General features: G+C 66.7%; 59 protein-coding genes (2 of these 59 only partly in view). 29 read left to right on the top strand and 30 right to left on the bottom strand.

Annotated elements, in window-relative coordinates:
* Both EOHIBHHM_RS13815 and EOHIBHHM_RS13810 read right to left on the bottom strand, forming a co-directional pair.
* Positions 1–89 carry the start of a hypothetical protein gene (locus tag EOHIBHHM_RS13815; protein ID WP_497251537.1) on the bottom strand. Its footprint begins 499 nt before the window's first position, so the window shows 89 of its 588 coding nt (coding positions 1–89); its start codon is at positions 87–89; its stop codon lies beyond the left edge, outside the window.
* A gap of 134 nt (positions 90–223) precedes the next feature.
* Complete coding sequence (locus EOHIBHHM_RS13810; RefSeq protein WP_497251535.1) at positions 224–811, bottom strand: NAD(P)/FAD-dependent oxidoreductase; 588 nt, start codon at positions 809–811, stop codon at positions 224–226.
* A 200-nt stretch (positions 812–1,011) separates the two neighbouring features.
* Here EOHIBHHM_RS13810 and EOHIBHHM_RS13805 point away from each other — a divergent pair, with 200 nt between their 5' ends.
* Positions 1,012–1,629, top strand: a complete 618-nt coding sequence (locus EOHIBHHM_RS13805) for a VOC family protein (protein ID WP_497251533.1) — start codon at positions 1,012–1,014, stop codon at positions 1,627–1,629.
* Positions 1,630–1,665: 36 nt separating this feature from the next.
* On the opposite strand, the gene EOHIBHHM_RS13800 is transcribed toward EOHIBHHM_RS13805, so the two are convergent.
* The 5 genes from EOHIBHHM_RS13800 to EOHIBHHM_RS13780 all read right to left on the bottom strand — a co-directional run bounded on the left by EOHIBHHM_RS13800 (position 1,666) and on the right by EOHIBHHM_RS13780 (position 6,274).
* Positions 1,666–2,310, bottom strand: coding sequence for a hypothetical protein (locus EOHIBHHM_RS13800; RefSeq protein ID WP_497251531.1), 645 nt, complete (start codon positions 2,308–2,310; stop codon positions 1,666–1,668).
* Positions 2,311–2,493: 183 nt separating this feature from the next.
* Positions 2,494–3,213 carry a class I SAM-dependent methyltransferase gene (locus EOHIBHHM_RS13795; protein WP_497257001.1) on the bottom strand — a complete coding sequence of 240 codons (720 nt, stop codon included), beginning with the start codon at positions 3,211–3,213 and terminating at the stop codon, positions 2,494–2,496.
* A gap of 24 nt (positions 3,214–3,237) precedes the next feature.
* Positions 3,238–4,122 (bottom strand): aldo/keto reductase, encoded by an 885-nt coding sequence (locus EOHIBHHM_RS13790; RefSeq protein ID WP_497251529.1) that lies wholly within the window; start codon positions 4,120–4,122, stop codon positions 3,238–3,240.
* 104 nt (positions 4,123–4,226) lie between these two features.
* Entirely contained in the window at positions 4,227–4,877 is a 651-nt protein-coding gene (locus EOHIBHHM_RS13785) for a hypothetical protein (protein ID WP_497251527.1), read from the bottom strand.
* Positions 4,874–6,274 (bottom strand): MFS transporter, encoded by a 1,401-nt coding sequence (locus EOHIBHHM_RS13780; RefSeq protein ID WP_497251525.1) that lies wholly within the window; start codon positions 6,272–6,274, stop codon positions 4,874–4,876. Before EOHIBHHM_RS13780 ends, EOHIBHHM_RS13785 begins: the two co-directional genes overlap by 4 nt.
* A gap of 135 nt (positions 6,275–6,409) precedes the next feature.
* On the opposite strand from EOHIBHHM_RS13780, the gene EOHIBHHM_RS13775 reads away from it, so the two are divergent.
* Both EOHIBHHM_RS13775 and EOHIBHHM_RS13770 read left to right on the top strand, forming a co-directional pair.
* Complete coding sequence (locus EOHIBHHM_RS13775) at positions 6,410–7,240, top strand: hypothetical protein (protein ID WP_497251523.1); 831 nt, start codon at positions 6,410–6,412, stop codon at positions 7,238–7,240.
* 91 nt (positions 7,241–7,331) lie between these two features.
* Entirely contained in the window at positions 7,332–8,444 is a 1,113-nt protein-coding gene (locus tag EOHIBHHM_RS13770; protein WP_497251521.1) for a pyridoxal-phosphate-dependent aminotransferase family protein, read from the top strand.
* Between the two features lie 157 nt (positions 8,445–8,601).
* Here the strand turns inward: EOHIBHHM_RS13770 and EOHIBHHM_RS13765 are convergent, their stop codons facing one another.
* Positions 8,602–9,099, bottom strand: coding sequence for a VOC family protein (locus EOHIBHHM_RS13765; RefSeq protein WP_497251519.1), 498 nt, complete (start codon positions 9,097–9,099; stop codon positions 8,602–8,604).
* Positions 9,100–9,691: 592 nt separating this feature from the next.
* On the opposite strand from EOHIBHHM_RS13765, the gene asd reads away from it, so the two are divergent.
* Positions 9,692–10,726 carry an aspartate-semialdehyde dehydrogenase gene (gene asd / locus EOHIBHHM_RS13760; protein ID WP_497251517.1) on the top strand — a complete coding sequence of 345 codons (1,035 nt, stop codon included), beginning with the start codon at positions 9,692–9,694 and terminating at the stop codon, positions 10,724–10,726.
* A gap of 149 nt (positions 10,727–10,875) precedes the next feature.
* On the opposite strand, the gene EOHIBHHM_RS13755 is transcribed toward asd, so the two are convergent.
* On the bottom strand, positions 10,876–11,268 hold the full coding sequence (locus EOHIBHHM_RS13755; RefSeq protein WP_497251515.1) for a DUF8147 domain-containing protein: 393 nt from the start codon (positions 11,266–11,268) through the stop codon (positions 10,876–10,878).
* Positions 11,269–11,775: 507 nt separating this feature from the next.
* Here EOHIBHHM_RS13755 and katG point away from each other — a divergent pair.
* Both katG and EOHIBHHM_RS13745 read left to right on the top strand, forming a co-directional pair.
* On the top strand, positions 11,776–13,959 hold the full coding sequence (katG, locus tag EOHIBHHM_RS13750) for a catalase/peroxidase HPI (protein ID WP_497251513.1): 2,184 nt from the start codon (positions 11,776–11,778) through the stop codon (positions 13,957–13,959).
* A 195-nt stretch (positions 13,960–14,154) separates the two neighbouring features.
* Positions 14,155–14,877, top strand: a complete 723-nt coding sequence (locus EOHIBHHM_RS13745; protein ID WP_497251511.1) for a fumarylacetoacetate hydrolase family protein — start codon at positions 14,155–14,157, stop codon at positions 14,875–14,877.
* A 131-nt stretch (positions 14,878–15,008) separates the two neighbouring features.
* Here EOHIBHHM_RS13745 and EOHIBHHM_RS13740 read toward each other — a convergent pair whose 3' ends face one another.
* The gene (locus tag EOHIBHHM_RS13740; protein ID WP_497251509.1) at positions 15,009–15,965 is read right to left on the bottom strand and encodes a D-2-hydroxyacid dehydrogenase; all 957 of its coding nucleotides are present in this window, start codon (positions 15,963–15,965) and stop codon (positions 15,009–15,011) included.
* Positions 15,966–16,085: 120 nt separating this feature from the next.
* On the opposite strand from EOHIBHHM_RS13740, the gene EOHIBHHM_RS13735 reads away from it, so the two are divergent.
* Entirely contained in the window at positions 16,086–17,330 is a 1,245-nt protein-coding gene (locus tag EOHIBHHM_RS13735) for an MFS transporter (protein ID WP_497251507.1), read from the top strand.
* A gap of 117 nt (positions 17,331–17,447) precedes the next feature.
* Complete coding sequence (locus EOHIBHHM_RS13730) at positions 17,448–18,839, top strand: NAD(P)/FAD-dependent oxidoreductase (protein ID WP_497251505.1); 1,392 nt, start codon at positions 17,448–17,450, stop codon at positions 18,837–18,839.
* Between the two features lie 105 nt (positions 18,840–18,944).
* Here the strand turns inward: EOHIBHHM_RS13730 and EOHIBHHM_RS13725 are convergent, their stop codons facing one another.
* The 6 genes from EOHIBHHM_RS13725 to EOHIBHHM_RS13700 form a co-directional block, all read right to left on the bottom strand.
* Positions 18,945–19,139, bottom strand: a complete 195-nt coding sequence (locus tag EOHIBHHM_RS13725; protein WP_497251503.1) for a 30S ribosomal protein S17e — start codon at positions 19,137–19,139, stop codon at positions 18,945–18,947.
* An 89-nt stretch (positions 19,140–19,228) separates the two neighbouring features.
* Positions 19,229–19,855: a DUF447 domain-containing protein gene (locus tag EOHIBHHM_RS13720; RefSeq protein WP_497251501.1), complete on the bottom strand. Its 627-nt coding sequence runs from the start codon at positions 19,853–19,855 to the stop codon at positions 19,229–19,231.
* Entirely contained in the window at positions 19,852–20,721 is an 870-nt protein-coding gene (locus EOHIBHHM_RS13715) for a triphosphoribosyl-dephospho-CoA synthase (RefSeq protein ID WP_497251499.1), read from the bottom strand. The genes EOHIBHHM_RS13720 and EOHIBHHM_RS13715 overlap by 4 nt, the downstream gene beginning before the upstream one ends.
* Positions 20,718–21,473: a tRNA-dihydrouridine synthase gene (locus EOHIBHHM_RS13710; RefSeq protein WP_497251497.1), complete on the bottom strand. Its 756-nt coding sequence runs from the start codon at positions 21,471–21,473 to the stop codon at positions 20,718–20,720. Before EOHIBHHM_RS13710 ends, EOHIBHHM_RS13715 begins: the two co-directional genes overlap by 4 nt.
* Positions 21,473–22,504 carry a 2-phospho-L-lactate transferase gene (gene cofD / locus EOHIBHHM_RS13705; RefSeq protein ID WP_497251495.1) on the bottom strand — a complete coding sequence of 344 codons (1,032 nt, stop codon included), beginning with the start codon at positions 22,502–22,504 and terminating at the stop codon, positions 21,473–21,475. Before cofD ends, EOHIBHHM_RS13710 begins: the two co-directional genes overlap by 1 nt.
* A gap of 918 nt (positions 22,505–23,422) precedes the next feature.
* Positions 23,423–23,608: a DUF7333 family protein gene (locus tag EOHIBHHM_RS13700; protein WP_497251493.1), complete on the bottom strand. Its 186-nt coding sequence runs from the start codon at positions 23,606–23,608 to the stop codon at positions 23,423–23,425.
* A gap of 300 nt (positions 23,609–23,908) precedes the next feature.
* On the opposite strand from EOHIBHHM_RS13700, the gene EOHIBHHM_RS13695 reads away from it, so the two are divergent.
* The 4 genes from EOHIBHHM_RS13695 to EOHIBHHM_RS13680 all read left to right on the top strand — a co-directional run bounded on the left by EOHIBHHM_RS13695 (position 23,909) and on the right by EOHIBHHM_RS13680 (position 28,337).
* The gene (locus tag EOHIBHHM_RS13695) at positions 23,909–24,907 is read left to right on the top strand and encodes an IS110 family RNA-guided transposase (protein ID WP_497251491.1); all 999 of its coding nucleotides are present in this window, start codon (positions 23,909–23,911) and stop codon (positions 24,905–24,907) included.
* 558 nt (positions 24,908–25,465) lie between these two features.
* The gene (locus tag EOHIBHHM_RS13690) at positions 25,466–26,689 is read left to right on the top strand and encodes an HD domain-containing protein (protein WP_497251489.1); all 1,224 of its coding nucleotides are present in this window, start codon (positions 25,466–25,468) and stop codon (positions 26,687–26,689) included.
* A gap of 78 nt (positions 26,690–26,767) precedes the next feature.
* The gene (locus EOHIBHHM_RS13685; protein ID WP_497251487.1) at positions 26,768–27,781 is read left to right on the top strand and encodes an amidohydrolase family protein; all 1,014 of its coding nucleotides are present in this window, start codon (positions 26,768–26,770) and stop codon (positions 27,779–27,781) included.
* Positions 27,782–27,881: 100 nt separating this feature from the next.
* A complete protein-coding gene (locus EOHIBHHM_RS13680) occupies positions 27,882–28,337 on the top strand; it encodes a universal stress protein (RefSeq protein WP_497251485.1) in 456 nt (151 codons plus the stop codon).
* A gap of 6 nt (positions 28,338–28,343) precedes the next feature.
* Here EOHIBHHM_RS13680 and EOHIBHHM_RS13675 read toward each other — a convergent pair whose 3' ends face one another.
* The gene (locus tag EOHIBHHM_RS13675) at positions 28,344–29,291 is read right to left on the bottom strand and encodes a biotin--[acetyl-CoA-carboxylase] ligase (RefSeq protein ID WP_497251483.1); all 948 of its coding nucleotides are present in this window, start codon (positions 29,289–29,291) and stop codon (positions 28,344–28,346) included.
* A gap of 113 nt (positions 29,292–29,404) precedes the next feature.
* Between EOHIBHHM_RS13675 and EOHIBHHM_RS13670 the strand changes: the two genes are divergently transcribed.
* From EOHIBHHM_RS13670 to EOHIBHHM_RS13660, 3 genes are all read left to right on the top strand, one after another.
* The gene (locus tag EOHIBHHM_RS13670) at positions 29,405–30,187 is read left to right on the top strand and encodes an acetoacetate decarboxylase family protein (protein WP_497251481.1); all 783 of its coding nucleotides are present in this window, start codon (positions 29,405–29,407) and stop codon (positions 30,185–30,187) included.
* 108 nt (positions 30,188–30,295) lie between these two features.
* A complete protein-coding gene (mvk, locus tag EOHIBHHM_RS13665) occupies positions 30,296–31,348 on the top strand; it encodes a mevalonate kinase (protein ID WP_497251479.1) in 1,053 nt (350 codons plus the stop codon).
* Entirely contained in the window at positions 31,345–32,097 is a 753-nt protein-coding gene (locus tag EOHIBHHM_RS13660; RefSeq protein ID WP_497251477.1) for an isopentenyl phosphate kinase, read from the top strand. Before mvk ends, EOHIBHHM_RS13660 begins: the two co-directional genes overlap by 4 nt.
* Before the next feature lie 166 nt (positions 32,098–32,263).
* On the opposite strand, the gene EOHIBHHM_RS13655 is transcribed toward EOHIBHHM_RS13660, so the two are convergent.
* Entirely contained in the window at positions 32,264–32,995 is a 732-nt protein-coding gene (locus tag EOHIBHHM_RS13655) for an MBL fold metallo-hydrolase (protein ID WP_497251475.1), read from the bottom strand.
* A gap of 57 nt (positions 32,996–33,052) precedes the next feature.
* Positions 33,053–33,472 (bottom strand): DUF6176 family protein, encoded by a 420-nt coding sequence (locus EOHIBHHM_RS13650; RefSeq protein WP_497251473.1) that lies wholly within the window; start codon positions 33,470–33,472, stop codon positions 33,053–33,055.
* Positions 33,473–33,610: 138 nt separating this feature from the next.
* Here EOHIBHHM_RS13650 and EOHIBHHM_RS13645 point away from each other — a divergent pair, with 138 nt between their 5' ends.
* Positions 33,611–36,382 (top strand): ATP-dependent helicase, encoded by a 2,772-nt coding sequence (locus EOHIBHHM_RS13645; protein WP_497251471.1) that lies wholly within the window; start codon positions 33,611–33,613, stop codon positions 36,380–36,382.
* A 357-nt stretch (positions 36,383–36,739) separates the two neighbouring features.
* A complete protein-coding gene (locus EOHIBHHM_RS13640; protein ID WP_497251469.1) occupies positions 36,740–37,099 on the top strand; it encodes an amphi-Trp domain-containing protein in 360 nt (119 codons plus the stop codon).
* A gap of 153 nt (positions 37,100–37,252) precedes the next feature.
* On the opposite strand, the gene EOHIBHHM_RS13635 is transcribed toward EOHIBHHM_RS13640, so the two are convergent.
* A complete protein-coding gene (locus EOHIBHHM_RS13635; protein ID WP_497251467.1) occupies positions 37,253–37,627 on the bottom strand; it encodes a tautomerase family protein in 375 nt (124 codons plus the stop codon).
* Between the two features lie 85 nt (positions 37,628–37,712).
* On the opposite strand from EOHIBHHM_RS13635, the gene EOHIBHHM_RS13630 reads away from it, so the two are divergent.
* Positions 37,713–38,414: a hypothetical protein gene (locus tag EOHIBHHM_RS13630; RefSeq protein ID WP_497251465.1), complete on the top strand. Its 702-nt coding sequence runs from the start codon at positions 37,713–37,715 to the stop codon at positions 38,412–38,414.
* A gap of 10 nt (positions 38,415–38,424) precedes the next feature.
* Here the strand turns inward: EOHIBHHM_RS13630 and EOHIBHHM_RS13625 are convergent, their stop codons facing one another.
* The gene (locus EOHIBHHM_RS13625) at positions 38,425–41,085 is read right to left on the bottom strand and encodes an AAA domain-containing protein (protein WP_497251463.1); all 2,661 of its coding nucleotides are present in this window, start codon (positions 41,083–41,085) and stop codon (positions 38,425–38,427) included.
* 102 nt (positions 41,086–41,187) lie between these two features.
* Between EOHIBHHM_RS13625 and EOHIBHHM_RS13620 the strand changes: the two genes are divergently transcribed.
* From EOHIBHHM_RS13620 to EOHIBHHM_RS13605, 4 genes are all read left to right on the top strand, one after another.
* Positions 41,188–41,529 (top strand): hypothetical protein, encoded by a 342-nt coding sequence (locus EOHIBHHM_RS13620; RefSeq protein ID WP_497251461.1) that lies wholly within the window; start codon positions 41,188–41,190, stop codon positions 41,527–41,529.
* A 72-nt stretch (positions 41,530–41,601) separates the two neighbouring features.
* Entirely contained in the window at positions 41,602–42,156 is a 555-nt protein-coding gene (locus EOHIBHHM_RS13615) for a hypothetical protein (RefSeq protein ID WP_497251459.1), read from the top strand.
* A gap of 67 nt (positions 42,157–42,223) precedes the next feature.
* The gene (locus tag EOHIBHHM_RS13610; protein WP_497251457.1) at positions 42,224–42,649 is read left to right on the top strand and encodes a nuclear transport factor 2 family protein; all 426 of its coding nucleotides are present in this window, start codon (positions 42,224–42,226) and stop codon (positions 42,647–42,649) included.
* The gene (locus tag EOHIBHHM_RS13605; protein WP_497251455.1) at positions 42,649–42,870 is read left to right on the top strand and encodes a DUF8527 family protein; all 222 of its coding nucleotides are present in this window, start codon (positions 42,649–42,651) and stop codon (positions 42,868–42,870) included. Before EOHIBHHM_RS13610 ends, EOHIBHHM_RS13605 begins: the two co-directional genes overlap by 1 nt.
* A 55-nt stretch (positions 42,871–42,925) precedes the next feature.
* On the opposite strand, the gene EOHIBHHM_RS13600 is transcribed toward EOHIBHHM_RS13605, so the two are convergent.
* Both EOHIBHHM_RS13600 and EOHIBHHM_RS13595 read right to left on the bottom strand, forming a co-directional pair.
* Positions 42,926–43,882, bottom strand: a complete 957-nt coding sequence (locus EOHIBHHM_RS13600) for a zinc-dependent metalloprotease (protein ID WP_497251453.1) — start codon at positions 43,880–43,882, stop codon at positions 42,926–42,928.
* A gap of 95 nt (positions 43,883–43,977) precedes the next feature.
* Complete coding sequence (locus EOHIBHHM_RS13595; protein WP_497251451.1) at positions 43,978–44,940, bottom strand: quinone oxidoreductase family protein; 963 nt, start codon at positions 44,938–44,940, stop codon at positions 43,978–43,980.
* A 125-nt stretch (positions 44,941–45,065) separates the two neighbouring features.
* On the opposite strand from EOHIBHHM_RS13595, the gene EOHIBHHM_RS13590 reads away from it, so the two are divergent.
* The 3 genes from EOHIBHHM_RS13590 to EOHIBHHM_RS13580 all read left to right on the top strand — a co-directional run bounded on the left by EOHIBHHM_RS13590 (position 45,066) and on the right by EOHIBHHM_RS13580 (position 46,693).
* The gene (locus EOHIBHHM_RS13590; protein ID WP_497251449.1) at positions 45,066–45,365 is read left to right on the top strand and encodes a DUF7526 family protein; all 300 of its coding nucleotides are present in this window, start codon (positions 45,066–45,068) and stop codon (positions 45,363–45,365) included.
* A 146-nt stretch (positions 45,366–45,511) separates the two neighbouring features.
* On the top strand, positions 45,512–46,399 hold the full coding sequence (locus EOHIBHHM_RS13585; RefSeq protein ID WP_497251447.1) for a carbohydrate kinase family protein: 888 nt from the start codon (positions 45,512–45,514) through the stop codon (positions 46,397–46,399).
* A gap of 111 nt (positions 46,400–46,510) precedes the next feature.
* Positions 46,511–46,693 (top strand): hypothetical protein, encoded by a 183-nt coding sequence (locus EOHIBHHM_RS13580; protein WP_497251445.1) that lies wholly within the window; start codon positions 46,511–46,513, stop codon positions 46,691–46,693.
* 4 nt (positions 46,694–46,697) lie between these two features.
* On the opposite strand, the gene EOHIBHHM_RS13575 is transcribed toward EOHIBHHM_RS13580, so the two are convergent.
* On the bottom strand, positions 46,698–47,477 hold the full coding sequence (locus tag EOHIBHHM_RS13575) for an SDR family NAD(P)-dependent oxidoreductase (RefSeq protein ID WP_497251443.1): 780 nt from the start codon (positions 47,475–47,477) through the stop codon (positions 46,698–46,700).
* Between the two features lie 85 nt (positions 47,478–47,562).
* Here EOHIBHHM_RS13575 and EOHIBHHM_RS13570 point away from each other — a divergent pair, with 85 nt between their 5' ends.
* The 3 genes from EOHIBHHM_RS13570 to sucD all read left to right on the top strand — a co-directional run bounded on the left by EOHIBHHM_RS13570 (position 47,563) and on the right by sucD (position 49,874).
* Positions 47,563–47,757, top strand: a complete 195-nt coding sequence (locus tag EOHIBHHM_RS13570; protein ID WP_497251441.1) for a hypothetical protein — start codon at positions 47,563–47,565, stop codon at positions 47,755–47,757.
* Positions 47,758–47,862: 105 nt separating this feature from the next.
* Positions 47,863–49,008 carry an ADP-forming succinate--CoA ligase subunit beta gene (gene sucC, locus EOHIBHHM_RS13565; RefSeq protein WP_497251439.1) on the top strand — a complete coding sequence of 382 codons (1,146 nt, stop codon included), beginning with the start codon at positions 47,863–47,865 and terminating at the stop codon, positions 49,006–49,008.
* Positions 49,005–49,874, top strand: a complete 870-nt coding sequence (gene sucD, locus EOHIBHHM_RS13560; RefSeq protein WP_497251437.1) for a succinate--CoA ligase subunit alpha — start codon at positions 49,005–49,007, stop codon at positions 49,872–49,874. Before sucC ends, sucD begins: the two co-directional genes overlap by 4 nt.
* A gap of 414 nt (positions 49,875–50,288) precedes the next feature.
* On the opposite strand, the gene EOHIBHHM_RS13555 is transcribed toward sucD, so the two are convergent.
* Both EOHIBHHM_RS13555 and EOHIBHHM_RS13550 read right to left on the bottom strand, forming a co-directional pair.
* Complete coding sequence (locus tag EOHIBHHM_RS13555) at positions 50,289–50,582, bottom strand: DUF7577 domain-containing protein (protein WP_497251435.1); 294 nt, start codon at positions 50,580–50,582, stop codon at positions 50,289–50,291.
* Between the two features lie 112 nt (positions 50,583–50,694).
* The gene (locus tag EOHIBHHM_RS13550; protein WP_497251433.1) at positions 50,695–50,886 is read right to left on the bottom strand and encodes a hypothetical protein; all 192 of its coding nucleotides are present in this window, start codon (positions 50,884–50,886) and stop codon (positions 50,695–50,697) included.
* Between the two features lie 115 nt (positions 50,887–51,001).
* Here EOHIBHHM_RS13550 and EOHIBHHM_RS13545 point away from each other — a divergent pair, with 115 nt between their 5' ends.
* Positions 51,002–51,406, top strand: coding sequence for a hypothetical protein (locus EOHIBHHM_RS13545; protein ID WP_497251431.1), 405 nt, complete (start codon positions 51,002–51,004; stop codon positions 51,404–51,406).
* Positions 51,407–51,489: 83 nt separating this feature from the next.
* Here EOHIBHHM_RS13545 and EOHIBHHM_RS13540 read toward each other — a convergent pair whose 3' ends face one another.
* The 4 genes in view from EOHIBHHM_RS13540 to EOHIBHHM_RS13525 are tightly spaced (at most 2 nt apart) and all read right to left on the bottom strand, a layout consistent with a single transcriptional unit that may run on beyond the window.
* Positions 51,490–52,497 (bottom strand): cytochrome b/b6 domain-containing protein, encoded by a 1,008-nt coding sequence (locus tag EOHIBHHM_RS13540; RefSeq protein ID WP_497251429.1) that lies wholly within the window; start codon positions 52,495–52,497, stop codon positions 51,490–51,492.
* Positions 52,497–52,934, bottom strand: a complete 438-nt coding sequence (locus EOHIBHHM_RS13535; protein WP_497251427.1) for a hypothetical protein — start codon at positions 52,932–52,934, stop codon at positions 52,497–52,499. The genes EOHIBHHM_RS13540 and EOHIBHHM_RS13535 overlap by 1 nt, the downstream gene beginning before the upstream one ends.
* Positions 52,931–53,599 carry a 4Fe-4S dicluster domain-containing protein gene (locus tag EOHIBHHM_RS13530; RefSeq protein WP_497251425.1) on the bottom strand — a complete coding sequence of 223 codons (669 nt, stop codon included), beginning with the start codon at positions 53,597–53,599 and terminating at the stop codon, positions 52,931–52,933. The genes EOHIBHHM_RS13535 and EOHIBHHM_RS13530 overlap by 4 nt, the downstream gene beginning before the upstream one ends.
* A gap of 2 nt (positions 53,600–53,601) precedes the next feature.
* Positions 53,602–53,937, bottom strand: the 3' end of a protein-coding gene (locus EOHIBHHM_RS13525) for a formate dehydrogenase subunit alpha (protein ID WP_497251423.1). Its footprint extends 2,922 nt past the window's final position; only the last 336 of its 3,258 coding nucleotides appear in the window; its start codon lies beyond the right edge, outside the window — the gene reads right to left on this strand; its stop codon occupies positions 53,602–53,604.

Here is a 53,937-nt window from a genome sequence, read left to right as displayed (position 1 = left end):
GGCGATGCGTCTCCCGGTCCTGCTCCGCCCGTGCAACCGGCCAGGAGGACGAGTCCGCCGACCAGCAACACGAGTACGCGTCGGTTCATCGGGTCGGGGTTCGGACGCGTCGACCCTTATTATGCAGTTCCTATATGTCTCCCGAACCGACACTAGCGACAGTGACTGGCGAGCGGCGACCCCCGAGGACTGACTGTCCGCTCCGACAGCCACACTCGCTCGGCTACGTCTCGTCGTCGGCCATCTCGCCGAACACTTCGTCGGCGTCGGCCGGGACGTCGAAGTCGTGGTAGTTGTCGCCCTTCTCGGCCGAGAGGATGTTGAGCGCGGCGGCGGCCCCGTCGCCCGCGGAGATGACGGCCTGCCACTCCTCGGCGCGGACCATCGCACCGGTCGCGTACGCCCCCTCGACGCTCGTCTCCATCGTCACGTCGACGTCGACGACGTCGTTGTCGAACGCACAGCCGAGGTCCTCCGCGAGATCACGGTTCGCGCCCGTCGCGAGGACGACGTAGTCGGCGTCGTACTCGCCGTCGCCGGTCGTGACGGTGAACCCGTCGTCCGTCGCGTCGACGGCCGTGACCTCCTCACCCTGCGTGCGGTCGACGCCGAAGTTGTCGACCTGGTTCCGCAGCGTCTCGAGGAAGACGGTGCCGTCTTCCGACCCGATACCGGGGTAGTTGAACAGATGTGCCTTGTGCATCCACGTCTTGTCGGTGTCGAACACCGTCGTCTCGAGGCCGTTCTTCTGCGTGAACAGCGCCGCGCTGAGGCCGGCGGGACCGCCGCCGACGACGATTACGTCTGCCATGTGCCGACGTACGCCACCATCGACCGAAGGTGTTAGTTTAGCCGACATCTTTGCCGATACCCCCGCTCGGACTCGACGGTCGTCGGTGACGGAGTGGCGCTTTCGCTCTGAGACGGACCGTACCCACTGACACGACCGTAACTGCATGACGGGAGTGTTACTGGATGGTTTATCCTTCAGTAGTGTGTACGAGAAGACAGATGAGCGACGACGTACCCGTCACCGCCGACCTGCCGGACAGCCCGTTTCACACCACCGGAACCGACCACGTGACCATCTGGGGGAGCAACGAGGCCGACACGGTCGCGTTCTACCGCGACCTGCTGGGGATGCCGCTGGTGCTACGCCAGCCGAACCTCGACGACCCCTCACAGACGCATCTGTTCTTCGACACCGGCGACGGCCGCATCCTCACCTTCTTCGTCAGCGACGACCGTCCGTCGAACCGCCACGGCCAGCGCGGACAGGTCGGCTCCGTCCACCACCTCTGTTTCAGCGTCGACCCCGAACGGTTCGAGGAGATGGTCGAGGCCATCGACGAGGACGGCCGCGGCTACAACATCTTCGACCGCGGCATCTTCTTCTCGCTGTACACGCAGGACAACAACGGGCTGGTCATCGAACTGTCGACCGACAAGTACGAGATCCCCGACGAGCGTCGCGGCGAGGTGCTCGCGAAGACTCAGGAGATCCGCGAGGCGGCCGGTGCCGACTACGCGAAGGACGAACACATGAAGGCGGCGCTGGAGGAACTCGGACTCGACGCGACGGCACACGACCTGCCGGACGCCGCGTCCGGTGTCGGCGGTCTGCAGTAGAATAACGAACGGACGCGGTCGGTTCTTTGCTCTACTCTACTCTTCGGACCCTTCCGGGTTGTAGACGGTGTCGTAGTCGGTCCAGACGCCGTAGACGTCGTCGAACTCGCTGTCACGGTCGACGAGTTGGACCTTCACCTTCAGGGGGCCGGCGTCGAACTGGTCCCACGCCTCTCGCGGGATGTCGAGCGTCCACTCGCCGTCCTCCTCGAACTGGACGTAGTCGCTGCGGTAGGTGAGCGTGTCGTTGACGTAGACGAGGAAGTACGGTTCGCCCTGCACGTCGCCGTGCTCCGGCGGGTCGACGTCCTTCATCGACGTGTTCGCGCGGACGCGGAGGTCGAAGCTGGAGACGCCCTCGCCGTTCGCGCCCTCCTCGACGTTGACGTACTCGACGCTCTTCAGCCGCCCCTCCTCGACTTTGTCTTCGCGGGGGGAGTTCGGCGGCTGCGGTTCGCTCCACGACTCGTCCGGCGTCGCTGTCTCGGTCGGCGTCGACGTCGCGGTCTCCGTCGACGTCGGTGACGTGGTCGCTTCGGTGGCCGCCGTCTCGCCTTCGGTCGTCTCGGTGTCTGCTGTCGTCTCGGCCGTCGAACCGGCGTTCTGTCCGGTGCCGCCGGCACAGCCGGCGAGCACGACGAGAACTGCGAGCAGTCCGACGAGTAATCGTCTGTTCGGCATCGGTTCGACCACGACGCCCAGGGGGTGTTATTATACGGTGCATATGTCCCCCTCGGTTGCCGGTTCGACGCCCGGTCAGTCCCACCGAAGCATGCAACCGACCAGTCTCGCTACCTCTCGGTGGCGCCCACCTACGAGGTGAGTTCTCTGGGACGTCGTCGGCATCACAGACCGACGGTCGCTTCACGCCGACGAGCGAAACGCGAGGCTGTACATCTCGCCGATCGACTCCGACCCGATCGCCTCGACGAGTCGGTCGGCCTCCGCCGTCATCGGCCCGCCCAGCCCGTCGGGAAGCGTCGCCGCCGACGCACGCGCCACTTCGGCGTGTGCCCTGACGTGACTCTCGGTCCACGGCACCGGGTCCAGCAGCGTCAGCGCTCTGTCGAACTCCCAGCCGGACCCGACGAACAGACGGCGGAGCACCGGCGAGGGGTAGAACGTCAGTGCGGGTCGGCCCGTCGTCAACTCGCTGGCGGCGTTCTCCAGCGCGAAGAGTTCCCGGACGGCGGCGTCGTCGGGGAGGGGTTCGTAGTCGTCGACGACGAGCCGACAGCCCGGAGCAGCCACTCGAGTCAGCTCCGAGACGACGGCGTCGAGCGACTCGGGGGCGAGGACGTTGAACAGCCCGTGGGCGGTGACGACGTCGACCGAGTCGGTCGAAAGCGGGAGACTCCGGAGATCCGCCTCCAGCACGGCCGCTCGCTCGGGGTCGTCGCGGGCGACTCGGTCGCGTGTGACCGCCGCGTGTTCGGCGTCGTTCGTCACCGCGTAGACGCGGCTGGCACCCGCCGCGAGCAGTCCGGCCGTCGTGTTGCCGACGCCCGCTCCGGCTTCGAGACAGACCGCTCCCGACACCGGTTGGTCGGCGAGCGCAGCCATCACCGTCCGTGGGACGTCGATAGTCACGCGTTGCTCCTTGCGGGGTCAGTGGTGCAACTGCTCGGGGACGGGGCTGTCGTCGTGACGCAGTCGCTCGACGAGCGAGCGCTGGGCCGCGTCGTCCATCCCGTCGTAGCGCTCGGCCGCGTCGAGCACCATCGCGACCAGTTTCGGGTCGCCCGGGGTGACGACGCTCGTGAGCCCCTGTGCCGCCGCGAAGTCGAACCGCTCGCGGATCTCGTCGGGCGTGTCGACCGGTCGATACCAGTTGGCGTACGGCCGGTCTCCCTCGGGCAGTTCGTCCGTCGACGGCCACGACCCCTTCGCGAACGCCTTGATGCCGAGCGTGCCGACGCCGAGGTCGTCCGCCCGTTCGAGCACCGACGCGTAGTCGTACTCGTCGCCGTCTTTGCCGACGACGACGGGGTTCATCGGGAGCATCAGCGTCTCGAGGTCGTCGATCCGGTCGAGCGCGTCGTGGATCAGCCGCGGGTCGCCGTGACTCGTCACCCCGACGTGGTCGACGAGTCCCTCCGCTCTCGCGTCGCGGATGGCCTCGAGTGCGCCACCCTCGCCGGTGATCGTGTCGAGCTCCTCCTCGTATTCGAGTCCGTGAATCTGATAGAGGTCGACGTGGTCGACGCCGAGCCGGTTGAGCGACTGCTCCAGTTTCCGTCTGGCTCCCTCGTACTCCCGCTCTTGGGTCTTGCAGCCCAGAAAGATCTCGTCGCGGTGTTGTCGGAGCTTCGGCCCCAGTTTCAGCTCCGCGTCGCCGTACGTCGGGGCGACGTCGAAGTGGTTGACGCCGTGGTCGAGCAGCAGTTCGACCAGCTGGTTCGCCCCCTCCTGTTCGAGCCAGTTGAGTGCGATGGCACCGAACGTCGCGACGGTGCTGTCGTGACCGGTCTCCCCCAGAGCGCGTGTCTGCATGACCGACGAGTCGCGGGCGACGGACAAAAGCGTGTGTCTCTCTCACAGACGACGTCCGCTGGGGGAGTCGCCCCGCCGTGCGTGGACCCCGACGGCAACGGCGGCTACGTCGAGCGGTCGTGTCGCGACACGGTCCACACGAGTCGACCGAGGGCCAGCCACCCGACGCCGAACGGGACGAGCACGAGAGGGGTCCGAACGACGAGCATACCGAGAGCCAGTGGCAGGAGCGAGAGGAGGCGGAGACCGACGAAGAGCGCGGGAACGACGGCTGCGCCGACGAGCAACAGGGACGCGGAGAACGTCGGACCGTCGAGACGCCGAAGCGCGACACCGAGCACTCCCGCTCCCGCGAGTGTCACCCCCAGTCCGAGAAACGCCGTGATCGTGACGACGAGGCCGGCGGGGTCTTCGCCGGTGGCAGGAACGGCGTGAAAGCCGGCGTCGACGAAGGCGACGACTGCTCTGGCGAGGACGACTGCGACGAGCGCCATCCCGACCCCCGTCGTCCACACACCGACACGGCCGAGTCGGCCGTACTGTGCTCGGAACGTCGAGCGAAACCCGACGAGACCCCACACCATCAGCAGCCACCCGGCGCACGCGACGACGTCGTACGCGGTGACGACGTATGGTCGGGTCCCCAGCGCGATTCGCTGTACCCACGGCATCGCCGTCCACAGTGCAGCGCCCACCATCGCTCCGAGCGCGCTCCATGGGACCCACTCGTGAGGGCGACTGCGTGTCGTACTCATCTCGTCTGTACCTCGATCTCCTCGCCGACTTCCTCCGTCGAGACGGCCGGGACGGCAACGGTGGACGCCGTCTCGGCCACGTTCTCGTTCGGCGGCTTCGCTGCTCTCTCACCGCCCGAGAGCGTCCGAAGGGAGAAGACGAGAACGGACGCGAGAACGACGAGACCACCCGCGACGCCGAACGCGGTGAGATAGCCGAAGCCGGCGACCCAACCACCCAGCACGCCGCCGACGCCGCCTGCGACCGCGCTCAGCGCCGTGTGGACACCGAGCACCTCGCCGCGGACGCTCGGTGGCGCAAGTCGGGTGACGATGGCCGTCCCCACGACGGCGATGAACGCCCAGGTCGCCCCGATTGCGGCGAGGACGACGCCGACAGTGACGAACCCGACCGAGACTGCTCCGACGGCAGTGACGAGGACGACCATCGGAAACAGCGCTCCGCGCACGGCGAGTGCGCCGGACTGCAACAGTCGGACGTCGTACTTCGTCGCGAACCGCCCGGCGAACTCGTAGAGGACGGCCGACGCGAGACTGGACACCAGATAGAGTGCGAACACCTGTCCAGAGACGAAGTTCGATTCGGTCAGAAAGAGCGGAAGCGGCGCCCAGAACGCCGCGAACCCGACGGAGAACAGCGCGGCGGCGACGAAGTACGTCGTCAGCGCCGAGTCGAGACGGTCGACGAGTCGTCGCGGACGAATCCCCCGTGTGGACCAGTACAGTCGGTTCGGCGAGAAGACGAACGTCGTCCCCTTGACGCCGCTTCGCGAACTGGCGAGGAGGCGAGCGATCCGTCGCGCCCGACGCTCGCCCGTCACGTGGTCGTCGGGCGCCGGACGCGGTAGCGACCCCGCGGCAGTGACGACGGCGACGGCGGCGCAGGCGGCCAAGAGCCAGAACAACGTCTCCGTGACTGCCGTCTCGTCGACGATTCGAGGGCCGACGAGCGGCCAGACCGTCCCGAGCACGAGCCCCCCGGCCCAGCCGTACCCCTGATACTTGTTCAGCAGGCCGATACGCGCGCTCCATCTCGACTCGGGCGCGTCGTCGACGACCAACATCGTCAACACTGGACTCACCGACGCGACGACGAGCCAGAGCGCTGCATTCGCGACGATGATCGTCGTGATGTTCGTCGACAGGGGAATCACTACGAGCATGGCAGCGACGCCCAGCAACGTCACCAGCACCAGCGGTCGCCGCCGTGTGACGCGGTTCGCGAGTCGCCCGAAGAGAATCGCTCCGGGCGCGCCGATGACCGCGGCCGTCGACGCGAGCACGCCCAACTGGACTGACGTCGCCCCCAACTGGACGATGTACAGCGGCACGAGGAGCGAGGCACCACCGAAGGCGACCGAACCCAACCCCCACGCGTAGAGCCATCGCTCCGTCATTGGTTTCGATTCTCCGAGCGTGAACTAAACGATGTCGGTCGGGCCGGTCGTTCGCCCGGGTGATCTTCCCTATGATTCGACTCGTGTTATCTCGGCTCTCAACAGTTACTTCGTAGATACTGTCGTCTAGAACACATGGTCTCCTCGAAGCGGCTCCTCGTCCTCGCAGTCGTCGGTCTCGTCGCTCTCGCGCCGCTCGCCGCGTTCGCGTTCCTGTTGTTCCCACCGGACTTCGCGTACAGTCACTACTCCTCGTACTCCTACACGACGTCGGTCAGCACGAACGCCACCGTCGAGAACGTGACGTTGTTACTGCCGTTTCCCCAGGGTGAGGACGTCGAGGCAGACCTCTCGTCGAACCTCTGGCTCTACGACGACGACGGAAACCGACTAACCGACTGGGACGCGGCGGTCGTCGAGACACCACGGGGGCCGATGCTCCGCCTGCACGCCGACCGGTTGGTCGGGGAGGACCGCTACGTCCTCTGGACGTACGCCGAGAACGGGTCGGTCGTCGACCGTCGGGAGATCTCACGCGACGAGATTCCGGAGGACATGACCGACAGGGAACTCGTCGCCGACCCGACGACGTACTCCGTCTCGTGGCAGGTGACGGTCGACCACGATATCGAGACGCGCGACCCCCTCGCGAACGGGACGTTCCTCGCGCCGATCGCCGATGCGACCGCCGTCGACTGTCGGGCCCCGTGGAGCGAGACGGACAACTGCGCTCGCTTCGTCAGCCCGGTCTCGGCCACCTACGAGACCGACGGTCCGACGACGGTCACCGTCGGCGAGATCCGCTTCGAGGGGTGGAACGAGTGGGGGTTCTGGCTCTCGAACAGCTTCAACACGTTCGAGGCGACGACCGCTCCCGCCGTCTACACCGACGGCCGGCAGGGGTGGACTGTCGTCGACGGGGAGCTCCACGCCGGCATGGGTCGCTACGACGGCCCGACGCGGTGAGCGCCGTCGCCCGCGTCGGCCGCCGTAATTGGGGGGAATCAAAAGTACCATGCCGTCCGACTGCACAGTGAGTCGTACTTAGGTGGCTCCTGTGACCGAGAAACGCGAATACAAAGACGACTATCCGAACAAGACGCTGTACATCCCAGGTCCGACCGAGGTCCGCGACGACGTCATCGAGGCCATGTGCGAGCCGATGTTCGGCCACCGCATGGACCGGATGACCGACCTCTACACGACCATCGTCGAGGACACGAAGGAGTTCCTCGGCACGGACAACGACGTGATGATCCTCACGGCGTCGGGGACGGAGTTCTGGGAGGCGTCGACGCTCAACCTCGTCGACGAGAACATCCTCGTCGCGACCTGCGGGAGTTTCAGCGAACGCCACGCCAACGTCGCCGAGCGACTGGGGAAGGACGTCGACACGCTCGAGTACGAGTGGGGGGAGGCTGTCAAACCCGAAGACGTCCGCGAGGCGCTCGAGACGAGCGAGAAACACTACGACGTCGTCGCCTGCGTGATGAACGAGAGCTCCACCGGCGTCCGCAACCCCATCGAGGAGATCGGCGACGTCGTCGCGGAGTATCCGGACACCTACTTCGTCGTCGACGCGGTGTCCTCGCTCGGCGGCGACTACGTCGACGTCGACGAACACGACGTCGACGTCATCTTCGCGTCGACGCAGAAGGCGTTCGCGATGCCGCCGGGGCTGGCGGTCTGCGCCGTCAGCGACGAGGCCTACGACCGCGAGGTCTCGAAGGACTCCGCGTCCTGGTACGGCGGCTTCCAGCGAGCCTTCGACTACTACGACCGGAAGGGCCAGACGCACTCCACGCCCGCCATCCCGGTCATGCTGGCCTACCGGAAACAGATGAAGTACATGCTCGAAGAGGGCCACGAGGCTCGTGACGCACGTCACCGAGAGATGGCCGAGTACACCCGCGACTGGGCTCACGAACACTTCGACATGTTCCCCGAGGAGGGCTACGAGTCGCAGACGGTCGCCTGCATCGAGAACACGCAGGGGATCGACGTCGCCGCGACCATCGAACAGGTGTCCGAGCAGTACGACATGGCGTTCTCGAACGGCTACGGCTCGACGCTCGGCGAGAAGACGTTCCGCATCGGCCACATGGGCGAGCACGACGTCGAGTCGATCAAGGCGCTGACCGACGCCATCGAGGACGTCGCGGGGCTGTAGCTCTCCCCCACTCTCTGTACGACGGCTGGCCGCTCAGAAGAACTGCGTTTCGTCGCTACGACCGACACCGGCGAGACGGGTCGGAAGGTCACGACGTGGTTCGTCGACGATCGGTTCCCGAAGCCCCCGAACTGCTCGTCGCCGACGAGTACGTCCGTCAGTAGTCTTCCTGGTTGCTGTAGACCCGTTCGTGGCTGTGGGTGTAGATCTCGACGAGGTTGCCGAAGGGATCTTTGCAGTACGTCATCCGGTACTCTTGGCCGGGGAACAGCTCCCAGACGTCAGTGTGGTGTTCGCCGCCGCTCGCGTCGATCTCTGCGGCCAACTCCTCGATCTCCGGGTCGACGACGCAGAGGTGGAAGTAGCCGGGCCGTTTCGGGTCCGGTTCCTCGAACGCTTCGGGGTCGGCGAACTCGAACAGTTCGACTGCGACGCCGTTGCCGGTCGAGAGATGTGCGATGCGGACGGACTCGAAGTCACCCAGGACGTCCCGACAGAGGTCGCCGATCTGGGTGTCCTCCTCGCCGTCGACCTGTTCTGGTCCCATGAAACACTCGAACCCGAGGACGCTCTCGTACCAGTCGATTGCCTCGTCGATGTCCGGGACAGTCGCGCCGACATGAGCGATACTGCGCGGGTGGGGTTTCGAACTCACACGGCTCTCTCGAACGGCGAGGACAATGACGGGCCGGAAGCCCGAGGAATCTGCCGGGAAACGCGTCTGGTGAGTCCCCGTGTCACGGGCAGTCGACCGTGAGAGACCGTCTGCGCCGTCGGCTCGGTGGGTGAGGGCCGACGGCCTTGCACTCAGACACACGGGGTTCTGTCGGTGACGGGCTCGCTCGTCGACAGCGTCGCAGAAACAGTGGAGACGTCTCTCCGAGAGATCTGAATGTTGCCCGGAACACTAACGGCCGGTCTCATCCCAGTGGCTGCATGCCGAGTCGACCGGGAAACCCTCGTGCCGGGCACTCGTCTCTTTAGGGCGGACGGAGTCCGGTCCGTCGTCGTCGCCGACGTCGGACGACCACTCAGTGCGTGGTCCAGGGATGTCGCACACCCGGGTTCGCCGCGCGGTCATCGCTTCCGAAGTGGAAGAACTCGGGCGGGGACTAAAGGTGTGCGTCCGGAAGTAGTCGTCCGCGCCTCAAACCCTTTCCGACTCCTCGACCGCGGACCTTCACGGTTCCGCAAAGATGGACGCGAATCCAAACCCCCTTATCCTCGTGTCACCCTACCGCATACCAATGTCAGTACGAGTCGGTATCCTCGGCGCGACCGGTGCAGTCGGACAGCGATTCATCCAACTCCTCGACGACCACCCCACGTTCGAACTGGCGACGGTCACCGCCAGCGACGACAGCGCGGGCAAGCGCTACGACGAGGCGGCCAAGTGGCGCGTCGACACCCCCATCCCGGACGACGTCGCCGACATGGAGGTCCAGCGGACCGCGGCCGACGCGGTGCCGGACGACCTCGACCTGATCTTCTCGTCGCTCCCGTCGGGCGTCGCCGCCGACGTCGAACCGGAGTTCGCCGAGGCGGGCTACGTCGTCTCCTCGAACTCCTCGAACGACCGGATGGCCGAGGACGTCCCCCTCACGATCCCCGAGATCAACGCCGACCACCTCGGTCTCATCGAGGTCCAGCGCGACGAACGCGGCTGGGACGGCGCGCTCATCAAGAACCCCAACTGCTCGACGATCACGATGGTGCCGACGCTCGCCGCGCTCGACGAGTTCGGCCTCGACCGCGTCCACGTGACGACGCTGCAGGCTGTCTCCGGCGCGGGCTACGACGGCGTCACCTCGATGGAGATCATCGACAACGCCATCCCGCACATCGGCGGCGAGGAGGAGAAGATGGAGTCCGAATCCCGCAAACTGCTCGGCTCCTTCGACGGCGCGGCGCTCTCGCTGCACGACGCCGAGGTCAACGCCTCCTGCAACCGGATCCCGACGCTCGACGGCCACCTCGAGTCGGTGTTCGCTGACCTCGCCGCCGACCCCGACGTCGAGGAGGTCGCCGAGACGATGCGCGAGTACCCGGGTATCGACCTCCCGAGCGCTCCCGAGCAACTGATCCACGTCTTCGACGACCCGATGCGCCCGCAGCCCCGACTCGACCGGAATCTCGAAGGCGGGATGGCCGTCGCCGCCGGCGGCATCCAGGAGACCGCAAACGGCATCAAGTACAACTGTCTCGCTCACAACACGATCCGCGGCGCGGCGGGTGCCTCGGTGCTGAACGGCGAACTGCTGGTCGAAGAGGGCTGGGTCTAGAGGCCGACGGTTCTCGCTGCGGGCGCTCGCTCCGTTCGCGCCCTCGGCAAAAACGCGCTTGTCGTCCCGTTCCATCGCGAAGGCTTCGGAGGGACGCAGTGCCTCCCTCCGAGGCAAAACACGTCGCGAGTACTTTTCGTTTCGACTACTTAGACGGGCGCTGCTCGCTTCCCGAGTCTCCCACGACCAGTCAGCAGCGCGGCGGCGAGAGCGACGACGACGCTCACGCCGACGTGGACGGGGAAGCTGAACACGTCGTCGGCACCGGGGACGTTGACGTAACTCGTCCCTGCGATCACGACGAACGTGACGCCGAACGTCGCGTACGCGACGAGGACCGGCACGGCGATTCCGGAGAGGCGGTCGGCGTACACGCTGACGAGTCCGCCCGCTAGAAGGCCGACGAGGATACCGACGAAGACGCCGACGATCCCGATTCCGGGCGCTTCGCCCGCTCCCAGCAGTTCGATGGTCGCGGCACCGGCCAGTAAGAAGGTGGTGACGGCAGTTCCCGCTCCGAGCGCTAACGTACGGGCGTTCATACCAGTATCATCGCGTCCGCCGAGGAAATAACCGACTGCCGGTTCTCGGGAGTCGAGAACCGACTGTCGTCCCACTGTGTGTCCCTTCGCGCAGTTCACCGAGACGGTGAGTGCCTGCCGAGCGGCGCGACGGCGTTCGACCGCCGGGGGTGCGAGCGACGGACTGAGAGGGGTTATCGTAGCCAGCTATAGTAGCTCGTGCACCTGGTCACTCACTCGACCGCATGCTGTCGTGCGGTCAGGTGAGTGATGACGTGCACTCGTTACTACAGTGAGCCACAGGGTTCGATTCTCAGGAAGAGTATCTATGAGATTCTCCGATAACCCCTATGAATCACCTCGTCCAGCAAGCCCTGCAGTAGCCGGGTGGAACCCGGACGCGCTGGAGAGCGTGAGATTCCGCTCGCTGTCAGAAGTTCATAAATCAAAAAGACTGCTTGGGCTGCAGCGAAATCTTCGTTTCCGAATTAGACAATCTTAACACGCAACAGCAACAACGCACAGGACATGAGTAGGTCCAACCAGGACTGGTGGCCGAACCGGCTGAACGTGGAGATTCTCGACCAGAACGCCCGCGACGTCGGTCCGATGGACGAGGAGTTCGACTACGCCGAGGCGTTCGAGTCGCTCGACTTCGACGCCGTGAAGGCGGACATCGAAGAGGTGATGACGACGTCTCAGGAGTGGTGGCCGGCCGACTACGGTCACTACGGACCGCTGTTCATCCGCATGGCGTGGCACAGTGCCGGGACGTACCGCACCACCGACGGTCGCGGCGGCGCGACCGGCGGTACTCAACGCTTCGCACCGCTCAACAGTTGGCCCGACAACGCGAACCTCGACAAGGCGCGTCGACTGCTCTGGCCGGTCAAGCAGAAGTACGGCCAGCAGCTCTCGTGGGCCGACCTGATCGTCCTAGCCGGGAACGTCGCCCTGGAGTCGATGGGGTTCGAGACGTTCGGCTTCGCCGGCGGGCGCGAGGACGCCTACGAACCCGACGAGGCCGTCGACTGGGGGCCCGAAGACGAGTGGGAAGCGTCCGAGCGCTTCGACGGAGAGGGTGAGCTCGAAGGGACGCTCGCCGCCACCGTCATGGGGCTCATCTACGTCAACCCGGAGGGACCGGACGGCGAACCGGACCCCGAGGCGTCGGCGAAGAACATCCGCGAGTCGTTCGGCAAGATGGCGATGAACGACGAGGAGACGGCCGCGCTCATCGCCGGCGGACACACGTTCGGGAAGGTTCACGGTGCCGACGACCCCGACGAGCACGTCGGTCCGGAGCCCGAAGCCGCCCCCATCGATCAGCAGGGCCTGGGCTGGGAGAGCAGCCACGGTTCGGGCAAGGGAGCCGACACGATCACGAGCGGGATCGAGGGACCGTGGAACGCCACGCCGACCCAGTGGGACATGGGCTACCTCGACAACCTGCTCGACTACGAGTGGGAGCCCGAGAAGGGTCCCGGCGGTGCGTGGCAGTGGACCACGACGAACGACGAACTCGACGAGGCCGCACCGGGCACCGAGGATCCGTCGGAGAAGGAAGACGTGATGATGCTGACGACGGACGTCGCGCTGAAGCGTGACCCGGACTACCGGGAGATCATCGAGCGCTTCCAGGAGAACCCGAAGGAGTTCCAGGACGCCTTCGCGAAGGCCTGGTACAAACTCATCCACCGCGACATGGGTCCGCCGGAGCGGTTCCTCGGCCCGGAGGTCCCGGACGAGGAGATGCTGTGGCAGGACCCCGTCCCCGACGCCGACTACGAACTGATCGGGGAGGAGGAGATCGACCACCTCAAGGAGGAGATCCTCGCTTCGGAGCTCTCCGTCTCCCAACTCGCCAAGACCGCCTGGGCGTCGGCGTCGACGTACCGCGACAGCGACAAGCGCGGCGGCGCGAACGGAGCCCGCATCCGTCTCGAACCGCAGCGGAGCTGGGACGTGAACGAGCCGGAAGAGCTGGGGACGGTGCTGGAGACGCTCGAAACGATCCAAGAGGAGTTCAACAGCTCGCGCTCGGACGACGTGCGGGTCTCGCTCGCCGACCTGATCGTGCTGGGCGGCAACGCGGCCGTCGAGCGGGCGGCGGCGGACGCCGGCTACGACGTGGAAGTGCCGTTCGAGCCGGGCCGTACCGACGCCTCACAGAAACAGACCGACGTCGAGTCCTTCGAGGCGCTCGAGCCGGCGGCCGACGGCTTCCGGAACTACCTTTCGGACGAGGACGACCGATCGGCGGAGGAGCTACTGGTCGACAAGGCCGACCTCCTGAGCCTGTCGGCGTCCGAGACGACGGTGCTGGTCGGCGGCATGCGCGCGCTGGGTGCGAACTACAACGAGTCCGACCTCGGCGTCTTCACGGACGAGCCGGAGACGCTGACCAACGACTTCTTCGTGAACGTCCTCGACATGGACTACGAGTGGGAACCGTTCGAGGAGTCGGAGTCCCAGGACATCATGGAGTGGGAATCGTCCTCGGATGCCCAGGAGATCTACGAACTGCGCGACCGTGAGACGGGCGACGTCGAGTGGGCAGGAACCCGCGTCGATCTCATCTTCGGGTCGAACTCCCGGCTGCGAGCGATCTCGGACGTCTACGCGTCCGACGACGCCGAGGAGAAGTTCGTGCACGACTTCGTGGACGCGTGGCACAAAGTGATGAGTCTCGACCGCTTCGACCTCGAGTAGCGCCGACTGCGACCTCGCGGTCGAAGCCATCTGCGACGTCTCGGTGACGGTCGCCACCGACCCCCGATCCAGTCCTTGCGATCGAGTCGTGAACGACTGTCGGACGGGGTGGGGGCGACGTTCTCTGTCGTCTCGGATCACGAACGCCGAGACAGAGCGCCACACCTTTTCGCCCCTCCCCTCTAACCCCCTCTCATGAGACGTGCACGCATCCAGACCGCAGACGGGCCGCGAGCGGGGGAGTATCGGGACGGCGTCGTCGTCGCCGAGAACGGCGAGTACGTCGTCGGTGAGGACGGCGACCTGCTCGCGCCCTGTGACCCCTCTGCGCTCTACTGCGTCGGTCGGAACTACGCCGCCACGCTGGACCAGATGGAGTACGAACGACCCGAGGAACCGGACTTCTTCATCAAACCGCCGGCGTCGGTGCTCGCTCACGAGGAACCGATCGTCTACCCCGAGTTCACCGAGGAACTCACCTACGCCGGCGAGTTGGTCGCCGTGATCGACGACCGCTGTCACGACTTCTCCGTCGAGGAGGCGCCGGACCACATCCGCGGTTACACCATCATGAACGACGTCGACGCGCTCGACCAGCAAGGCCGCACTGCGCGGAAGGCGTTCGACGGCTCCGGGCCGCTCGGACCGTGGCTGGAGACGGAGCTCAACCCACGGAGCCTAGAGATGCACACCGACGTCGGCGGCGAGCGACGGCAGGAGGCCAACACCGAACTGATGCTGTTCGGCCCCTACGAGATCGTCTCGTACCTCTCGAAGCGGTTCACCTTCCGTCCCGGCGACGCTATCGCCTTCGGCAGTCCGGCGAACCCCGGAACGGTCGAACCCGGCGACGTGGTCGAGATCACGTACGAGGGGATCGGGACGCTGCGGAACGAGGTCGTCGCGAGCGAACGCTGATAGGGGCTACGTAGCCAACCGGTGGATCAGAGACCCCCGGTGAACCACCGGCTTCGACTCGTCTGGAGAACATCGACGAGGCTCTACGATAACCCCTATGAAGCCGACGACGACCCCTCCGCCCGGTCGAGTCAGATGACCTGATTTTCGAGTTCTTCGTACGCGCCGAGTTCCGCTGCCTGCTTCACGTTGCGCGCGAGGATGTCGGCCAGCCGCTCCCAGTAGGCCGGCGTGTGGCCGGCGTTGTGCGGCGTGACGAGCACGTTGTCGAACGTCCAGAGCGGATGGTCCCGCGGGAGCGGTTCGGGGTCGGTCACGTCGAGCGACGCGCCGCGGATGCCGTTCGTCTCCAGCGTCGCGACGAGCGCGTCGGTGTCGACGATGGGGCCGCGACCGACGTTGATCAGCACGCTGTCGGGTTTCATCGTCTTGAACGCGTTGGCGTCGAACATCCCCTCCGTCTCGTCGGTGAGCGGGGCGGCGACGACGACGTAGTCGGCGACGCCGAGCGCGTCGTGCAGGTCGTCGAAGCCGAGCACCTCGTCGGTCGGACCCCCTTTCTCCGGCGAGTAGCGGACGCCGACGGTGTCGACGCCGAACGGTTCGAGGCGGTCGACGACGGCCTGCCCGATGGCTCCGAGCCCGACGATTGCGACGGTGCTCCCCTGCAGTTCGTGGGTCTGAAACGAGCGCCACTCGGTGCGCTCCTTCCGCCGCCACGCCGTGTGGAACCCGCGGGCGAAACTGAGGATGCTGCCGAGGACGTGTTCGGCGATGTTGGGGCCGTGGACGCCCGAGGCGTTCGTCACGGCGACGCCGTGGTCTCCCAGCTCCTCCATCGGGAGATGTCCCGTCCCGGCGAACGAGCAGGCGAACAGTTGGAGATTCTCCGCCTCGTCGAGCAGTTCGGTCGGGAGCGTGAACCCGGCGGCGACGGGGACCGTCCGGAGCAGCTCTCGTTCCTCCTCGGGCGTCCGGGCGTAGACGATCTCTCGGTCCGGCAGTCGCTCGCGCAGGGCGTCGACGTAGCCCTCGGCGGGCATCCCGTGGATCTTCTGTCGCAGCACCGCGATGTCGGCGTCGGTCATGTGGCGGTGGTACACGCGAGGGGACTAAGGTCCCTCCGTTTCGGCAGTCGCCGCCGCGTCCGCTCGTCAACGTGACCGATTCCAGCGGTGATTTGTGGGGTGCCGCTGTAGCCGAAGGCAGTGACGCTCCGCGATCGACTCGTCGTCGCCACGGCGGCGGCCACCCGGTTCGGCAGTGGCATCCTCATGGGGACCGCACTCGGGTTCTACATCGGCGAGTCCGGCGGGTCGGACCTCGCCGCGGCGCTCGTCTACACCGCCTACTTCGCGGGGATGATGCTGTTCGCGCCGGTCTGGGGTGCCGTCGCCGACGTCACCGGTCGTCGTCGAGCGGTGCTCGTCATCAGCGGGGCGGGAGCGACGCTCGCGGTGCTCCCGCTCGTCGTCGCCGAGGGGACGTGGGCGTCGGTCGGTCTCCGCGGCGTCTACGCCTCCTTCGCCGCAGCGTTCCCGCCCGTGATGCTCACCGTCGTCAGCGCCGCCGGCGGCGAGTCCGGACGCGGGCGTGCGGTCGGCTTCTTCAACAGCGCCCGGGCGGTGGGGTTCACCGGTGGGCAGTTGACGGCGGGGGCGCTGCTCGGACTGCTCGTCCCCGACTCGCTGTTTCTCGCCATCGCGGGGCTGAGTCTCGTCTCGACGCTCGCCGTCGCGTTCGTCGCCGACAGCGCACCGACCCCCGACGTCGACCCGACGCTCTCGGAGGTCGTCTCCGAGGTCCGTCGCCGGCTGCTGCCCGGCGTCGACGACCGTGCACACCTCCGAACCAACGGCCTCCAGTGGCTCTACGTCGCGCTCGCGCTCCGGAACACCTCCGTCCTCGGCGTGCTGTCGCTCATGCCGGTCTACCTCCCCCAGTCGCTCGGCCTCTCGGAGCTCCTGATGGGCGCGTTGCTGGCGCTGAACCCCGGCGGGCAGGCCGTGTTCATGCTCCTCTTCGGTCGCGTCGCCGACGTGACGGGTCGGAAACGGCTCGTCACGCTCGGGATGGCCGGTAGCGCACTGTTCGCCTTCGTCGCCGCCGCCGCGACGCTCCCGGCGACGTCGACTGGTCGGTTCGCCGTCGGCGTCGTCGCCTTCCTGCTCATCGCGGCGTCGTTCTCGGCGATGACGACCGGCGCGCTCGCGTTCATCGGCGACGTCGCGCCGCCGGACCGCGAGTCCGAACTGATGGGGTTGCGGACGACCGCCAAGGGCGTCGGCGGCGTCCTCGGACCGGTTCTCGTCGGCGGGCTGGCGCTCGTCGTCTCGAAAGAGGTCGCCTTCGTCGTCGGCGCGGTGCCCGGCGTGGTCGCGACGGTGCTCGTCGGCGTCATGCTCGTCGAGAGCCACGGAGCACGGGCCCGAGTGCCGCTGTTCGGGGGGTGACGTCCGAGGCGACGACCCGTCTCGGCTCTCACACATCTGACCACTCGGGAACGACAGAGTCTCTCCGCTCGATACTGTTCCGGACCTTTAATAGCGGAGTGCCGCCGGGTACAGTGTATGAAGCGCGTAGACGTGGCCATCGTCGGTGGCGGCCCGGCCGGGTCCGCAGCGGCCCACGCCGCCGCCAGCGCCGGCGCGGAGGCCGTCGTTCTGGAGAAAGGTGTTCCCCGGGCGGACCGCGAGCGACTCGGTCCGGACTCGACCGACGCCGCCGGTATCCTCGACTACTGGGTGGACATCATGGGTATCCACCCCGACGAGTTCCCCGACGACGTCGTCCTCCACGAACTGGACCGCGCGGAGTTCGTCGGTCCCAACGAGTCGCTGACGATGCGGACGACCGGCATCGAATCCTCGTACGACCACTTCGGCTACGCGATGCACCGCGCGAAGTTCGACGACTTCCTCCGCGACCGCGCGGAGGACGCGGGTGCCGAGTACCGCGTGAAGGCCTCCGTCAAGGACGTCGAGACGGACCAGGACGCTGGGTCCGGCGACCCGCGACACGTCCTCACGCTCGCCGACAAGTCGACCGTCGGTGCCGACTTCCTCGTCCTCGCCGACGGCCCCCAACGGACGGTGACGAACAAGGTGCTCGACCGGTTCCTCCCCGACGGTCGCAAGGCGTCGGACGTGATGGCCTCGGTGAAGGCCAACCACATCGCCTACCAGGAACACCGGAAGTTCCCGCCGGAGGTGTTCGAGGAGGTCGCCGGCGCGATCATGTTCTGGTGGGGGTACATGCCCGGTCACACCGCCTACCCGTGGGTGTTCCCGAACGACGACGGCGTCTGCCGCGTCGGGCTGACGATGCCCATCGGGATGGACATCGACGACGTCGAGGACCGCGAGAAGTACGCGCTGCTCCGCGAGGACGACGAACGCATCCCCTCCGGCAGCGTCTACATCGAGCGTCTGCTCGACCACCTCTGGGGTGACGAGTACGACGTCGAGGAGGAGTTCCCGATCGTCGAAGAGCGCGGAAAGTCGAAGGGGACCGAGACGTACCCCATCTCCTCGACGCGACCCATCGACTCGCCGACCGAGGCCGGTATCGCCGTCGTCGGCGGCGCGATGGGGGCGACGTCGGCGTTCCACGAGGGCGGCGACCACGTGGCGGTCCGCACCGGCGCTATCGCCGGCGAACTCGCCGCCGAGGGCGACCTGAGCGACTACAACGACCGCTGGAAGGACGCCATCGGCGACGAGGTGCTCAGAAACGTCGCGATGGCCGAGTGCGTCCGCGGCTACGGCCCCGACGACTGGGACTGGGCGTTCGAGACGGCGAACAAACTCAAAGCCGACGACGACGGCTACAGACTGTTCAACACGTCGAAACTCGGTGCCGGATTGAGCGCGGCACGGCTGGTCGGCAGCTACAAGAAGACGAAGCTCAAGTACCGCAGAGGCAAGTACGTCCAGCTCGAGGCGAACGAGTACGTCTACTGACCCTGCTCGGCTCGTCCGACGCTCTCCTTCGTGTTCTGCGGCAGTCGACGATGCGACCGCTCGCGGTTCCGAGCGCCAAGAGAACGACCAGACAGAACTCGCAGATTACGCTTCGGCCGTCGCGCCGCCCTTCTTGCGCGTGACGTAGCCGGCGATGCGGTTGCGGACCGACTTCGAGTCGACGTTCGTGAGCTTCGTGACGTTCTCCTTGTTCGTCTCGAAATCCGTGTTGAACGCCTGCGGGTAGCGCTCCAGCAGGAGGTTCCCCATCTGCTTGACGTATTTGGGCTTGATTGCCATGTCCGACGATTCCCCGGAGAGACACTAAAACGATTCGTTCCGCGGCGCGCGTGCGACGGAGTGGGCCACCGCCTCGCACGTCACCCGCGTCACGCGTCGCGGTACTCGCGCCACTCGCTGACCTCGGTCAACGTCTCGAACGCCTCGCGCTCGGCCGATCCGCCGCACTTCTCGACCGTCTCCGCGAAGTAGTCGAGTCGCCGCAGCAACTCGGCGGTGTCGAACGCCGGGACGTCGAGTCGCGAGACTGCCACCGTTGCGTCCACGACGGCGGCGAACCCCCGGTTGATGGTCGGCACGTACTCTCGCACCACCGCGTGCTCGACGGGCGTGAGCTCCCACCGTTCCCAGCGCGTCCCGCCGTCTTCGCCGGCGTCGACCTGTTCGGCCTCGACGTCGACCCACGCGTCGGCTCCCTCGAGCACCGGCTCCGTCCGCTCGTGGATCGTCGCCGCCGCGGCGACGAACTCCCGCGGGTCCTGCGTGAACTGGACGACGCCACCGCCCTGCCGGTGGAAGTTCCGACGAGTCCGGGTGTTTCCCCACGTCGTCGCCGTCACCGGTTCCCCCTCCTCCGCGGCTGCGTGCAGACCGAGCGCCGCGAAGTTCCACCGGTCGTTCGGACCGAGCGTGGCGACGACCGACTCGGTGACGCCGCGGAGAGCGACGGGCCAGTCCGCGTCGTCGCCGCCGTCGCCACCCAGTCGGTGCGTCACACCGCCACCCCCCGTTCGAGCGCGACGAACAGCGCCGCGGCGGTGACGTCGGCGGTCGTGCCGGGGTTCACCCCCTCGGCGACGAGTTCGTCGGCGAGTCTCGCCACCGCCGCCGGGTCGCCGCGCGCGTCGCCGGCGAGTCGACTCACCTCGGCGGCGGTCTCCGTTCCGTGCTGGGTCGCGACGAGCGTGTCCGGTTCCTCCGCGAGCAGGTCGAGGAACGCGCGGGCCGCCCGGTCGAGGATCGGTCCGTCGTCGTCGAGAATCGACTCGGCGGCGTCGAACGTCCGACGGAAGCCGTCAGTCCACTCGCGGGCGTTGCCGTCGCGCTCGGCACTCAGTTCCATCACGTCGAAGAGCGTCGTCCCACGCTCTTCGAGCGTCGGGATCGCGCCCGACCCCCGGCGCACGTCGAGCGCGGAGGCGTCCTCGGGTGGGTCGCCGACGGCGACGTCGACGTGTTCGAAGGCGCGGTAGAAGTTCGCGGCGTCGGCGACGGTGGTCGACTCGACGACGTCGGTCACGGCTCCGGGCGTCAGGTCGCCCTCGACGGCGCTCGCGGCCGTCACGAGCGGCACGAGCAGCAGGAGACAACCGAACTGCGTGTTGCCGCCGCGCTGCTGGCTCATCCCGGCGACGCCGCGCTCGAACGCCTCGCCGACGGGTGCGCCGTCCTCGGCCGCCTGCAACCCTCGGCGCGCCCCGACCGATCCGGCGAGGAAGTGCTCGAATCGGAGGTCCGGGAGGTCGTGCTCGCGGTCGACGTTGCCCGGTTTCGGCGTCCCGGCGACTTCGAGCAGGAGCGCGAGTTCGGCGTGTTCGCCCGGCGAGAAGTCGCGGTCGACGTGGTTCGAGGCGTCGCTCACGGCGCGACCTCCGGCCCGTTCGTCTCGAACCACTCGTCGACCGCCGCGCGGACTCGACGGAGAACGACCGGGTCGTCGCTCGGTCGTCCGACGCTCACCGCGTCCGCGCCGTAGCCGAGATACTCCCGGACGCTCGCCGCGTCGCGGACGCCGTTGTTCGCGACCACGAACAGGTCGGCCGCGTCGACGACGTCGGCGACCACGGATTCAGAGTCCATCGCGTCGACGTGGAGCAGGTCTGCACCGGCGGTCTCGACGCGCCGCGCCGTCTCGGCGAGGTCGACGCCGTCGACTTCGGCGCGCACCTTGACCGACACCGTCGCTCCCGTCTCCGCCGCGGCGGCGACGTACTCGCAGAGGCGATCGGTGTCGCACAGCAGCGACTCGCCGCAGCCGACGGCACAGAGCTCTGCCTGCCGGCAGTGGGCGTTGATCTCGAGCACCGCGTCGTGGGCGGCACAGACCGTGGCCGCCTCGGCGACCGGATCGACCGTGGCACTCCGGACGTTGAACCCGACGGCGAGCGACGTGTCGGCGAGCTTCGCCAACTCGCGGTCGATAAACGCGACCGGATCGTCGGGGAGGAACTCGATTCGGTCGCGGGCGACCAGCTCTCGGGCCGCCGCCCGCGAGTCGGCGTCGAGCGCGATGCCGCCGAGGAACGCCGCGCCGACGTGCGCCTCGCCCGCTCGTGCCCACGCGGCGTCCGACTCGCCGCTGAGGCTGGCGAGCGCCACACGGGGTGCGAACATCAGCGTCCCTCCGTCGCTCGCACGTCCGCGGTCACGTCGGTTCCCACCGCTTCGAACGCCTCGGCGACGGCGCGGGCGACGCGCTCGGCGTCCGCCTCGTCGTCCATCCGCGTGTCGGTTCGGACGACCGGCCGGTCCAGTTCGGTCCCGTCCTCGCTGTCGAGGACGAACGCGTCGGCGAACGGGTAGGCGTCGGCGACGCCCGCGGTGCTCGCCTCGTAGCCGACGGCTTCCATCAGTTTCGCCGCCGGCCCGGAGAACACCTCGTCCTCGACGAACGGGGAGACGGCGACGACCGGCGTCTCCCGAAGCGCGTCTTCGACGCCGTCGAGTGCCAGCATCGGGCCGATGCTCGTCACCGGGTTCGACGGGCCGACGACGACCGGGTCCGCCAGCGCATCGAGCGTCTCGGGTGTCGCCTCGGCTGCGTCGGCACCGCGGAACTCCACGTCCTCGACGGTCGGTTCGGCCCGCCTCGCGACCCAGAACTCCTGGAAGTGAAGTTCCCGCTCTGGGGTGTGGACGACGCTCGCGACGGGGTCGTCGGACATCGGCACGAGGTCGACGGCGAGGTCGAAGGCGTCGGCGAGCGTCCGAGTGACCTCGGTCAGCGAGTCGCCCTCGTCGAGCAGGCTGGTTCGGGTGACGTGGACCGCTCTATCTCTGTCGCCGATCTCCATGAACTCCGCGACGCCCGAGAAGCGCCGCCAGCGGGCGATCTCTCTCCCCCTCACCTGTGCCTCGTCGTCGAGGTAGCGCGGCCCGGCTTCGAGTCCGGCGGCGTCGGCCAGTCGGTGGAGTTCGGCGTTCGTCTCGGTGGTGTCGTCGGCGATCCCCCACCACCGGTCGGTGTCGAGGACGCCGCCGCCGTGAAAGAGCACGGTGTCGACGTCGGGGCAGACGAGCAGTCCCCCGAGTTCGACGTCGTCGCCGGTGTTGCCGACGACGGTCGTCTCGGCGAGGTCGAACACGCCGGAAGCGCCGTCCAGCAACTTCGGCGTGCCCGTCCCGCCAGCGAGGAAGGTGACCATTGGGCGGAGGTTGTCCGTCCGGTGGTTTGTATCTGACTCTCTCGGCGGCGGCGCTCGGTCTTCGTTGCGCGAAACTTCGCCAACCACTCCGGCGCGCGCTGGCACCCTCGCCCGTGAGGGTGCCAGCAGCGTGCGAGCGAATCGGTTGGGGAGGATGTGGCTGTTGCGGTGAGTGTCCTCGTGATCTCGGCGTTAGAGACGACGCGAGCATCACAGCGAACGGAGTGAGCGAGGAGCACAGCGAGTCGCGCGAGTCGAAAGCGCGTGGGCGTTCGAGGAGTATCGGTTCAGACACCCTCTCGGTATCAACTCTTCCTGACAACTGTCGGTGTTCGTGTTGAATAGAGAGTGCGAGTGTGTCACAACAAGACTCGTCGTCATCTACTGGTTATCTAAAAAAGACAAAACGAGAGACCCAACTACAATGAATCCGAGACCAAAGAGACCGAGTACCATCGCGTTTCCACCGGGTGGAGCTGAGTGATTGCTCCATACGCTGTAGTAGACTTGCGCTATGAGCAGTAGAGAGATGAGCATGAGCCACCGTCGGATGGACAACAACGATGTTTCAACATCCATATCTGTGAATTTCCAAGATATTATATAAGGACTATCAATCGAGAACCAAAGTCACTAATCGACTGTAACAGCCACCAGGTGAGTGACGCATACACCCTCTACCTGTTGCATGCGACCTCTGACAGGGTTCGGTGAGGTTAGTCTACGGCCGTGTTCGACTCGTTGTGCGAATAAGTCACCGACGCTATAGTAACGAGTGCAAGTCATCACTCACCCGACCGCACGACAGCGTGCGGTCGGGCGAGTAGACAGTTGCACGAGCTACTATAGTTGGTATCGGCCCGACTCGGGGCGAGTGTGGTCCTCATCCCCACCGAGATCGACGACTGCGTCGGCCTGTTACGGACTGGCGCGGAACTCGCCGTGTTTCATCCCGAAGAAGAACGCGACGATCGAGAAGACGATCATCGAGGGCAGGACCATCATGAAAACTGTCGAGGGAGTCATCACGGTCGTGAGCGCGACCGCCGCGACGGCGACGATCACGACGAGTGGAACCACCGAGCGCGTGAAGTCGAATTCCATACTCGTCGTTGTGGCTGGACAGACAAAACCGTTAAGAGACTAAGTTCATCGAATGGAGGTTTCTGCGGGCGTGCTGACTCGATGGAAATTCTGCTACCCATAGAGCGCGTGAACAAAGTATGGGGCGCAAGAGACCGAGCTGAGTTCCGTGCCCGAGAGCACGTCGTGCTGACTGGTCCGAGTGCGCAGGAAGCCGAGACTTGGGCGAGACAGCCCGGATGCCGCTCGGCGGCATCCGGGAAAGCCCGCATAGGTGAATTTCTGTTCACGCACCGGCGTCCCATCCCGGAGGAACAAACCATGTACCTCGGAATCGACTTACACAAGCGGTACGCGCAAGTGGCAGTAATCGATCAGGCTGGTGAGCTTGTCGAAGAGGTTCGCGTCAAAAACGCGAACCTCGACGACCTCGCCCAGCGCTACGCTGGAGCCACAGCAGCGATCGAGGCAACCAGCAATTACTACCACGTCCATGATACTCTTTCAGAGTACTTGGACGTGGTTGTCGCCAACCCTGGCAAACTGAAGCTCATCGCTCACTCAGACAAGAAAACCGACCGCGTTGATGCGAAACAGCTCGCGCGGATGGTTCGGCTCAACTCCATCCCCGAGAGTTACGTCCCTACCGATGAGGTTCGGAAAGCCCGCGCACTCGTGCGCGGGCGACAGAAGTTGGTCGAAAACCGAACCAGCTACGCGAACAAAGTTCACGGGTTGCTTTCTGAGCACGGCATCACTGAAGACGTGAAACCGCTGAGTGTAGAGGGGCGAGAGTTCCTGCGGGAACTCTCGCTCCCGGCACCGTGGAACTCGTTGTTAGACTCCTACGCGACGATAATCGAGACGCTCACCGCTGAAATCGAGTCGCTCGAAATGGAGATCGAGGAACGCGCTGGGTCTCTGAAGGAGACCCAGCTGCTGATGACGATTCCTGGTGTCAGCTACTACTCAGCGTTGACGATCTACGCTGAACTCGGCGAGATCGAGCGGTTCGACGAGGACAAACAAGTCGTGAGTTACGTGGGATTGAACCCGGTGATCCGCGAGTCTGGCGACTCGCGGTTCGAGGGTGGCATCTCGAAACGAGGATCAGGACGGGTACGATGGATCCTCGTCCAGTGTACGTACGTCGCAGTTCACACCTGTAACGACGAGTACTTGCGTCGGTTCTACGACCGCTTGGCAAGTCGCAAGAGTTCCAAGAAAGCAATCGTGGCAACCGCGCGGAAGCTACTGGTATCGATTTACCACATGCTTGACCGGGAGGAAGTCTACGACCCACCGGGGGTGAGCGCCTGAGAAAGGGAACCTGAGGGACGCCGGTCCGGCGTCCCTCAGTGGCCGGGTGGAGCCAGCGTGAGCGACAGCTATAGCGGAACTCGTTCCGACCGCCTACCGGTTGTGGAGGTCTCAATCACCACGCAGCCTAGTGGTTTCGCGCCGTTGAAGAGCGAGAGACGTGAGATCGTGCGAACAACTTTATCGCCAGCGGTGGTTAGTTGAGCCAGCAGAATTTCCATAGGTGAACTCAGCGTGCGTGTGTTGCATTTCGGCTCGTCAGCACAATCACCGAGCACTTCGTTTTGCACTCGTTTTCATTCCTGAGTAGATGGTATCCAGCATCACTATAGTAGCTCGTGCAACTGTCTCCACACCCGACCGCACGACAGCGGCCGGTCGGGTGTGTGATGACGTGCACTCTCTACTATCGCCGGTGGCGACTCGGCGTCTCCACCGCGAGCGAGCACGTCGACGCCGTCGCCACCGCAGACGCGGTGCTCGGGGTGCGAGCGAGCAGCGTCGACTGACCGACGGCGCTCCGACGGTTTTTATCCCGTCGGGCCGAACTCCCGGCCCATGATTACCGTCAAGGACAGCGTCCACGACCACATCGAGGTCGAGGGCGTCGCCGCGGCTCTCCTCGACACGCGGGAGGTGCAGCGGCTCCGTCACATCAAGCAGTTGGGGACGGTCCAACTCGTCTACCCCTCGGCGAACCACACGCGCTTCGAGCACAGCCTCGGCGTCTACCACCTCGCGAACCGCGCGCTCTCGCATCTCGGTATCGAAGGCTCGCTGGCCGAACGCCTCCGCGCGGCCGCACTCCTCCACGACGTCGGTCACGGCCCGTACAGTCACAACATCGAGGCACTCACGTACCGCCACACCGGGAAGTACCACGACGACGTGACGGAGCTGCTCGCCCGCGGCGAGGTCGGCGAGGTGCTCCGCGCGCACGAGCTCGACCCCGCCGCCGTCGCCGACCTCGTCGCCGGCGAGGGACAGTACGGCCAGTTGGTCTCCGGTGAGTTGGACGTCGACCGAATGGACTACCTCGTGCGCGACGCCCACCACACGGGCGTCCCCTACGGCACCATCGACACCGGTCGACTCGTCCGCGAACTGACGTTCGTCGACGGCGAACTCGTCTTAGACGAGGGAAACGTCCAGACCGCCGAGTCGCTGCTTCTCGCGCGGGCGTTGATGAACCCGACCGTCTACCAACACCACGTCGCCCGTATCTCGAAGGCGATGCTCCGGCGCGCCTCCGAACGGCTGTTGGCCGAACCGGACATCTCGGCGTCGCAGCTCCGCCGCATGGACGACCACGACCTGCTGGCGAGCCTGCGGATGACGTCGACGACCGAGGAGCTCGCTCGCCGCCTCGACCGACGCGACCTCTACAAACGCGGCGTGTGGGCCGAACTCGACGACGTCCCCCAGCACGTGCTCGACGCCCCGCACGAGGAGCTCCGGGAGGTCGAACGCGAGGTCGCCGAACAGACGGGCGTCGACCCTGGCGAGGTCATCATCGACGTCCCCGCCGAACCGTCGATGGAGGAGTCGTCGTCGCGGGTCGTGGTCAACGGCGACGTCCGGCAGCTCGACCGGCAGTCGCCGCTCGTGAGCGCGCTGCGGACCGCCCAGCGCCAGCAGTGGCGACTCGGCGTCTACGCCCCCGCCGACGCCGCAGACCGGGTCGGCGAGACCGCCGCGGACGTGCTCGGACTCGACATCGAGGGCGCGCTCGTCAACTACGTCCGGACCGGCCAGCGGACGACGCTCGACCAGTTCGACTGAACCGCTCTCGACGCCGTCGAGACGAGTCGGTGAGACGCTTCGGGAGGTTCAAGCCACTCGATTGCGACCCTGTAGACGATGATACTCGAGGGGACTGTGCTTCGAGGCCGCGACTTCGAACCGGTGGAGGGACGCGTCGTCGTCGAGGACGGCACTATCGTGGACGTGGAGGAGGCGTCGGTCGACTCGACCGACGTCGTCCTCCCGGCGTTCGTCAACGCCCACACGCACATCGGCGACTCCATCGCCAAGGAGGCCGGTGCCGGCCTCTCGCTGGACGAACTCGTCGCGCCGCCGGACGGGCTGAAACACCGACTGCTCCGACAGGCCAGCGCCGAGGAGAAGATCGCGGCGATGCGCCGTTCGCTGCAGTACATGCAGGCGGGCGGACAGGCGGCGTTCGTCGAGTTCCGCGAGGGCGGCGTCGACGGCGTCGACGCCATCCGACGGGCGCTCGACGGCCTCGACGTCGAGGGCGTCGTCCTCGGCCGTGAGACGCCGGAGGCGATGGAGGCGGCCGACGGGTTCGGTGCCAGCGGCGCCCGCGACGGCGACTTCGACGCCGTCCGGAACGCGACGCGCGAGGCGGACAAGCTGTTCGGTATCCACGCCGGCGAGCGCGACCCCGACGACATCAACCCGGCGCTGGATCTCGCCCCCGACTTCCTCGTCCACATGGTCCACCCCGAACCGCTCCACCTCGAACGCGTCGCCGACAGCGAGATCCCCGTCGTCGTCTGCCCGCGCTCGAATCTCGTCACGGGCGTCGGCGTCCCGCCGCTTCGGGAGCTGCTGGACCGGACGACCGTCGCGCTCGGCACCGACAACGTGATGCTCAACAGCCCCTCGATGTTCCGCGAGATGGAGTTCGCGACGAAACTGACCGACGCCAGCGCCCGCGAGGTGCTCCGGATGGCGACGGTCAACGGCGCCGAGATCGCCGGCCTGAACTACGGGCTCGTCGAACCCGGCCGCGACGCGAAACTGCTCGTGCTCGACGGCGACTCGGACAACCTCTCCGGCGTTCGCGACCCCGTCCGGGCCGTCGTCCGCCGAGCGGGCCACGCGGACGTGAAACGCGTCGTGCTCTGAGGCGACCGCACCGCTCGGGCGTCCACCGCCGCACCCTCGCGCTTTCTGCACGAAGAGTTAAGATGTCCGACAGACTAGCGTGTGGTGAGTTACCATGGGTATGTACGACCGGATTCTCGTCCCGACCGACGGTTCCGAGGGCGTCGAACGGGCAGTGTCGCACGCCGTCGACCTCGCGGCGGCCCACGGTGCGACGATCCACGCCGTCTACGTCGTCAACACGGCGGGGTTCACCGGTCTCCCGATGGAGTCCTCCTGGGAGGGCGTCGAGAAGATGCTCCGGGAGGACGCCGAGACCGCACTGGAGACCGTCCGGACGCTCGCCGGTCGACAGGGGGTCACGGTCGAGACGCACGTCCTCGAAGGGCCACCGCAGCGTGAGATCGTCCGGTACGCCGAGGAGGAGGGCTGCGACCTCGTCGTGATGGGGACACACGGTCGCGGCGGCATCGACCGACTCCTCCTCGGCAGCGTCGCCGAGAAGGTCGTCCGCTCGTCGAACGTCCCGGTGATGACCGTCCGAGTCGGAGTGGAACAGCCCGGACAGGCGACGTGAGAGCGGTCACACCGGCCGCAGATGCTCGCAGTCACCCGCGTGGACCGTCACGTCCCCCTCGCTCGTGCGGACGACGAGCGCACCCGGAAACTCCACGTCGACGGCCGTCCCCTCGACGACGCCGCCGGACGTCTCGACGCGGACGCGCTGTCCGAGCGTCGCCGAGTGGGCGCGCCACGCGGGCAGTACCTCGTCGGGGTTCTCCCGCAGCTCGTCGAACTCCTCCAGCAGCCGCTGGACGAACACGCGACGGTCGACGTCGCCGCCCGTCTGTTCGCGCAGGCTCGTCGCCCCCTCGGGGAGCTCCGCGGCGTCGACGTTGGCGTTGACGCCGATGCCGGCGACGAGCCACGAGACGCGGTCGGCCTCGCCCTCCATCTCGGTGAGGATCCCGACGAGTTTCAGGCCGCCGCGTTCGCTCCGCTCGCCCGTCTCGACCAGAACGTCGTTCGGCCACTTGATGCTCGCGTCGACGCCGACCTCTCGACAGACGCGAGTCACCGCGACGGCCGCCGCCAGCGTGAACACGGGGACGTGCGCCGGGGGTCGCTGCGGTCTGACGAGGATAGAGACCCACACGCCACCGGCCGGGGCCGACCACGCCCGTTCGAGTCGCCCCCGCCCACCGGTCTGCTCGTCGGCGACGACGGCGACGTCGTCTGCTCCCTCAGCCGCCAGCTCCCGCGCGCGGAGGTTCGTGCTGTCGACGCTGTCGTGGTACTCGACGGAGAACGGCGCGTCGAGTCCGAACTCGATGCTGGCCGCGCCGTAGCCCGGAACGTCGGCGACGACGTAGCCGTCGTTCGTGCTCTCGACCTCGAACCCCTCGTCTCGGAGCGCCTCGACCTGCTTCCAGACGGCCGCCCGCGAGACGCCGAGTCGGTCGGCGAGTTCCGGTCCACCCACGGGCCCCGCCGCGAGTGCGTCGAGGAGAGCGCGTCGCGTCTCGTTCATACCGAAACTGAGAGTGCAGGGGTCAAATGTCCGCCGCTCTCGGCTCAGCGACGCTCGACGACGTCGGTGCAACGGCCCGGAACGTTTAGGCGGTCGCGGTCGTCGAGTCGGCCGTGACGCTCCCCGACCGCACTGCGACGCTCTCGACGGGCCGCCGCGTCGACCTGCCGCTCCGCTGTGAGGCGGACGTCGTCGGCGCGCTGTTCTCGGCGGACCGGCGGTCGCTTCGAGGGGTCGTCCCCGAGGCGCTGACGCCGGTCCGGGTCGGTCCACGGACGGGTGGTGTCGTCGTCGCCGGCGTCTCCTACTCGCAGGCCGGCGACTTCGACCCCTACGACGAACTGGCTGTTGTCGTCCCCGTCGCTCGGCGGACCGTCGCGGGCGTCCCTCGCCTCGACGGCGGTCTCGGCGGCTACGTCGTCTCCCTACCGGTGACGACCGAGGACTCCCGCCGGATGGGTCGGGAGATCTGGGGTTACCCGAAGACCGTCGCCGAGATCGATATCCGACGGGAGCGCGTCGGCGACGGGAGCGACGAGTGGCACGTCGACGTTCGCGAGGGCGGTCGTGACGGCGGCGACAGCGGCGACAGCGGCGACAACAGCGACAACGGCGACGGCACTCCCGCGCTCTCGCTGTCGGTTCGTGAGACCGGCCGACGACCGACGCGGGAGGGGACGCTGGACAGCTACACGGTCAAGGAGGGCCGCCCGTGGCGGACGCCGGTCGACGTTCTCGGGCCGGTCGGCCTCGGGGTCGGCGGGCGGAACGTCTCGCTAACCCTCGGCAGCGGGCGACTCGCCGACGAGGTTCGTCGCCTCGACGTCCGCCGACCGCTCGGCCGGTTCACGGGGCGGGTTCGCGCACACGTACAGGCCGGTTCGCCCGTCGAGTGAGGTCGTCGCCCGTCGAGTGAAGCCGTCGCCCGTCGAGTGAAGCCGGAACTCTCGTCAGCGGGGACCGTATCCGGAACCTCTGTTATCCCCCACCGCAATCGTCCGGGTATGACCGTCTCAAGCGCTCCCGGGAAGGTGTATCTCTTCGGGGAGCACGCCGTCGTCTACGGCGAACCGGCGGTGCCCTGCGCCATCGAGCGCCGGGCGACCGTCTCCGTCGACCGCCGCGACGACGACCACGTCCGCGTCGTCGCCGAGGACCTCAGTCTCAACGGGTTCGCCGTCGAGTACTCCGGGTCGACCGACGACCACCCCGACGTCGACGTGCCGACGCCGCTCGTCGAGGCCGCGATGGGCTACGTCGACGCCGCGGTCGAACAGGCCCGCGACGCCGCCGACGAACCCGACGCCGGCTTCGACATCACCGTCGAGAGCGACATCCCGCTCGGCGCGGGACTCGGCTCGTCCGCGGCCGTCGTCGTCGCCGGCATCGACGCCGCCACCCGCGAACTCGGCGTCGAACTCACGCCGCGGGAGATCGCCGACCGCGCCTACCGCGCGGAACACGAGGTACAGGACGGGCAGGCCTCCCGCGCCGACACGTTCGCCTCGGCGCTGGGCGGGGCGGTCCGCGTCGAGGGCGACGACTGTCGCACCATCGACGCGCCGGCGCTCCCCTTCGTCGTCGGCTTCGACGGCGGGTCGGGCGACACGGGCGAACTCGTCGCCGGCGTCCGCGAACTCCGCGAGACGTACGACTTCGCCGCCCAGACGGTCGAGACCATCGGCGACGTCGTCCGCGAGGGTGAGTCGATCCTCGCCGAGGCCGACCCCGACGGCACTCCCGACGAGGAACTCCTCGAGGAACTCGGCGGACTGATGGACTTCAACCACGGCCTGCTGGAGGCGCTGGGCGTCTCCTCGCGCTCGCTGGACAACCTCGTCTGGGCGGCACGCTCGGGCGACGCCTACGGCGCGAAACTGACCGGCGCGGGCGGCGGCGGCTGTATCGTCGCGCTCGATCCGACGCCGGAGACCGAGACCGCACTCCAGTACACGCCGGGCTGTGAGGACGTCTTCCGGGCCGAACTGGCGACGACGGGCGTCCAGTCGGAAGACGACACGGAACTGGCGGCGGAACACGAGGGGCGAGAGCGATGACGACGATCCTCAAACTCGGCGGGAGCGTCATCACCGACAAAGACCGCCGCGAGACGGTCGACGTCCCGGCGCTGGAAGCGGCGGCGACCGCCGTCGCCAGCGCCCTCGCCGCCGAGTCTCCCGTCGACGACCTCGTGATCGTCCACGGCGGCGGGAGCTACGGTCACTACCACGCCGAGGAACACGGCGTGAGCACCACCGACGGAACCCACGACGCCCGCGCCGCGCTCGCAATCCACGACGCGATGAAGCGGCTGAACGGTCACGTCCTCGACGCCTTCGGCCAACGCGGCGTTCCCGCCCTCCCGGTCCACCCGCTCTCGGTCGGCGCACGCGACGCCGAGGGCGGCCTCTCGTTCCCGCTGGACTCGGTCCGGACGATGCTCGCCGAAGGGTTCGTCCCCGTGCTCCACGGCGACGGGGTCGCCCACGCCGGCGAAGGCGTCACCGTCGTCAGCGGCGACGAACTCGTCGTCCGCCTCGCGGAGGGACTCGACGCCGACCGCGTCGGTCTCTGTTCGACGGTTCCCGGAGTGCTGGACACGGACGGCGAGGTCGTCCCCGAGATTCTGGAATTTAGTGACGTCGCCCCCGCGCTCGGCGGGAGCGACTCGACGGACGTCACCGGCGGGATGGCCGCGAAGGTGCGGGCGCTGCTCGCCCTCGGCGCACCCGCCCACATCTTCGGCCCGGACGGACTCGAGGCGTTCCTCGCCGGCGACGCTCCCGGGACGCGTATCGACGGCTGAGAACGGGGACGAGCAGACGGACGACCGTGGGCTGAGTCGACGTCTGGATGCCGACGTGAACCCGACGCCGACACGGGCAGTTTTCACCGGAAACGTGGTGTGTGATGCTAGCACACGCGGGTCGCCTCGTCGTCCGCCGACCGGTCCATGTCGACGCGACCTGCACTCAGAGCTCGAACTGCAACCCGTCGCGAGCGAAGCGGACGTCGCCGTCGAACCGTGCCTCGATCGCGTCGAGCATCTCGCGGTGCTTCCCCTCGGTGTGGGGGTAGAGATGCGTCAGGTAGACGCGGTCGACGTCGCGACCGGCGAGTATCTCGCCCAGTTGGGTCGGCGTCGGGTGGTTCGACACGTCGACCTCGTCGGGGAACGAACAGTCGTGGGCGAGCACGCGAGAGCCGTCGGCGAAGTTCGCGAGACCGTCGAACGCCTCGGTGTCGCCGCTGAAGGTGAACGTGCCGTCGAAGCGGTAGGCGAGACCGGGCATCGAGTGGCGGGTCTCGTACCCCTCGACGTCGAAACCGGCGACCTCGAAGGAAGCGGCCGTCACCTCGCGCACCCGGAGGTCGACTCGGTCCTGCAGATAGTCGTGGACGTCGAGTAGGTCGTCGAGGAGCGCCTTCGTCCCCGTCGGACCAACGACTTCGAGATGCTCCTCGCCGGCGAGCCAGCGGGCTTTGAGCAGAGGGAGGAGATCCGAGACGTGGTCGAGGTGGTGGTGTGTGAGCAGGACGGTCGAGATCTCTTCGTAGCCGACGTCTGTCTGGCTGAGTCGGTGGAGGACGCCGCTCCCGCAGTCGACGAGGAGCGTGTTGTCGTCGGCCTCCAAGAGCAACCCGGTCTGCACGCGGTCGGCCGTCGGCATCGCGCTGCCGGTTCCGAGGAAGGTGACGCGCATACCGTCTCGGTCTCTCCGGAAGCCGAAAGTCGTTCGGTTCACGTCGCGACGACCCACTCAGGGGCGGTCGGGGTGCCACGCGTGTGCCAAGAGCGGATAGTCGCTCGACGCGTTCGGCGAGAGAATCCGTTCGGGCTCTTCGAACAGCCAGTTGGCGACCGGCCCCGCCACGTCCGTCACCGAGTGATCAGACGACTGGAACCCGTCGTACACGGTCGCCATGTCGTGCGCTTCCATGTACCAGAAGAGAGAGAGGCCGTCCTCGCGACGGTCGAGAAATATCGACTCCGTGTACATCTCCTCTTCGGCCAAAACCGGTTCGAGTTGCGTGTTGCACCAGTGTCTGAACCAGCGCCCCACGACACCCCCGTTGCGCATCACGAACTGTTCGGCGAGGAGTACACGGACGAAGAGTTCCATGAGACGCTGTGGCCACCCGGTAGTGACCTTCATCCGAAGGAGGACGACGTCGACCATGCCTACTAGCCAACACAACTACAAGTAGTGCTTTCGGCCGAGACGGTGCGCGGTTCTTTCAGCGAGATGAGGGTGGGGGGCACCGGACACGGCGACCGCGGACACAACCCACTTACTCGTCCGGCCGAAGTAGACAGTATGAGTGGCCGGGAGTTGCTGGCGAAGTCCGACGTCGACTTCGACCCCGACGCCGTCGACGTCGCCGACGAGGACGTGCTGGACCTGCTGGAGCCGTCGGTCCGGGAGTGGTGGGTCGACGAGTTCGGCGCGTACGTCCCCGGCAACGGTGGGTTCTTCACCCCGCCACAGCGAGAGGCTATTCCGCTCATCCACGAGGGGACGAACGCGCTCGTCTGTGCGCCAACTGGGTCGGGCAAGACGCTCGCCTCCTTCACCGCGATCATAAACGAGCTGTTCCGCCGCGACCGCGAACTTGACGAGGGGCTCGACAACGCGGTCTACTGTCTCTACGTCTCACCGTTGAAGTCGCTCGCCAACGACATCCACCGGAATCTGACGGTGCCGCTCGACGGGATCTCCGAGAAGCTGGCCGACCGGGGTGAGGAGGTCGAGATTCGCCACGCCATCCGCCACGGCGACACCGCCTCCAGCGGGCGCCAGAAGATGTTGGAGACGACGCCGCACATCCTCAACACGACCCCCGAGACGCTGGCGATCCTGCTCAACTCGCCGAAGTTCAAAGAGAAGCTCCGGAACGTCGAGTACGTCGTCGTCGACGAGATCCACAGCCTCGCGGAGAACAAACGCGGCACCCACCTCTCGGTGTCGCTGGAGCGGTTGGAAGCACTCGCCGACAGCTCCCCCACCAGAGTCGGCTGTTCGGCGACGGTCGAACCGCTGACGACGATGGTCGAGTTCCTCGTCGGCCGCGACGACGACGGGACGCCGCGGAACTACGAGATCGTCGACACGCGGTTCGTCCGCGAGTTCGACGTCGGACTGGAGTGTCCGACCGACGACCTCGTCGACACGCCCCGCAGCGTCGTCACCGAGCGGTTCTACGACCGCCTCCACGAACTGGTCCAGTCGCACACGAACACGCTGGTCTTCACCAACACCCGGTCCGGCGCGGAGCGCGTCCTCCAGAACCTCCGGGAGAACCACCCCGAGACGTACGACGAGTCGAACTCGGGCTGTCACCACGGGTCGCTCTCGAAGGAGCGCCGACAGGACGTCGAATCGCAGTTGAAGGCGGGCGACCTCGACGTCGTCACCACGTCGACGTCGCTGGAACTCGGTATCGACATGCCCCACATCGACCTCGTCGTCCAGGTCGGGTCGCCGAAGTCGGTCGCCTCGCTGCTCCAGCGGGTCGGCCGTGCGGGGCACCGCCTCGGGCAGACGGTCACCGGGCGGGTCGTCGCGCTCGACCGAGACGAGCTCGTCGAGTGTGCGGTGATGCTCAAGAAGGCCGAAGAGGGGTTCGTCGACCGCGTGTTCGTCCCCGAGAACGCCGACGACGTGGCCGCCCAGCAGGTGTACGGGATGGCGATAAACGAGATCCGTCCCGAGTCGGAGGTTCGGGACGTCCTCACCCGCGCGTACCCCTACCGCGACTTCGACGACGCCGACTTCGAGCGTCTCTTTCGCTACCTGACCGCCGACTACGAGGGACTGGCGGACAAGAACGTCTACGCGAAGATCTGGCGCGACACCAACGATCCACCCGACGGCGAGCACCACTACGAGGAGTACGACGTGGGCGAACCGCTCGTCGGCAAACGGGGGCGGATGGCCCGCGTCATCTACATGACCAACGTCGGCACCATCCCCGACTCGTTCACCTGCGACGTCTACACGCGCTCGTCCAGCGAGTGGGTCGGCAACTTGGACGAGAACTACCTCGACACGCTGGAGAAGGGCGACGTGTTCGTCCTCGGCGGGTCACAGTTCGAGTTCAGCTATCGACGAGGGTCGAAGGTGTACGTCGACCCGACGAACGCCCGTCCGACGGTCCCCTCGTGGTTCTCCGAGCGCCTACCGCTCTCGTACGATCTCGGTCGCGAGATCCTCTCGTTTCAGGGTGAGCTGGTCGACCGACTCGAACACGGCGGTCGACCCGCTGCCCGCGACTGGCTTCGCGGGTTCCCGCTGGACGAGAACAGCGTCCGCGCGATCGCCCGGATGTACGACGAACAGCGTCGGTACGCCGGCCCCGACAGCGTCAGCACCGACGACCGCCTCGTCGTCGAGGAGGTGAAAGACAGAGAGGAGTACCGCCGACACTACCACGTCCACTCGAACTACGGACGGCGGTTCAACGACGGTCTCTCGCGACTCGTCGCCTACCACTGCGCACAGGAGACGAACACGAACGTCCAGATCGCCGTCGCCGACAACGGCTTCTCGCTGTCGATGCCGCTGAACCGGAAGGTCGACGTCGCGGGCGCGCTCCGCTCGCTGGACCCCGAGGCCGTCGGCGGCGACCTCCGGGCGGCGCTGGAGGGGACCGACCTCCTGAAGCGCTACTTCCGCATCAACGCGACGCGCTCGCTGATGATCCTGAAGCGGTACAAGGGGTACGAGAAGTCCGCCGCCGAACAGCAGGTCTCCAGCGAGATGCTGCTGTCGTTCGCACAGGAGCTCGACGCCTTCGCCGTGATGGAGGAGACGTACCGCGAGATCCTGGAGGACAAACTGAACCTCCAGGCGCTCCGCGAGTTCGTCGCGTCGGTGCAGGCGGGCGACGTCGAGGTGACCCACCTCGAACAGTCCTCGCCGTCGCCGCGGGCGTTCGGCCTCGCGACGCTGATGGCGTCGGACGTCGTCCTCGCCGAGGACGAGTCGGCCGTACTCAGAGAGTTCCACGAGCGCGTGCTGGCCGAGATCGGCGACGACGACGGCGAGGGGCGCGACGAGGCGGCCGCCGAAGCCGGCTACAGAGACTGACAAAAGTTCCCAGAGCCGACCGACGCCCTTCTCTGTGACCGACAGCTCGTTCGTCTTGAAGAGAGGGTGCCCGCCGGTCACCGACCGTCTGGTGAGCGGTCGGACAATCGTTTGGTCTTTGCAGGACACAACGAGACAGCTGTGTCGGACACGACCGCCACTCACCATCTTCACACTCGTCGAGAAAGGTCCGACTGCAGTTCTCCTGAAAAGACCACGTTATCGAGAGTAACTGCGACACGCTTCGACGTGAGCTACTCACGATCGGTTTCGAGGATCTGGTGAGATCACTGCCGAAGTGGTGGGAAACGACGTGTGGCGAGTGGAGTTTTGAGTACCGGGGGCGTACGGTGACGTGTGACAGACCAGAGTCAGGACGCGGACGACGTAGAAGAGTCTGAGGAGTCCGAGAGCGGAGAAGAAGAGTTTGAGCTGGAAGGCCAGATGACTCGCGAGGAGGGGGCGGCCATCCTCCGGAGAGTCGCCGACGGCGTCGAGAGCGGATCGGTAGAACTCGGCGGCGACGAGGGGTCAGTAACCGTCCCCGAACGGTTCGAGATGGAGTTCGAGTACGAGGAGGAAGACGACGAGACCGAACTGGAAGTCGAACTGGAGTGGCCGACGGCCGACGGCGATGCGGCCTCGGCCGAGGAGTCCGACGAGGACGAAGGCGACGAAGCGGAGGAAGAGAAGGGAAGAGCGGACGACGAAGAGTAGCACAGGCCCGTGGGCAGCGTGCCCGTTTCTCGGTACGCTGTGACGGAGACAGCCTCTCTATTCAACACGCAGCGTTCAGTGGGTCGAGACTCTGTCACGACGAAGAGGACGAGAACTCCCGATACTCCGTCCGACGGCCGACACCTCGACGCGTCACTCTTCGGACCAGTCGCCGCCGACGCGGTCGACGCCCATCATCTCCTCGCCCGCGTGCTCCGAGAAGACGACCTTCAGGTTCTCTCGCGGCACGTCGAACTGCTCTCGAAGGAGATCCATCGTCGCCAACGCGAACGACCGCTTGCGCTCGAACGAGCGTCCCTCGCGGACGTCGGCGTTCAGGAAGCACAGCGGCCCGTCGACGGCGCGGCCGAGCGACAGGTTCCCCGACGCGTGCTCGCGGACGACGACCGCGACGTGACCCGTCGTCGTCGCCATCTCCTCAGCGTATAGGGCTGTCACGTCGTCGGTGAACGCCCGTTTCTCGTCGGCAGTCAGATCGAGCGTCGTGTCGAACTGGAGCTGTGGCACGGTCGTCGCCACGGGGCCGACGGACCTGAACCCGTCGCTCTCCCGGTGAGATAGCTTCAAGTAGCCCACTCTAGTTCCACCCTCTATGGCCGGTACGCTGGCGCTCGACATCGAGACGGTGAGCCCCGACCGCGAACCGACCGAGCAGGCCCAGTTCCGGGACTCCTCGTACTTCGAACTACTCGCGGTCGGTCTCGGCTACCGGTCGGCGCCCGGCGAACCGGTCGAGACGACGGTGCTCTTCCGAGACGACGACTCTCCCGAGTCGGAACTCGCGCTCGTCGACGCCGTCTGCGACTGGTGTGCGGCCCGCCCGGCCGACACGCTCGTCACCTACAACGGCGACGGGTTCGACCTCATCCACCTGCCGGGACGGGCCGACCGCGCCGGTGACGCCGTCGGCGACGACGGCCCCCGCCGGCGAGTCGAGGACCTGCTCGCGCTGGACCACGTCGACCTGATGGACGACGTGCAGGCGACGTGGGGCGGTCGTCGGAGCCTCGAGTGGGTGTGCGACGAACTCGGCGTCGAGGTCGAGAAGACCGGCTGGGCCGACTACCGGCACGGTCTCTACCCCGACGACTGGCGGTCGTACGGCGACCGCGGCGCTGCGGAGGTGTTGAGCGCGGACGTCCCGCGGTTCGGCGAGCGCTATCTCGCGCTCGCCAGCGTCGACGCCCGCGACACGCTCACGTTCCGCGAACTGGAGAGACTGCTGTACGACTACACCGTCTGTGACATCCGACCGCTGTTCGAGATCGCGGATCTGCGACCGCTCGACTCTTGACGACCGCCTCTCAGCGCCGCGCCCAGTTCAGCATCCGCTCGTAGAACGGCTCCGAGGCCAGCGCGGTCGGGTCGCCGACGAGGACGAGTCCCTTCTTCGCCCGCGTGAGCGCGACGTTCAGCCGGCGGTAGTCCTCGAAGATGGGTTCCTCCAGGTTCCCGGTGGCGACGAACGAGACGACGATCACCTCCTTCGAGGAGCCCTGGAACCGGTCGACGGTGTCGACGGTGACGTCGACGCGACGGCTGATCTCGGCGACCTGTGCCCGGAACGGGGCGATGACGCCGACGTCGTCGGCGTCGACGCCGGCCTCGCGGAACGCCCGGACGACGTCGGCGACGCAGTCGGCCTCGACGGGGTTGGTGTTGCCGACGCGCTCCCCCTCGGGGTCGACGAAACTCACCGCGTCCTGTAGCTCCGCGGGGAGCGCGCTGGAGTCGACGCCCGGGAGGTGCGACAGTCGCTGGGCGGCCACCTCGCCCGTGGCGGGGCGCAACTGGCCGTCGTAGAACTCACTCGAGGAGAACGCCTGGATGCGCTGGGCCATCCGGTACTGTCGGTCGAGCATCACCGAGGCGTCGGGGTAGCGTTCGATGAGTCGCTGAAAGAGCGACTCTGTGAGGTCGTTCTCGGCGCGGACCACGGGCGGCAACTGCTCGTGGTCTCCGACGAGGACGAACCGATCGGCGAGATTCGTCGCGGCGAGCGTCCCCGGTTCGGTGAGTTGTGAGGCTTCGTCGACGAGTGCCACGTCGAACTCCTGTTCACGCATGACGCGCGACCCGCAGGTGGAGGTGGTGGCGGCGACGACCTGCGCGTGAGCCAGCTCGGCGACGCGGTCGTTCGGGTCGCCGCGCTGTTCCAGACGGAGGTCCTGCATGTCCTCGCGGACGCCGGTCTCTGTGCCAACTCTGACGAGATCTTCGTAGCCTTGATCGCGCAGCGCTTCCAGCGCGTTGTCGACGGCGCGGTTCGTGAACGCCGAGAGCAGGACTCGATTCCCGTCGTCGACGAGCGCGCGGATCGTCCGGGCGATGGTGTACGTCTTCCCGGTCCCCGGCGGGCCGTGGACGAGCGCGCAGTCCTCGGCGTTCACCGCGAGGTTGACCGCGGCGTTTTGCGACTCGTTGTTGTCGATGTACGTCCGCTGTTCGTCGTCGAACTCGGGTTCTCGCCGCCCGAACAGGACGTCTTTCCGGTCGGGGTCGCCCTTCAGGAGCGCGTCGTGGAGGGCGGTGAGCATCCGATCGACCGAGATCTCCGAGGGGTAGACGTCGAGTCGGCGGAGTTCGACCGGTTCGTCGGTCGTGACGACGACCTCGTCGTCGAGTCGTTCGATCCGCCCCAACTCGGCGTGGCCGGAGACGGGGTCGCCGTCGCTGGCGAGGGCGATATCCCCCTCTCGGAGTTTGGAGACGGCGTCGTCGGTCTTCCGGGCGCAGAGTTGCCAGCGCCCGCCATCGATCTCCTGTTGGTCGAGCGGGTCGAGATCGACGATAGCCCGGTCGTCTGCCGCCCGTTCTTCGGCCGACTGCTCCCAGAGTTTCCGGTACTCGCGGTGGACCTCGCGGCGCTCCTCTTCCAGCGCGCGGTACAGTCGGTCGAAGTAGTCGCGTTCGTCCTCGGGGAGCGGCGTACCGATCTTCCCCGCTTTCGACTCCTGATCGAGTCGTCCCGAGACGACCATGCAGGTGTCCTTCTCGAAGCAGTACTCGCACTTGGCGTCCGCTTCGAACCCGGTTGGGACGGAGACGTCGAACTCCATCGCGGCGAGTTCGTTGCGTTTCCGGACGACGAAGTCGAGGAAGCCCTTACCGATGGAGAACTCCTTGGCGGGCGAGAGGTCACCGGACTCCTCGGTGCGGTCGAGCGCGGTGTTCTTGGTGTAGAGCAGCGTCCCGGTGTCGGTGGGGACGCCGCGCTCGGCGAGCATCAGCGCGTAGCAGGCCGCCTGTACCTTGTCCTGGAACCGCGGGTCGCGCTTGGTGTTCTTCCCCGTCTTCAGCTCGACCGGCATCCCGCGGCGGAGCGCGTCGGCCCGCCCCTTGATGCCGAACGTCGGCGAGATGAGCGTGTACTCCGAGCGCCAGGCGTCTTCCTCGGTCAGCGTCCCCTGCGCCAACCACCCCTCGATGGCGGCGGCGTTCTGCCGTACCTCGTCTGCGACCTCCTCGCGTTCGCGCCCGAGCAGGCCGAGTTCGAGGCCGGCCTCCGCGACGCGGTTCTCGATGGCGGGTTCGAGCTCCTGTCCACGCAGGAGGTCGCCGAACACCTCGTGGACGATGGTCCCCTTGACGACGGGGTAGTTCAGCGGAATCCCCGACAGCTTGTTCAGGTAGTACATCCGCGGACACTGCACCCACGAGCGGATGGCGGTCACGTTGACGAGGAACCCCGGTTCGAGGACGACGTAGGACTCCTTGGAGGTGGTGTAGCCGACCTCGCCGCCGAACTCGTTTTCCTCCGCGTCGGTGACGAGCAGCTCCATCCCCTCTTCGGCGTGCTCCGCGGTGTGGGTCCACTTCCCCCAGAGCGTCACGTCGACCGGTTCGGACCTGTCTGCGGGTGCCTCGTCGGGCCGAACCGTGAGCTCGACGAGGTCGCGCTCGCCGTACTTCGTGCTGACGCTGCGCGACTCTCCGACTGCGACGATGGGACCCCGAACGTTCACTATCCGTGTGTGTCGTCGGCGTCGAAAAACGCTGTCGGTCGGGTCGATCGGGTGGGGAACGGCGACCACAGCACCGAAGTAGAGTCACCACCCAGAGCGGGTATGGCACCCCGACTCTCGGACTCGCAGGTGACGCTCCTCTCGAAGGCGTTCGTCGGCCTGCTCTTTCTCGTCGTGCTCGTCAGCGCGTACTTCCAACTGCAGACCGGCGGCCTCTTCGAGCTACTCGAGGTCGCCGTCAGCCTCTACGTCGTCTCGCTCGTCGCGCTCGCGGTCTTCCGCGGCGGGTTCGACACGCGGCGGTTCCGGATCGCGCTGTACGTCGGCGTCGTCGCGTGGGCGCTCGTGAACTTCGTCGGCGGCAATCAGAGCGTGATCACGGTGCTGCTGCTCGTGCTCGGCGCACTGCTCTTGACCCGGGAACTCACGTTCGGGAGCGACTGACTGGTCGACGACGGTGCAGCGTGCGTGGTACAGACCGACACGCTCATTCTCGACACTCACCAACGCCCACCCATGCGCGTCAGAGACTGGACGGACATCCTCCGCGACGTCACCGAGAGCGGCGACGACCCCGACGAGTGGCGGGCAGTCGCCGGACAGCGCCGCACGGGCGTCGGCGAGGACCTCTATCTCGGCCACCCGACCGTGGGCGTGTACCACCTCAAGACGTACGCGAAGAACCCCTACGAACTGAAGGGCGTCGGCACGCGGGTCGCCCGCAAGGTCGACGGCGACGTCGACTCGCTTTTGCCCCGCCGCGACGACTCGGCGGGTCGGTTCGCCGTCCGTGGGACGCCGGAGGACGAGGACCACGCAAAGTCGATGGCGACGCGACTGGCGGAGACGCTGAAAGTACACGCCGACGCGCCGACGACGGGCGAGGACCTCTTCACCGACGTGATGGAGGCCGTCGACAGCCCCGCCTTCGGGCCGATGGAGTTCGAGCTGTCCGAGCGACCGGAGCGGCTGGAGGAGCTGTCGACGACGTTCGAGGACGCCGAGGACGTGCTGGAGGCCGAACTCGACGACCTCGTCGAACGCGACGAGATCGGCCGCGGGTTCCAGTGAGCGTCTCGTCTCCCCTGTGCTCGGCGCTCGCAGAGCGTTCAAATGCCCCGCGCCCGTCCACTCTCCCATGAGCGCCGAAGAGACAGTCCTCGACTACTACGAGGCACTCCGCCGCGGCGAACCGCTGTACGCCTACTTCGCCGAGGACGAGGACGTGGTGAAGTTCGGTATCGGCGAGCGACTGACCGGCTACGACGCCGTCGCCGAGGGACTCCGCGAGCAGACGCGGACGACCGACGACTGGCGCGTCGAGAGTCGGAACCTCCGCGTCGTCGAGCGCGACGACTACGCGGCGTTCAGCGACGACGTCCGGATGGAGTGGCGCGACACCGAGAAGGGAGTCGACCGCGCGTTCGACACGCGGTGGAGCGGCACGCTGGCGGTGCGGCCGGCGACGGACGAGGCGACCGCCAGTGCGACCCGCGACGACGCCGACGACGAGTGGCTGTTCGTCGGGATGCACGTGAGTACGGCCCACCCCGTCGACGACTGATGGTCGGGCCGAGTCTCACGGACGAAGAGAAGCGCAGCGCCTCGTTGCAGTTCAAACTCGTGTTCGTGCTCGTCGTCGGAGTCTCCGCGGCCGTGCTCGCCCTGCAGGTACAGGGGTCGTTGGTGCAGGTCGCCGCCGCGGGCGTCGTCGGCCTCCTCGTCGGGTGGATCCTCATCGCCTACCTGTCGCACATCGTCCCGTCGAACGGGCGGTACGACTGACGGCGGACGTCGCAGTCGAGCGTCGAAGACGGAAGGTTTGTCGAAAACGGAGATTTCAGGCGACCCGTCGCACCCACCGCTCGGGGTTGTCGAGTTCGTCGTCGGTCGGGAGGTTGTCGGGATGGTCCCACACCTTGCTCGCCGTGGCGACGCCGCGGGCGTCGGCGACGGCCTCGAAGAACGCCGCGCCGCGTTCGTACTGCCGGCGTTTCAAGCCGAGACCGAGCAGGCGACGGACGAGCGTCGCGACCGGGCCGCCGGCGCGTCGGCGAGCGTCGAGTTTCCGCCGGAGGTCGGCGTAGTCGTCGTCGAACGCGCGGTCCATCAGCAGTTCGGCGTACCCCTCGACGGCGGTCATCGCCGTGTCGAGTTCGCGGAACGCCTGCCGGTCGAGACTCCCCTCAGAGAGCGCGTCGACGCCCTCCTCCATCCGCTCTTCGAGGTAGTTCGAGAGCCACGGGGCAGAGCCGAACTCGGCGGCGTGGGAGACCTCGTGGAAGGCGATCCAGCGACGGAACCGCGGGTAGTCGACGTCGAGCGAGTCGGCGACGCGCTTGATGTTCGGGTGGACGAAGTAGAGGCCGTGGTCGGCGTCGTCGGCCTCTGCGAGCAGCAGCGGGTCGTACTGTCCGAGAACGTTCTTCCCGAGAAACGAGAGCATGAACGCCATCGTGCCGGTGTTGGCGACGCGTGCGACGCCGGGGAAGACGCCCTGTCCCTTCTCCTCGATGGGACGCATCACGCGCTCGAACGTCTCGACGTTGGCGTCGATCCAGTGGTGGCGGTTCTGTATCTCGATGGCGTCCGGGAGGTCGAACTCGACCTCGCCGACGGTCTGGAGGCGTCTCCGGGCGTCCTGGACGTCGGTCTTGTACCCCATCCGTTCGTCGGCGGAGAGAGAGAGCTCGCCGGGCGGTGTGGAGGCTTTCGCGGCCTCGGCGACGGCGTCCCAGTCGACGATGCCCGTTCCGGAGGCACCGGTGACCGCACGGACGCTGCGGTAGATGTTCATACCTCTACTGCGAGACGGCGAGACAAAACCCTTGTGCGAGGCCGTGACGTACGGCGTGGTCGTCGCTCGATTCGTCGTCCATCTGCCAACCGGTTTTACGGCGCGACGACGAGCTTCCCGAGGAAACTGTCCTCCATCACGGCGCGTTGGGCGTCGGCAGCCTCGTCGAGACTGTAAGTCCGAGCGACCGAGATCTCCAGGTCGCCCTCGTCGACCAGATAGCCGACCTTCCCCAGCGTGTCTGACAGATCGGGCGTGTTGAACATGCTCATCAGCGTCACCTGCAGGTCTTTCCCTCTCGCGGCCGAGGACTGCGAGAACCCGACCTGCGGGTCGTTCTCGCCGATGCCGACGACCCGTGCTCCCAGGTTGGCCACGTCGGCGTCGAACTGTAGATAGTCGTCGAGGCGGTGGTCGAGGACCACGTCCACGCCGCCGTCGCCCGCTTCTTTGACAGCCTCCGCCAGGTCGTCACGGCCGTAGTCGAGCACGACGTCGGCCCCGAGGTCGGCCACCTGTTCGTGGTACTCGGGTGCCGCCGTCGTGACGACGTGTGCGCCCGTCGCGGCGGCGATCTGGACCGCCGCGTGGCCGACGCCGCCGCTCCCGCCGTGGATCAGCGCCACGTCGGCGGGCCTGAGATTCGCGTGGTCGACGAGCGCGCGCCACGCCGTGACGCCCGCGACGCCGAGACCGCCGGCGGCGACGAGGTCGACGTCGTCGTCGACGACCGCGAGTCGGTCGGTCGGCACGGCCACGTACTCGGCGTACCCGCCGTAGTGGTCTTTGCCGATGCCGGTACCGACGACGCTGTCGCCCTCGGCGAACCCCTCGACGCCGTCGCCGACGGCGACGACTTCGCCGGCGACGTCGACGCCGGGGATCATCGGCATCGTGAACGGCTGGTACGACCCTTCGCGGAAGTAGGTGTCGACGGGGTTGACGCCCGCGCCGTGGACCTGCACGAGGACTTCGCCGGACGCCGGATCCGGTCGGTCGATGTCGTCTACCTGCAGGACGTCGGTGCCGCCGTGCTCGTGGAAACGGACTGCGCGCATGGTGGGATGTGACACGGCCGGAGAGATAAAACTGCGAGAAGCGGAAGGAGATGTCGAGACGAGAGGCGGTCTCGACTTCGTTCGATAGCACACCGTTCTTTCTTCTCCCCCCTCGTCTCGACACTATGACCGAGACGATTCAGGGTGACGTCCTCCACGTCATCCCACCGGATGAACTGGGCAAGCACGACCTAGAGGCTGGTCTCCGAGAGCTAGCCGAGTCGCGCTACGTACTCGTACTCCGGGAGGGTGGTCACCCATCGATACTGGACCTTCTCCTGGCGTTCGTCCGTCGCAACCCGATCGAGGTAGTGACTGTCGTGACTGACCGGCGTGTCGAGGAGGACGACGAAGTGACGCTGACCGTCGAGAAGACGGATATGGAGGGCGTCTACGTCACAGCGGCCGCTGGACCAGACGCATAGAAGCGACTGTCTTGGTCGTTCTTCGCGCTACTTATCTCGAGGCGCACACGCGTTTCGAGAAGCGGACCAGCGACGTCGGCTATTCGTCACACGAATATCCCGTCGGGAACGGCAGGACTAACTCCCGGTTTCGACTAGCCGACGGCATGGACGTGTTCGTCGCCGGTGGCTGTTCGTACAACGCGATGGTCTACCTCGACGAGTTCCCCTCCGAACCGGGGACGCACCGCGCGAGGAACTACCAGGAGACGGTCGGGTCGACCGGCGCGGGCAAGACGATGAACCTCGGACGGCTGGGACTAGACGTGACGTTCCACGCCACCATCGGTCGGGACCGTTACGGCGAGATCGTCGAGGAGACGTTCGCCACAGAGCCGGCGACGTTCCTCTACGACGTCGACCCGAACGGCACCGAGCGACACGTCAACCTGATGAACGCCGACGGCGAGCGCATCAGCGTCTTCGTCGTCCAAGCGACGCCGGACCCCGACGTCGACTACGGCCGACTCGAGGGTCTCGTCGCGACCAGCGACGCGTTCGTCGTCAACCCCGTCGACTACACTCGACCGCTCCTCGCGGCGGCCGAGCGGCACGACACGCCCGTCTGGTGCGACGTCCACGACTACGACGGCGAGGACCCCCACTTCGATGCGTTCGTCGACGCCGCCGACTACCTCTTTCTGAGCGAGGAAGGGATCGACGACGCGAGCGAGTTCATGCGCGAGCAGGTCGACGCCGGTGCGGAACTGGTCGTCTGCACCCGTGGGGACGAGGGGTCGACGGCGCTCACGAGCGACGGGAGATGGGTCGACCTGCCCGCAGAATCGTTCGAGATGGTCGACACGAACGGCGCCGGCGACGCCTACGTGTCGGGATTCCTCTACGGCCACGCCCACGGCGAGGACCTCGAAACCTGCATGCGACTGGGAACGCTCGCCGGTGGGCTCGCGGTGGAGTCGTGGGAACTCGCCCACCCCGACCTCTCGGTCGACCGTCTGGCTGCCGAGTACGAACGTCGCTACGGCGACGCGTGATCGGTCGCCTCCCAAGTACGGTGACGGCAACGTAGAGTTATCGTCGACGACTTCGTTCTCTTCGACGTGACGTTCTCCCCGCAACGACGCTGTCCGGACTGTGGCGTGACGATGGAACGAACGCAACCCGTGGTCGTCGGCGCGGGTGAAGAGGTGTTGAAGCTCCGGACGGGCGAGCGTCGCAAGGGGTTGCTCGGGTCGCTCGGGATGAAAGAGACGCTCCGCGTCCGAGCGCACGTCTGCCCGGAGTGCGGACTGACGCGGTTCTACGCCGACCTGGAGGACGACTCCTGAGAGCTCACCGAACCGTGTACCCGCCGTCGACGACGATGCACGCGCCGGTCATGTAGCGCGAGGCGTCGCTGGCGAGGAAGACGGCGGTCGGCGCGACGTCCTCCGGCCCGGCGATCTCGTCCATCAGCATCTCGGATCTCCAGATCTCGTCGATGTCCGGGTCGACGGCGTCGGCCTGGTCGGTGTTGTCGGTGCGGATGTAGCCGGGCGCGACGGTGTTCACGCGGATGTCGTGTTCGGCCCACTCGGAGGCCAGTTGCCGGGTGAACGATTCGATGCCGCCTTTCGAGGCGTTGTAGGCGACCTGTCGCTGCGGGTAGTTGGCGACGAGCGCCGACATCGAGGAGACGCTGAGGATGGATCCGCCGCCGGACTCCATCATCTCCCGACCGACGTACTTCGAGCAGAGGAACGTCCCCTTGAGGTTGACGTCGACGACCGAGTCCCACTCCTCCTCGGTCATCGTCTCGGCGGCCTCGTGGACCACGATGCCCGCGTTGTTGACGAGCACGTCGATCTCGCCGAACGCCTCGACGACGTCGTCGACCATCGCCCGCACCGACGCCTCGTCGGCGACGTCGGTCCGGACCGCGAGCGTCTCGACGCCCGTCGAATCGGCGATCTCGGCGGCGGCCTCCCGACCCGATTCGGCGTCGCGGTTCGCGACGACGACGTCCGCGCCCGCCTCGGCGAGCGCCCCCGCGATCTCACGGCCGATGCCGCGGTTGCCGCCGGTGACGATCGCGGTCTGTCCGTCCAGTCTGAACCGGTCGAGAACTGTCATGGCTGTGGGTCACGGAGCGGCCTCATAAGTGACGGGGTGGGGGAAGTCCGAACGCCTTTGCCGTCCCCCGGCGAAGCACCCCTCAATGGGATTGAAACGAGTCGGCATGTCGTTGTTCGGTCTCGGCGTGTTCGCCGGAACGCTCGCTCTCGTCGCCGTCGAGTATCTGGACCCCGAACTCAGCGCGAACGTCGTGTTGGGGGCCGTCGGCCTCGTCGTCCTCGGCGTCCTCGTCGGCGGCGTCGGCGTCGTCCGCGCCGAGGCGAAATGGGAACCCTGATCCGAGTAAAGGCTCGAGAGAATCGGCAACCGAGAGCGGCTTTTCTGGCAGATCTTGGCCGAGATGGATGGGATTTAAGCACATACCTCGCACGCTTACGGACGCATGAAGCTTCACGAATATCAGGCGAAGGATATCTTCGCCGATGCCGGGATCCCCGTCCCTGACTCCCGGCTCGCGTCGAGCGTCGACGAAGTGATGGCGGCCGTTGAGGAGATCGGCTACCCGGCAGCCATCAAGGCGCAGGTTCACGTCGGTGGCCGCGGGAAGGCCGGCGGCATCAAGATCGCGACGAGCGAGGAGGAGGCCCGCGAGGCCGCCGACTCCATCCTCGGGATGGACCTCAAAGGTTACACCGTCGAACAGGTGCTCGTCGAGGCCGGCGTCGACTTCAAGGACGAGCTCTACGTCGGCGTCACGATGGACCGCGCGGAGGGGAAACCCGTCGCGATGGTCTCGACGGAGGGTGGCGTCGACATCGAGTCGGTCGCAGAGGAGACCCCCGACGCCATCGCCCGCGAGCACGTCGACCCTGCCTTCGGCATGCACCCGTACCAGGCCCGGAAGGTCTGCTACGAGGCCGGCATCCCGAAGGAGGTCGCCCTCGACGTCGCCTCGATCCTCACGACGCTCTACGAGCTCTACGAGTCCAAGGACGCCTCGGAGATCGAGGTCAACCCCGTGATGATCACGGAGGACGACGAGGTCGTCGCGGCCGACGCCGTGATGAACATCGACGACGACGCGCTGTTCCGCCAGCCCGACCTCGCCGAGATGGAGGAGGAGACCTACGAGGACGACTTAGAGCGGAAGGCCGGCGAGTACGGCTTCGACTACGTCCGTCTCTCGGGCAACGTCGGCATCATCGGCAACGGTGCGGGGCTCGTCATGACGACGCTCGACCTCGTCGACCACTACGGCGGGAAGCCCGCCAACTTCCTCGACATCGGCGGCGGCGCGAAGGCCGAGCGCGTGGCGAACGCGCTGGACATGGTGTTCTCCGACGAGAACGTCGATGCGGTCGTCTTCAACATCTTCGGCGGCATCACCCGCGGCGACGAGGTCGCAAAGGGGATCAACGAGGCGCTGGAGTCGTTCGACGAGATTCCGAAGAAGGTCGTCGTCCGCCTCGCCGGCACCAACGCCGAGGAGGGGATGGAGATCCTCAACACCGACCTCGTGGAAGTAGAAGAGACACTCGAAGACGCCGTACAGCGTGCGGTCAAGAACGCTGAGGAGGCAAACGAATGAGTATTCTCGTCGACGACGACACGCGCGTCGTGGTACAGGGCATCACCGGTGGGGAAGGGAAGTTCCACACCGAACAGATGATGGAGTACGGGACGAACGTCGTCGCCGGGGCGGTCCCCGGCAAAGGTGGACAGAAGGTCCACGGCGTTCCCGTCTACGACACGGTCGACGAAGCGGTCGAGAAGGAGGACGCCGACGCCTCGGTCGTCTTCGTGCCGCCGTCGTTCGCGGCCGACGCCGTCTTCGAGGCGCTCGACACGGACCTCGAGTTCGTCGTCGCCATCACCGAGGGCATCCCGACGCAGGACATGGCCAAGGTGAACAAGCGCCTCTCGGAGACCGACACGCGCCTGCTCGGCCCGAACTGTCCGGGCATCATCACGCCCGGCGAGGCGAAACTCGGCATCCTGCCGGGCAACATCTTCAGCGACGGCAACGTCGGACTCGTCTCCCGCTCGGGGACGCTGACGTACCAGGTGGTCGACAACCTCACCCAGCGCGGCATCGGCCAGACCACGGCCGTCGGCATCGGCGGCGACCCCATCATCGGCACCTCGTTCGTCGACGCCCTCGAACTGTTCGAGGCCGACGAGGAGACCGAAGCCGTCGTCATGTGCGGTGAGATCGGCGGCGAAGACGAGGAGCAGGCCGCGAAGTTCATCGCCGAGAACATGGACACGCCCGTCGCCGGCTTCATCGCGGGTCGTACCGCCCCGCCGGGCAAGCGCATGGGTCACGCCGGCGCCATCGTCTCCGGCAGCGGGACCGGCACGGCCGAGTCCAAGATCGACGCGCTGAACGACGCGGGCGTCCCGGTCGGCGACACCCCCGAGGAGGTCGCAGACCACATCGAGAGCTTCCTGTAGGACCCGCCGAGGGTTCGTTCTTCCCGCTCTTCGCGTTCCTCGCCTCTGTTCACCGTCCGCGAGCCACAGCTATACCGCTCGCTGCGGTGAGCGTCGAGAGGAGAGAGAGAATCAGCGTCGGCTTCGTCGTCTACGCCGCGACGATCGTCGCCGCGACGAACGACCACTTCGTCCCGCTGCGGGACTCTTCTTTCTTGTGCTCTGCCTTCGTCTGGTTTCGCTTGTGCGTCCAGTGCATATCTACACCGAGGGTTTACTCGAATATGAGTTTTACGTTCTCCTGACACGTATGTCACGGTTGTCCACGTGTGAAAGACCGTGTTCAAAGGCGCTGAAACGGCTGTCTGTAAGCATTGTTCGTCTCACGACAGTGTGTCACAGACGTAAACGAACAGAAACAATACATAACTGTCGTCAACGCAGCTTGGAGAGACACTCGTGACAGAACGTGACGCCCTTTGGGTTCAGAGTGCCACAGGAGTCACAGGGACCCGTCGAGTGTCGGGCAGCGGGGGCACCGTCACCGACCGGGAGGAGCGACGCCGGCGTCGGCGTCGACCGACGTTCCGATTCGCGTGTGTGCTCTTCCATCCGAGCGACGAGACGGTCGTCGCGGAGCGCGTGCAAACCGTGCCACAGACCGACGAAGAGTGCAGAGGGAGCGACGACGACGACCGCTGCGACGAACAGGCGGAACGCGAGTTCCATGTACAGTACTGGGAACGGGCGACCTTGTGTGTGACGGTGACACACACCATGCCGCTCACCGACGTCGACGTGTCGTCACTCGCGGCGACAGCGGTCGCTTCGGAACGCCGCTTCAGAACGCGTACTTCGTGACCAGTGCGACGAGGAACACGGCGAACGCGCCGAACACGAGCAGCGTCGCGCTCGTCGGCAGTCCGTTGACGAGTCGGTCGTCGTCTCGCGTCACCCAGAGAGCCCCGAACCCGAGGCCCAGTGTGACGACGAGGATACCCACGCTGTAGACGATGTTGAGGAGTCCAGCCATACCGGCCGGTTCTCGGCGAACGTGCAAAAAGCTCCGGTCGTCGGCACGTCCCGCTGGCTCTTACGACTCCCGACTTGCCAACTGTTTTAGCCGCGGAACCCCAGTTCTGTCCCACATGCGTATGGAACTGCGGGTCTGCAAGCACTGCTACGAGGGTGAACACGGCAACCCCCAGAAGACGGCGGTCACCCGTGACATGGTCACCTGTGCGGAGCGCGTCCGCGAGTACAAAGACCTCATCGGGATCGACGGCATCTACATCACGCGCGTCGCCGAGGGCGACGGTGGCGGCGCTGAGGCGCTACCGGCGGTCGTCGCGAGCATCGAGAACAACCAGATCGCACTCGCCGACACCCAACTGGTGATGGAGGACGACGACGGCAACATGCTCGTCTACCCCGAACCGAAAGACATCCTGGAGGTGCTGACCCGAAACATCGAACAGATCGGCACGCACACGCGACAGGACGTCGAAGTCGACCTCTCCGAGGAGAGTCTCGACCTCGTCGGCGGTTACTGACCTACTCGCTTTCACGCCGTCCGAGAGAGTCGATAGTCGTCGCAGACGTCAGTGTCGACAAAGAAAAGAGCGACGCGTGTCAGTCAGTCGTCGCTTCGGTTGCCGCCGTCGGCCGCTCTCGTCCGCGCTGTCCGTTCGCTCAGCTGACTCTCCCAGCGCACGCGCAGCAGATTGCCGTACATCTGTAGCACCATCCCGAGGAACAACACGACCACGCCGACGTTGATCCCGATTGTCATCAGCAGGCCGCTCGGCCCCCCGCCGACGGCCAGCTCCGTCGGGACGGGGTAGCCGGAGTCGAAGATACTGCCGAGCATGACGCTGACGATGCCGATGACGACCATCGCTCCCACGACGTGCGTCGACCACCCCCAGTGACGCGACAGGCTGAGTTTCTCGATACCGGTCGTCTCTGCGTCGTCGTGTTCGTGCGACTCGGGAATCTTGTCCCGGGAGATGAACGCCTTGACCTCCACCGGGAAGAACGCCGGGTGGAAACTGTGCTCGAAGATGTGGAACATCACACCCATCAGCATGATGACGCCGAGCAGTCCGTGGAAGACGACGAACGCCGTCGCGGCGGTCTTGGTCGCCAAGAGGCCCATCACACCGGTCTTGCTCCAGATGAGGATCCCGGAGATGCTCAGGAGCGTCAGCTCCGTCGCGAAGATGAAGACGACGCCCTTGCCGATGTACGACAGCAGCGGGACGTCGTCCGATTTGTACCCGGCGAACTGGCGGGCGTTCGGGTGCCGCTCGTCCGCACGACCGAGGACGAACTTGATGTCCTGGACGAACGCTACCATGTCACCCTTGGTCGGGAGGATCTCGCGGAAGTTGCTCCGCCCGGTGCTGGTCGTCACCATCATCAGCATCCAGAAGACGATGAGGCTGAGCAGACCCGCACCGGCGAGTCGGTGGACCGCGAGCACGCCCGTGTTGCCGCCCATCAACAGCACCATCCACCACAGCTCGTCGTTGAACATGAGACTGTACCCCGAGAAGAACAGGATGAACACGTCCAACGCGAGCAGCGTGTGGAACGTGGTCGTCATCTTGGTGAACTTCCCGTGGTCGAGGTTCGTCCCCATCAGCGGTCACCTCTGCTCGCGCCGCTGTCGTCACTGCTCGTCGCGGACCGAGCTTCGTCGCCGTCGACGCGACCGCCGTCGGTGACGGCCCCGTCGCCTGCGGCGCGAGTCCCGCCCGGCGGTCGCATCCGGGCGGCCAGTCGGCGGAACGCCCCCCAGTGGACGAACACCATCAGGAGAATGAACGCACCCATCACCACGTCGGCGAGGTGGACGATCTTGATCGCGGCGACCAGCCAGCCGATCTCGTTGCCGGACTCCCAGTTCGCGCCGACGCCGCCGCCGTCGACGGTCGGGCTGACGCGGAACAGCGCCTCGAAGTTGACCGCGAACCCGCTGGCCAACCAGAGGACGACCACGGTGACCGCGATAGCGACGACGGCGTTGACGGCGATGCTCAGTCGGCTGTAGTCGCTCGTCTCGGGGAGGTCGCTCATTCGAACGCCTCCGCTTCGTCGCCGAAGATGACGGTCATCGCCTTCTCGTTGAAGAACGGCTTGCTGTCGCGGCGGTCGAGTTCGTCGGCGATCTCGCTCGTCTTGCCGACGAGGATGGCGTCGGTCGCACACTCCTCGGCACACGCCGGCCCCTTGCCGACGTCCTGTCGGTCCTCGCACATCGTACATTTGTCCATCGTCCCGCCGCTCCCGAACAGCTGGGCCGCCCCCTCGTCGGACTCGGGGAACTGCGGCGCACCGAACGGGCAGGCCGACAGACAGTACTGGCAGCCGACACAGAGGTTCTCGCGAACCTCGACGAACCCGTTGTCCTTCTTGACCAGCGAGTCGACGGGGCAGACCGACACGCAGGGGGCGTTGTCACAGTGGTAACACTGCATCGGGACGCTCGTCTCGCCGGGCGACTTCCCCTGTTCGAGCGCCTGTGAACTCTTGGCGTTCAGCCCTTTCGCTCCCTCCTGCCCCTCCAGCATCGTCGAGATGCTGATGCGCTGTTCGCCTCGGTCGATGTCCCACGTTCGCTTGCACGCGACGACACAGCCGCCGCAGTCGATACACGCTTCTACGTCGGGGAAGATGCGCGTGTCTTCGCCGGTGCTCATGACACCGTCGCGCATCACTTCCTGGTTTTGTTCTGTCGACATTGTCACTGAATCGTGCTGTTGTCACGCACGTCGAAGTTCTTCTGTTGGCCGACGCCGTTGCGGTCCTGCGGGAACTCCAGCTTCGAGAGGTCGGCCTCGTCGTCGAGACCGCCCTTCGCGATCGGCTTCATGCTCAGCTCGTTGACGAGCTCCGGCGTCGCCTTCTCGACGCGACACAGCGCCGCCTTCGTCTCCTGCATCTGCGTCTCGACGTCGTACCCTTTCGCCGTGACGAGGTTGACCGAGTCGCCGATGGCGTACGGTAGATAGCCCTCGGGGTACTCCGACTCGAGACTCTTGCCGTGCCAGACACCGCCCCAGTGGTACGGGAGGAACGT

The organism is Halogranum roseipondis (genome assembly GCF_059695585.1).
Note: the sequence above shows the minus strand (reverse complement) of the source record. Positions and strands in the feature narration are given on the sequence as shown.

What these genes read in the sequence shown, in the direction of transcription:
- EOHIBHHM_RS13810 (WP_497251535.1), bottom strand. Translation starts at nt 811, where the DNA reads ATGGCAGACGTAATCGTCGTCGGCGGCGGTCCCGCCGGCCTCAGCGCG.
- EOHIBHHM_RS13805 (WP_497251533.1), top strand. Translation starts at nt 1,012, where the DNA reads ATGAGCGACGACGTACCCGTCACCGCCGACCTGCCGGACAGCCCGTTT.
- EOHIBHHM_RS13800 (WP_497251531.1), bottom strand. Translation starts at nt 2,310, where the DNA reads ATGCCGAACAGACGATTACTCGTCGGACTGCTCGCAGTTCTCGTCGTG.
- EOHIBHHM_RS13790 (WP_497251529.1), bottom strand. Translation starts at nt 4,122, where the DNA reads ATGCAGACACGCGCTCTGGGGGAGACCGGTCACGACAGCACCGTCGCG.
- EOHIBHHM_RS13785 (WP_497251527.1), bottom strand. Translation starts at nt 4,877, where the DNA reads ATGAGTACGACACGCAGTCGCCCTCACGAGTGGGTCCCATGGAGCGCG.
- EOHIBHHM_RS13780 (WP_497251525.1), bottom strand. Translation starts at nt 6,274, where the DNA reads ATGACGGAGCGATGGCTCTACGCGTGGGGGTTGGGTTCGGTCGCCTTC.
- EOHIBHHM_RS13775 (WP_497251523.1), top strand. Translation starts at nt 6,410, where the DNA reads ATGGTCTCCTCGAAGCGGCTCCTCGTCCTCGCAGTCGTCGGTCTCGTC.
- asd (WP_497251517.1), top strand. Translation starts at nt 9,692, where the DNA reads ATGTCAGTACGAGTCGGTATCCTCGGCGCGACCGGTGCAGTCGGACAG.
- EOHIBHHM_RS13755 (WP_497251515.1), bottom strand. Translation starts at nt 11,268, where the DNA reads ATGAACGCCCGTACGTTAGCGCTCGGAGCGGGAACTGCCGTCACCACC.
- katG (WP_497251513.1), top strand. Translation starts at nt 11,776, where the DNA reads ATGAGTAGGTCCAACCAGGACTGGTGGCCGAACCGGCTGAACGTGGAG.
- EOHIBHHM_RS13745 (WP_497251511.1), top strand. Translation starts at nt 14,155, where the DNA reads ATGAGACGTGCACGCATCCAGACCGCAGACGGGCCGCGAGCGGGGGAG.
- EOHIBHHM_RS13740 (WP_497251509.1), bottom strand. Translation starts at nt 15,965, where the DNA reads ATGACCGACGCCGACATCGCGGTGCTGCGACAGAAGATCCACGGGATG.
- EOHIBHHM_RS13730 (WP_497251505.1), top strand. Translation starts at nt 17,448, where the DNA reads ATGAAGCGCGTAGACGTGGCCATCGTCGGTGGCGGCCCGGCCGGGTCC.
- EOHIBHHM_RS13725 (WP_497251503.1), bottom strand. Translation starts at nt 19,139, where the DNA reads ATGGCAATCAAGCCCAAATACGTCAAGCAGATGGGGAACCTCCTGCTG.
- EOHIBHHM_RS13710 (WP_497251497.1), bottom strand. Translation starts at nt 21,473, where the DNA reads ATGTTCGCACCCCGTGTGGCGCTCGCCAGCCTCAGCGGCGAGTCGGAC.
- cofD (WP_497251495.1), bottom strand. Translation starts at nt 22,504, where the DNA reads ATGGTCACCTTCCTCGCTGGCGGGACGGGCACGCCGAAGTTGCTGGAC.
- EOHIBHHM_RS13700 (WP_497251493.1), bottom strand. Translation starts at nt 23,608, where the DNA reads ATGGAATTCGACTTCACGCGCTCGGTGGTTCCACTCGTCGTGATCGTC.
- EOHIBHHM_RS13695 (WP_497251491.1), top strand. Translation starts at nt 23,909, where the DNA reads ATGTACCTCGGAATCGACTTACACAAGCGGTACGCGCAAGTGGCAGTA.
- EOHIBHHM_RS13690 (WP_497251489.1), top strand. Translation starts at nt 25,466, where the DNA reads ATGATTACCGTCAAGGACAGCGTCCACGACCACATCGAGGTCGAGGGC.
- EOHIBHHM_RS13685 (WP_497251487.1), top strand. Translation starts at nt 26,768, where the DNA reads ATGATACTCGAGGGGACTGTGCTTCGAGGCCGCGACTTCGAACCGGTG.
- EOHIBHHM_RS13680 (WP_497251485.1), top strand. Translation starts at nt 27,882, where the DNA reads ATGTACGACCGGATTCTCGTCCCGACCGACGGTTCCGAGGGCGTCGAA.
- EOHIBHHM_RS13675 (WP_497251483.1), bottom strand. Translation starts at nt 29,291, where the DNA reads ATGAACGAGACGCGACGCGCTCTCCTCGACGCACTCGCGGCGGGGCCC.
- mvk (WP_497251479.1), top strand. Translation starts at nt 30,296, where the DNA reads ATGACCGTCTCAAGCGCTCCCGGGAAGGTGTATCTCTTCGGGGAGCAC.
- EOHIBHHM_RS13660 (WP_497251477.1), top strand. Translation starts at nt 31,345, where the DNA reads ATGACGACGATCCTCAAACTCGGCGGGAGCGTCATCACCGACAAAGAC.
- EOHIBHHM_RS13655 (WP_497251475.1), bottom strand. Translation starts at nt 32,995, where the DNA reads ATGCGCGTCACCTTCCTCGGAACCGGCAGCGCGATGCCGACGGCCGAC.
- EOHIBHHM_RS13650 (WP_497251473.1), bottom strand. Translation starts at nt 33,472, where the DNA reads ATGGTCGACGTCGTCCTCCTTCGGATGAAGGTCACTACCGGGTGGCCA.
- EOHIBHHM_RS13645 (WP_497251471.1), top strand. Translation starts at nt 33,611, where the DNA reads ATGAGTGGCCGGGAGTTGCTGGCGAAGTCCGACGTCGACTTCGACCCC.
- EOHIBHHM_RS13630 (WP_497251465.1), top strand. Translation starts at nt 37,713, where the DNA reads ATGGCCGGTACGCTGGCGCTCGACATCGAGACGGTGAGCCCCGACCGC.
- EOHIBHHM_RS13620 (WP_497251461.1), top strand. Translation starts at nt 41,188, where the DNA reads ATGGCACCCCGACTCTCGGACTCGCAGGTGACGCTCCTCTCGAAGGCG.
- EOHIBHHM_RS13615 (WP_497251459.1), top strand. Translation starts at nt 41,602, where the DNA reads ATGCGCGTCAGAGACTGGACGGACATCCTCCGCGACGTCACCGAGAGC.
- EOHIBHHM_RS13610 (WP_497251457.1), top strand. Translation starts at nt 42,224, where the DNA reads ATGAGCGCCGAAGAGACAGTCCTCGACTACTACGAGGCACTCCGCCGC.
- EOHIBHHM_RS13605 (WP_497251455.1), top strand. Translation starts at nt 42,649, where the DNA reads ATGGTCGGGCCGAGTCTCACGGACGAAGAGAAGCGCAGCGCCTCGTTG.
- EOHIBHHM_RS13600 (WP_497251453.1), bottom strand. Translation starts at nt 43,882, where the DNA reads ATGAACATCTACCGCAGCGTCCGTGCGGTCACCGGTGCCTCCGGAACG.
- EOHIBHHM_RS13595 (WP_497251451.1), bottom strand. Translation starts at nt 44,940, where the DNA reads ATGCGCGCAGTCCGTTTCCACGAGCACGGCGGCACCGACGTCCTGCAG.
- EOHIBHHM_RS13590 (WP_497251449.1), top strand. Translation starts at nt 45,066, where the DNA reads ATGACCGAGACGATTCAGGGTGACGTCCTCCACGTCATCCCACCGGAT.
- EOHIBHHM_RS13585 (WP_497251447.1), top strand. Translation starts at nt 45,512, where the DNA reads ATGGACGTGTTCGTCGCCGGTGGCTGTTCGTACAACGCGATGGTCTAC.
- EOHIBHHM_RS13580 (WP_497251445.1), top strand. Translation starts at nt 46,511, where the DNA reads ATGGAACGAACGCAACCCGTGGTCGTCGGCGCGGGTGAAGAGGTGTTG.
- EOHIBHHM_RS13575 (WP_497251443.1), bottom strand. Translation starts at nt 47,477, where the DNA reads ATGACAGTTCTCGACCGGTTCAGACTGGACGGACAGACCGCGATCGTC.
- EOHIBHHM_RS13570 (WP_497251441.1), top strand. Translation starts at nt 47,563, where the DNA reads ATGGGATTGAAACGAGTCGGCATGTCGTTGTTCGGTCTCGGCGTGTTC.
- sucC (WP_497251439.1), top strand. Translation starts at nt 47,863, where the DNA reads ATGAAGCTTCACGAATATCAGGCGAAGGATATCTTCGCCGATGCCGGG.
- sucD (WP_497251437.1), top strand. Translation starts at nt 49,005, where the DNA reads ATGAGTATTCTCGTCGACGACGACACGCGCGTCGTGGTACAGGGCATC.
- EOHIBHHM_RS13555 (WP_497251435.1), bottom strand. Translation starts at nt 50,582, where the DNA reads ATGGAACTCGCGTTCCGCCTGTTCGTCGCAGCGGTCGTCGTCGTCGCT.
- EOHIBHHM_RS13550 (WP_497251433.1), bottom strand. Translation starts at nt 50,886, where the DNA reads ATGGCTGGACTCCTCAACATCGTCTACAGCGTGGGTATCCTCGTCGTC.
- EOHIBHHM_RS13545 (WP_497251431.1), top strand. Translation starts at nt 51,002, where the DNA reads ATGCGTATGGAACTGCGGGTCTGCAAGCACTGCTACGAGGGTGAACAC.
- EOHIBHHM_RS13540 (WP_497251429.1), bottom strand. Translation starts at nt 52,497, where the DNA reads ATGGGGACGAACCTCGACCACGGGAAGTTCACCAAGATGACGACCACG.
- EOHIBHHM_RS13535 (WP_497251427.1), bottom strand. Translation starts at nt 52,934, where the DNA reads ATGAGCGACCTCCCCGAGACGAGCGACTACAGCCGACTGAGCATCGCC.
- EOHIBHHM_RS13530 (WP_497251425.1), bottom strand. Translation starts at nt 53,599, where the DNA reads ATGTCGACAGAACAAAACCAGGAAGTGATGCGCGACGGTGTCATGAGC.